This is a genomic window from Soehngenia longivitae (assembly GCF_004684055.1).
GTDB classification, from domain to species: Bacteria; Bacillota; Clostridia; order Tissierellales; family Tissierellaceae; genus Soehngenia; species Soehngenia longivitae.
The window spans coordinates 57672-115342 of sequence record NZ_SRIB01000003.1; the positions used below are offsets into that span (position 1 = coordinate 57672).

Genomic DNA, 57671 nt, shown 5'->3' on the forward strand with positions numbered 1-57671 from the left:
ATAGGCCTCACAATAAATTTAAATATGCAGAAAATCTGTATTTTGCTGGAAGTAGCGTTCATCCTGGAGCAGGGGTACCTATAGTATTGACTTCTGCAAAATTAGCATATGAGGAAATAATAAAAGATGATATGGGTGAATAGATATGACATATAAATTAAAAACAGCAATTATAGCTTTTTTTATTATACTGTTATTATTCATATTTCTGATGTTTAAAGCAGAACTTAAAAACATTGAATCTTTAAAAGAAGACTATCCTGATTTAAATGATACGGTCTATAATTATAGAATAGATTCATTAAAAGTATGGGCTATTAGATTAGTTATATCATTTGCTGTACCGTTTATATTTCTAATAAGTGGGCTATCTCAAAAGATAAGTATATTTGCACAAAATGGGCGAAGTTTGTTTGTGAGTGGAATAATTTATGGGTTTATTTTTTTCGGCATCATGTTTTTGGTTAATTTGCCAATTAACTACTATAGCTCATATTACATTGGCCATAAGTATGGGCTTTCAAATCAGACTTTACTAAGATGGTTTGAGCTAAATATTAAATCTTTCTTAGTAAACGATGCTATCATGTCTTTATTTATATTTATTCCATTTATGATCATATACAAAAGCCCTAATATGTGGTGGTTTAATTTCTGGCTTATTTCAATACCAGTTATAATTTTTATCGTTTTTATATCCCCATTTGTGATAGATCCCATTTTTAACAATTATAGGCCTCTAGAAGATGGAGTGCTTAGGGAAGAAATAAGTGAAATCCTTAAAAAGGTAGAACTAGAAGATGCTTCAATTATGGTTGTGGATAAGAGTAAAGACACAAAGGCCATGAACGCTTATATGACTGGGATTTTTAGTGCTAAGAGAATAGTTCTTTGGGATAACACTATCAACAATTTGGATACAAAAGAAGTCGTGAGCATCACGGCACATGAAATAGGGCACTATGTAAAAGGACATATATGGAAAAATATATTATTTGGGATAGCTGGAACATTTGTAATTTTATTTTTATTAAATGTTTCGGCTAGTTGGATTTTAAAAGAATCAAAAGGAGCATTTGGATTTAGAAACATGACAAACATGGCTATCATACCATTATTTATCATATTAATAAATCTATTTAATTACTTAGGTAGTCCTATTCAAAATTATCTATCAAGAGAATTTGAAAGACAAGCAGACAGATTTGAAATTTCACTCACGGAAGATAGAGTATCAGCAGTATCCGCTTTGAAAAAATTGAATCAAAATAATTTAGGACTGCCGAGAGCTTCAAAATTTTATGAATTTATGTTTTATTCACATCCTTCTTTAGAAGAGCGCATTGAATTTTATATGACAGAAGAGTTTGAAAAAATTTAAAAAATAGTTGATTTATATTTGCAGTGTGATATTATTATATTAGGTAAACGATTACCCAATTAAACGATTAACTAAAAGTGGTGGTAAAATGTCGATAACGATAAAAGAGATAGCAGAACTTGCAAACGTTTCTAGCGCTACTGTTTCTAAGGTGTTAAATGATAAGGCACCGTATATTAGTGATGAGACTAAGAAAAGGATATTTGAAATTGTAAACAGAGAGGGTTATATTCCAAATGCTGTTGCTAAAAGTTTGAAAGTAAAATCTACAAAGACGATAGGAATTATTATACCTGATGTGATGAACTTATTTTTCTCTGAATTGGCTCGAGGGATTGAAGATGCTGCAGAGAAAAGAGGGTATTCGGTTATATTATGCAATTCTGATAACAATGAAGAAAAAGAAAAAAAATACATACAAGTTTTACAAGAAAAGATGGTGGATGGAATAATCTTAACAGCTTCTGAAAAAAGTGTGGAAAGGTCTCTTAATATGAGAAAAATCCCCATGGTTCTTTTAGACAGGGATATAAATACAGATGTAAAAGTTGGGAAAATATTTGTAGACAATGAAACTGGGGAGTATGAAGCTTGTAAATATCTGATTGACAAAGGCATAAAAGAAATTGCATTTATTTCGTCAAATGTGATAAGTAAATCTTCTAGTCAAAGATTAAGTGGATATAAGAAAGCTTTATTAGATAATGGAATAGATGTGGATGAAGACTTAATTTATTTAGATAGTTACACTATAGAGACAGGTTTTAACGGAGTCAATGAGATATTAAAGAAAAGAAATTTCAAAGGAATTTGCTGTGGGAATGATTTAATAGCAATAGGTGCAATAAATGCACTTGAAGATAAGCAAATAAATGTACCTCGCGATGTAAAAGTGATTGGATTTGATGATATTCAAATCTCAAAATATATAAATCCACCACTGACAACTGTAAAACAACCTATTTATCAAATGGGAAAAGAAGCAGTGGATATGTTAATCAATATGATACATGGCAATGAGATGGAATATGAAATTATCTTAAAGACAAGTTTGATTGAAAGGATGAGCTGTTGATGGGTAAGATTGTTGTCATTGGAAGTATAAATCTTGACTTGGTGGTTGAAGTTGATGAGATTCCAAAATTAGGAGAAACAGTCATGGGCAATTCTCTTTCACAAATACCCGGGGGAAAGGGAGCTAATCAAGCTGTTGCTATGGCGAAGTTAGGTTGTGATGTAGATTTTTTAGGGAAAGTAGGGAATGACAATTTTGCGGATTTAGTATTGGAATCAATGAGAAAAGCAGGAGTTAATACTAGAAATATTAAAAAAGAAAACACTTCTACTGGCATAGCTCTAATTAATGTAGATAAAAAAGCAAATAACAATATAATTGTGATTGCTGGAGCAAATGGAGAAGTTGATGAGACATATTTATTAGGACATGAAGAAATAATAAAAAATGCAGATGCGGTGGTATTTCAATTGGAGATACCGATAGATACAGTAAAATTTGGATTAAAACTAGCTAAAAGGCACAACAAATTGACAGTATTAAATCCAGCACCTGCATATGAACTTGACGATGAAATCATTGAAAATGTAGATATCATAATACCTAATGAACATGAACTGTCAAGATTAACTCATATGGAAATCAAAAATGAAATTGATTTAACTGTAGCGAGTAAGTCTTTGATTGAAAGAAATGTAAAAAAAATAATTGTTACATTAGGAGAAAAGGGAGCACTTTATGTAGATAAAAATACTACTAAGTTATACCCAGCATACAAAGTAAATGCAGTAGATTCAACTGCTGCAGGGGATGCATTTATAGGAGGGTTTGTTGGCAACTATATTCAAACAAAAGATATCAATAAAGCAATTGATATGGGACAGAGAACAGCAGCTATTTCAATTCAAAGATTTGGAGCACAGACTTCATTGCCTACACTAGAGGAAGTATTAAATTTTTAATAGGAGAGAGTGTTTATGGGAAGAGAAATACTGAGAATGGAGAACATTTCAAAGAGCTTTCCTGGAGTAAAAGCATTAGATGATGTGAGATTTAATGCTTATGAAGGCGAAGTTATGGCTCTTTTAGGTGAAAATGGGGCGGGGAAAAGCACTTTGATGAAAATTTTATCAGGTGTATATACAAAGGATACAGGCAAAATTTTGTTAAATGGGAAAGAGCTAGAAGTTTTAAATCCTAAAGATGCATTTGATAAGGGAATTGCCATTATTCACCAAGAGCTCAATCTAGTACCCAACCTAACAGTTTATGAAAATATATTTTTAGGAAGAGAAGAAACTACTACATATAAAACGTTAAAAAAAGATTATATGATAAAAGAAGCTAAAAAGTTACTAGATAGGCTTAAAGTTGACATAGATCCAACATTAAAAATAAATGAGATATCTTTAGCAAAACAACAGATGGTTGAAATTGCAAAGGCACTATCTTTAAATACTTCTGTAATCATAATGGACGAGCCAACTGATACATTGACAGATAAAGAAGTAGATATATTATTTGATGTTATAAGAGAATTAAAGGCAGAAAAAAAAGCAATCGTATATATTTCCCATCGTCTGAAAGAAGTATTTGAGATTTGTGATAGAGTTACAGTATTAAGAGATGGTAAATTCATAGATGAACGTTTAGTAAGCGAAATAGACGAGGAAGAGATTATTAAATTGATGGTTGGCAGAACATTAGATGAACAATTCCCATATTTGAAAACGAATACAAGTGAATTTGTTTTTGAGGTAAAAAATTTAACTAATAAATACGTAAAAAACATATCTTTTAGTCTAAAAAGAGGAGAAGTGCTTGGCATATCAGGGTTAGTAGGAGCTGGGAGAAGTGAATTGGGGAAAACCATATTTGGATTGTATCCAATTGATGAAGGAGAGATGATATTAGAAGGTAAAAAAGTGGAATTTAAATCCCCCAAAGAAGCGATCGAAAATGGGATAATGTATGTATCAGAAGATCGAAAATCTGAAGGGTTAGTACTTACTATGGATGTAAAATCTAATATAACACTTTCTTCACTAGATAAATTTAAAAGGGCACTAGGTCTTGACAAGAAAAAAGAAGAAAGAATTTCAGAAGATTATAGGAAGAAAATTAATATTAAGACTCCTACTTTGACTCAAAAAGTAAAGAATTTAAGTGGAGGAAATCAACAAAAAGTAGCAATTGCAAAATCCCTTTTAACTCAACCTAAAGTACTCATATTAGATGAACCAACTAGAGGAATAGATGTAGGAGCAAAGAGAGAGATATATGATTTATTGAATGTAATTAAAAAAGAAGGGCATAGTGTAATCATGATATCTTCAGAAATGCCTGAAATTTTAGGAATGAGTGATAGAATAATTGTAATGCATGAAGGTAAGATAAAAGGAGAGCTGACTAAAGAAGAAGCCACTTCTGAAAAAATAATGAACTATATCATAAAGGAGGAGGAAGACAGGATTGAAAGCAAAATTAGCTAAAGCAAAGCCATTTTTAGGGCTTGTATTGATAGTGATAGTAGTAAGTATTTTAAGCCCAAATTTTTTTACAAAAGATAATTTATTAACTGTTTTGCGACAAACTTCTATAAATGCAATAATTGCAGCGGGCATGACTTTTGTTATATTAACTGCAGGGATAGATCTTTCAGTTGGTTCCATATTAGGATTTTCAGGAGCAATATGTGCATATTTATTGACCAATGGAACAAATGTAATATTAGCTTTTTTAGCAGCAGTTTTAGTAGGAGCAGTCTTTGGTCTTTTTAATGGGGTGGTTATTACCAAAGGTAAAGTTCAACCTTTTATTGCAACTTTAGCTACTATGATCCTCTTAAGAGGTGCGACTATGGTATTTACAAATGGAAAACCAATAGCAGTAAAAGGAGAAAGTGCAACAAATACGCTAAGATACATAGCAAGGGGAGAAATACTTGGTATTCCTGTAGCAGTTGTTATGATGATTGTTGTTTTTATAATTTGCTATCATATACTTCACAATACAAAATACGGTAGGCATGTATATGCGGTGGGAGGAAATGAACAAGCTGCATTGCTTTCAGGAGTAAACACTGACAGAGTTAAGATGTTAGCATATATGATTAGTGGGATTTTAGCTTCGATTGCTGGGATTATTGTTCTCTCAAGGCTATCTTCAGCTCAACCAACTGCAGGAGACGGCTATGAACTTGATGCAATTGCTGCTGTAGTATTAGGAGGCACATCTCTAGCAGGTGGACAAGGCATGATTTTAGGAACTGTTGTTGGTGCTATGATTATAGGGATATTAAACAATGCTTTAAATCTACTTGATGTTCAGTCTTATTATCAAATGATTGTCAGGGCAATTGTAATATTGATTGCAGTTTTGTTAGATAGAAAAGATAAAAACAAATAGCAGTTCTAAACATATTACACGAGAGGTGATTGTATGAAAAAACGAGGGATACTAAATGGAGAACTTTCTAAATTGATCGCTGAAATGGGGCATATGGATATGATTCTCATAGGTGATGCTGGAATGCCTGTTCCAAAGGGTGTAAAACTTATTGACCTAGCCTTAGTAGAAGGAGTACCGCGATTTATTGAGGTAGTAAAAGCAGTATTAGAGGAGTTAAAAGTAGAAGAAGCTTATATCGATTTAGAATTAAAAAGTGTAAGCCCTAATATGAAAAAAAACCTCGATTCTATAATAAATGGTGAATTTAAAGTGACTGAGGTAGAACACGAAAAACTAAAAGAAATATCTAAAGAATGCAAAGCAGTTATTAGAACAGGAGAATTTACACCATATTCAAACATAATATTAAAATCTGGAGTTGTGTTTTAAGTTTATAACAGCTTTTGCTGTTTAAAAATAAAAGAATAAAGGGAGGAAATTGATATGAAAAAATTAATGGCATTGATGATGGTACTAGTTCTTAGTATTTCACTTGTTGCATGTACTACTAATTCTAACGAAGGAGAAGAAACAAATGGAGGAACTACTGAAGGGAAAACAGTTGGTCTTGTAGTTTCTACACAATCAAATCCATTTTTTGTAACACTTAAAGAAGGAGCAGAACAAAAAGCAAAGGATTTAGGGGTAGAGTTGATAGTACTAGACTCACAAGATGATCCAGCAAAAGAAGCTTCAAACGTAGAAGACTTAATAACAAAGCAAGTAGACCTTATCATAATCAATCCAACTGATTCTGATGCAGTAGTAAACAGCGTATTGGCTGCAAATGATGCAGGAATACCTGTTATAACAGTAGATAGGGCATCAAACGGTGGAGAAGTAGTTAGCCATATTGCATCTGACAATGTTGCAGGAGGGAAAATGGCTGGAGAATTTATAATTGAACAGCTAGGAGGAAATGGCAAAGTTGTTGAGCTAGAAGGGATAGCTGGAACAAGTGCAGCTAGAGAAAGAGGAGAAGGATTTAATGCTGCATTAGAAGGGACAGGAATAGAAGTAGTTGCAAGACAAACTGCAGATTTTGATAGAGCAAAAGGATTAGATGTAATGGAAAATATACTTCAATCTCAACCAGAAATAGATGCTGTATTTGCTCACAATGACGAAATGGCTTTAGGTGCATTGGAAGCAATAAAAGCAAGTGGTAGAGATATAATTGTAGTTGGCTTTGACGCTACTGATGATGCAGTTAAAGCTGTAGAAGCAGGTGAAATGGCAGCAACAGTTGCTCAACAACCTGGGTTAATGGGAGAAATTGCTATTGAAACAGCTCTTAAAGTGATGAATGGAGAACAAGTGGAAGCTAACATACCTGTTGAATTACAATTAGTTACAAAATAATAAAAAAATAAAGTAGTGAATAATTCACTACTTTATTTTTAATCTCATGTAAATTGAATTGCCCATGGGATTGTCATTAAATGGCTCTATTTCTTCAAACCCATATTTTTTGTATAGCCTTAAGGCAGTTTCCAAATATGGAAGTGTATCTAAAATTATGTATTCATATCCTATGTCTTTTGCTTCCTCAATGACTTTATCAATTAGTAAATGTGAATATCCATTCCCTCTGTATTCAGGCTTTATATATAGTCTTTTCATTTCACATGTTGATTCATTTACTTTTCTTAAAGCCACACAGCCAATAGGGGTGTAATCTAATTTCAATAGAAAAAGTCTTCCGTATGGAGGAGCATATTTTGTCATAGGATTTTCAAATTCTTCATCATAATTCTGCTCAGACAAATATTCCCTGAACTTCCCATCCTTTTTTATTAGCATATTTGTATATTCTTTAAATAATTCTCTGACAGATTCAATTTCATAATAAGCCAATACAACTTCTGGCATACAATCACCTCTCATGTTTTTCATATATAATTTATCATTTTATAGCACTAATTACAATGTTATTGAAAATAATGACAGTATTTGATAAAATGTTAAATAGATAACATATTTTAATAATATTTCAAGAATGGAAAGGATACAAAAACAATTAGGAGGGATAAAATGGATGTAACTAAATTAGCTGATGGAATAACTAAATTGTCTGCAAGTTTAGATGGAATATTGTTTGAAGGAATGTGGGAGATACCAAATGGAGTATCATTGAATTCTTACATTGTAAAAGGTGAAAAAACTGCAATAATAGACGGCTTTTGCGATTGGGAGGGAGTGCCTGAAAAATTATTTGAACTTCTAGATAAAGCGGAAGTTAATTTAGAAGATATAAAATACTTAGTGATAAATCACATGGAGCCTGATCATTCAGGATGGATTAAGGATTTTAAGAAACTTAATACAGATTTTGAAGTAGTATGCACTAAAAAGGCAGCAAACTTAATGAAAACATTCTTTGATCAAGAAGAAAATGTAAGGGTAGTACAAACTTCAGATACACTTGATTTAGGGAATGGCAAAGTTCTGGAGTTTCATGAAGTGCCTAATGTGCATTGGCCTGAAACCATGATGACTTTTGAAAAATCCACAAAGACAGCATTTACCTGTGATTTATTTGGAACATATGGAAAGACAGACTTTGATTTTGATGACAATTTAACCGATGAGGATTTGAGATATTTAAATGATGAGGGCTTGAGATATTATTCAAATGTCATGATGACTTTTTCACAGCAAGTAAAAAAGGCAGTTGATAAATTTGAAGAATTAGGTGCAAAAACAATAGCACCAGGTCATGGAATAGTTTGGAGGAAAGATCCAAACAAGATAGTTCAGATGTATAGGAACTACATCGATTATGCTCTAGGGTATGGTAGAAAAGAGATAACTATATTATGGGGATCAATGTACGGACGAACTGAAGAAGCAGTAAGAGAGATTGAAAAATATATCATTGGGAAAAACATAAAAGTAAATATCCATAGATTACCTGAGACAAATTGGGGAACTATGCTTAAATCTGTCTTGAGTTCATCAGGAGTAATAATTGCAGCGCCAACCTATGAATATCAGATGTTTCCACCAGTTGCGTGTGCATTAGAAGAGATAGGCAGAAAAAAAATACTTAAAAGACATGCACTTGCATTTGGATCTTATGGATGGACTAGTGGACTTCAGAAAGAATTAGATGATATAATGAACAGATATAAATTAAATTGGGATTTTGTTGATACTTATATATTTAATGGCAAAGTCAGAAAAGAAGATATAGATGTAATTAAAAAAAGAGTTGATGCATTAATAGATAAAATTGGGATTTAGGTGAGGAAAATATGCTCAATTTCTTGGAATCATTTTCGCCAGTTCAACAAGCACTTATAGCGAGTCTTTTTACCTATGGTGTAACGGCATTAGGTGCTGGATTAGTATTTTTCTTTAAAACTATAAATAAGTCTATTTTAAATGGAATGCTTGGCTTCGCAGCGGGAGTAATGATAGCAGCGTCATTTTGGTCGTTACTAGCACCAGGCATAGAAATGGCAGAGAATTTAGGACAAGTACCTTATTTAACAGTAGCGATAGGATTTTTATTAGGCGGAGCTTTTCTGTATTTAGTAGATAGATTGATGCCCCACTTGCATATGGGGCTTGAAAGTTCGAAAGCGGAAGGTCCTAAGACATCTTTGCAAAGGAGCATACTTTTAGTACTTGCAATCACATTGCATAATATACCAGAAGGTTTGGCTGTAGGAGTAGCTTTTGGAGCAGCAGCTTTAGGAGATGCATCAGGAGCGACCATCGCAGGGGCTAGCGTACTTGCGCTTGGGATAGGACTTCAAAACTTCCCTGAAGGAGCTGCAGTGTCTATTCCTTTAAGAAGAGAGGGATATACAAGAGGAAAAGCATTTTTTTTAGGGCAATCATCTGGAATTGTTGAACCTATATCCGCAGTTTTGGGAGCTTATGCAGTAACGGTTATTCAGCCAATATTACCATATGCTTTGGCATTTGCAGCAGGAGCTATGATATATGTAGTTGTAGAAGAGCTTATTCCTGAAGCTCAGATGGATTCAAAACTTGGCAAATCAAGTACAGATATATCTACTATTGGCTGTATGATAGGATTTACAGTTATGATGGTATTAGACGTAGCATTGGGTTAGATGAATATTCATCTAACCTTTTTTAAATTTAATTAATGTTTATGGAGTTATGATTATATTAATTCGGGTATAAAAATACAAATAATATTAGGAGGTAAGAATATGGAACAACAATTGATGTTTCCAAGGCTATTTGAGCCTATAAAGATTCGAAATGTCGAAATAAAAAACAGAATTGTTTTCTTGCCGCATGCAACGGTTTATCCAGACCAACAATTTATGCACACTTTAAGAGAAACTTACTATTATGAAGAAAGAGCTAAAGGAGGAGCAGGTTTAATTGTTTTACCAAGCCAAGTGGTTCAGCCATCTGGAGTATTTCCTGGGTTAGGAGTAGGGTTCAAAAAAGAAAACATTCCAAATTATAAGATAACTACTTCAAGAGTTCATGCACATGGGGCTAAAATGTTTGTACAACTTACACATATGGGAAATCAAACTAAGAGTGTAGAAACTTTTCAACCTACATTAGCTCCATCAAATATACCAGATTTAACTGTAGGTGAAATGCCTCATCAAATGAGTATAGAAGAAATTAAAGAAATGATTATGGCTTTTGCAGATTGTGCAGAACTTTTAATGACGGCTGATTTTGATGGCGTAGAAATAAAAGTGGGACATGATGGAATACTTGGTCAATTCGTTTCATTAACTAAAAATAAAAGAGAAGATGATTATGGAGGAACTACTTTTAACAGAGCAAGGGTTGTTTTAGAAATATTAGAAGCTATCAGATCGAGGATAGGGGATGTTCCTCTTGGAGTTAGACTTGGTATTAATAGATACTTGGAAGGTGATTATGGAGTAGACGAAGCTGTTGAGTACGCAAAAATATTTTCGAAAGTTGCGGATTACATAAGTGCAGATACAGGAACTTGGGAAAGTATTGACATGTTAGTACCAAGCATGAATATTCCACATGGATTTTTATTAGAAGATGTAGACAAGATAAAAAAGGCTACGGGGAAAATTGTCATTGCAAATGGAAGAATTGTTTGGCCTTCTACTGCAGAAGAAGCTCTAGAAAAGGGATATGCAGATATGGTAGGTATGGCTCGTGCTCAAATTGCTGATCCATATTGGGCAAAGAAAGCTTATGAAAATAAACCAGATGAAATAAGAGGATGTCTTGGGTGCAATCAAAAATGCATGAGTAGATTACTTTTAAATTTACCAATTAGTTGTGTGCAAAATCCCACTTCAGGTAATGAAGAGGAATATGGCGAAGATATATTATACAAAAGAGCAGATGAAAAGAAGAAAATTGTAGTAGTAGGTGGAGGGCCAGCAGGAATGAAGGCTAGTGAAATATTTGCTAGAAGAGGCCATGAAGTTATACTTTTTGAAAAAGAGAAAGTTTTAGGTGGTAGAGTAAATTGGGAAAGTAGAATTCCTGGTAGACGTGGAGTATCTGGAGTAAGTAGATACTTAATCCATATGCTTGAAAAACTAGAAAATGTAGATATTAGGCTCGGCATTGAAGCTAATGAAGATATGATTATGAATGAAAAACCAGATATTGTAATTATTGCTACAGGATCGACATCAATTAGTGGCAATGAAGGATATCTAAATACGATTGATGTTTTAAACAATGGAGTTGAAGGGGACAATATCGTAATATTTGACAATGACTCAACAACAGAAGGTATGGGTATGGTTGAATGGATGTTAAAACATGACAAAAACGTATATTGGGTAGCTCCAGGATTTTTTAACGGGCAAAACATCACTGCTCCAATTTTAATAGATTATTTTAAGAGAATTCAAGGCAATCCAAAGCTACATTTGAAGCCAATGAGTATTATTACAAATAAAGATGGGAAAAGATTAAGTCTATTTAACATTTATTATAATTTGGCTGAAACAATCGATAATGTCGACAATGTTGTCGTGACTGGGGTTAAAGTTGCAAATGATTCATTGTATTTATCACTTAAAAATAAGCATGAAGAAGTGTATGTTATTGGAGATGCTGCTGCACCTAGAGATATTGCTTCTGCACTTCAGGATGCAGTTGGTCTTATAAAGAGAATTCCAAGAATATAAGGAGTGTAAAAAATGGACAAGTACAAATGCACAGTTTGTGGGTATGTTTATGATCCGGAAAAAGGAGATCCCAGCTCTGGAATTGCACCAGGAACTAAATTTGAAGATTTACCAGATGATTGGTTGTGTCCTGTTTGCGATTCACCAAAGTCAAAATTTGTAAAAGTTGAATAAATAAAGGGTAACATTAATGTTACCCTTTATTTATTCTTGAAAATGCTTTAGTTGCTCATTTACTAGATTCGGAATACAATAAATGCATTAAAGAAAATATTTTATTAAAAAGCCCTTAGTTATTGAAGGGGCTTTTTAATTTATTATTTTTTACAGCCAATATTTCTGCTATTATGCTAATAGCTAATTCTTCAGGAGAATTTGTGGCGATATCCAATCCTATTGGAGATTTTACTTTTGATAATTTATTTTCATCAATTCCATTAGATAAAAGCTCGTCAAAAATTTCTTTTATCTTTTTCTTGCTTCCCATTAAACCAACATATTTGGCATTAGACTCTACCACAGCCTTAAGTGCTTCACAATCTTCTCTGTGACTTCGAGTCACAATACATATATAACTATTTTCATCAATAGGATATTTACTTAAATTTTCACTTATACTTCCTAGGACTAGTTCATCTGCGTCTGGGAATCGCGTTTTATTCAAGTAATCTTCTCTGTCATCGAATACAGATATTTTAAAGTTTAGAGTTTTTCCAATTTCATACAGCGCTTTACCAACATGGCCAGCACCACAAATAATCAATTTAGGCTTAGCTTTATAGATTTCTATAAAAACATCTACTTCTCCACCGCAAATCATTCCGATATCAGGGGAATTTAATGGTAGATTGTAGGTTGCAGAAGTATTGGTTTTCATGCAAGATTTTGCTAGATCAATGACTTTAAGTTCTAAAGCACCGCCGCCTATTGTACCAATAGTTTCTCCATTTTCCAATACAATCATATCAGCACCTATCTCCCTTGGAGTAGAACCTTTTGCATTTATAATAATCGCATGTGCAAATATCACATCTTCATTTGATAGCTCAACTATTTTTTTTAATATATTAATATCCATTTTTATCACCCTTTGACAATCCGTGTAATAGTGCCTCTAAAACTCCTCCTGCAACAGCTCTTGCTTTATCTGAAATAGTGTAAATATAATCTACTTCTGCTCTAGGATCAATATCTCCTATCTTTAATCCCTTTGAAACAAAGAGATTTTCTCTTATAAGACCTCGGACAACTCCATTTATTGAGGCTTTTACTTTTTCATTTCCTACATAACAAACTACATCACCCTCATTAACTAAATCACCTATTTTTCTAACGTGTTTTATTAAACCGTCTTGAGGAGATTTTATAACCCTTTCTTTCCCGTATCCCATGATAATTCCTGGAATTCCTGTATTTAAAGCGGCACAACCATTATATATCACTCTTCCAAGGTAATGACCTCTTTGCGTCTCTATTACATAATCAACATCATCACCAGCACAAAATCCTGGTCCTACACCAATAGTTATTGGAGCCATATACTTATTGGTTCCCATATTTCTTTTAGCGAGTATTGCATCAACAACTGCAACCGGTTTAATTTGATCAATGCAAAGAGCTTTTTCGTCAATTAACACTGGTACATTTCCATCTCTTAATATTGTCTGCGCAATTTCAATATTGTCCGCATATATAGCTTTTACGTCCTCAACGACTGTTTCTCCATCGTATATGGCTTCAGAGAATGAAACGGTTCTTCTAATCGAAAGTGGCTTTTCAATTTCTAGAGCAATCACATTAAAACCAGACATATAAAGTCTATGTATAATACCAGACGCAATATCACCTGCCCCTCTAACTATTACTATTGGCATCACTTTTCCCCCAATCATACATTTCTCCAAAAACTATTTTTATAGATAGATCGTTTTCTAGATAATTTTTAATTTTAATAGCATCATCAATATTTGAAATCTTGTTCAAGTATAATATTTTTTCTCCCACAGCATCTTTAAATAGGCCATGACTACTTTTCACTAAACGTATTATCGAATCAATATCAATAAAGTCATCAATACTTTTATCTGTTAATTTACAAAAGATCTCTGGTCTGTGACAAATTTCTTTAATTGGTTGATTTAATGAGTCTAAGCCAATTACACCAACTGTTTTTGTTGTGTATTTAGATATCACAGGTTCTGTATCATTTGGAGCTTTAATAGGTTTTTCTCTTGAACCATCAGATTCAATTAACACATAATCGAATATATTTAGTGCTATTATCTCCTCTAACAGCTTTAAATCTAAACATTTTACTTTTAGCCCTATTGTTGTATCAGCATAGAACGTAACAGACTGCGCTTTAGGGATATAGTCTTTTGGGAAAGAACCAATAAAAACTTGATCATAAATTGCCATATTTGGATTGAACATTGCTGTAGATGTAGTTACCAAGACTTTTTTGCCACGAATGGATAATTCTTTGGAAAGCTTTTCAATTGTAGTAGTTTTACCACCGGCACCAACAAAAGATATTATTTCAAATTTTGACAAGTCAATATTTAATTTTTTATAGATATATTCCATATCATACTCCTTAAATCATTATTATTTATTATAACATATTAGAATACATTGTATTAAATATATGCAAATATATTAGAGTTTTATATATAAATCATTCAATAGATGAAATAAAATTTTATTATAATGGCATTATGTTTATAATTAAATTTCAAATGGTATAATATTTTCAATAGTATATTAAGTTGTAGCCCGGAGGTAATATATGAAAAGCACGATCGTTAGGATAAAAGAGTACAAGAATAATGCAAATGGTGCTGAAAAAAAAATAGTAGATTTTTTATTAGAAAATCCGGAGCAAGTAGTAAATTATACCATTCATGAATTGGCAGAGAAAACGTATTCTTCGGCTTCAACTATAGTTAGGTTATGTAAAAAGTTAGGATTTAAAGGCTACAAAGATTTTCAAAAATCATTAGTATATGAATTAGCATTAAGGAAAGAAGTTTTAGATGAGAAAACTCAGGAAATAACAAGAGAAGATTCTTTAGAAAGTATCATTGAAAAAGTAACATACAAAAATGTCATTTCTTTAGAAAACACTATGAAACTTATTGATTTGGAGATTTTAGAAAGATGCGTTGACATATTAGATAATGCAAACACTATAAACTTCTTTGGTATGGGATCATCACTTCTAGTTGCAAAAGATGCTTACCTAAAGTTTTTAAGGATAAATAAACCTTGCTTAATAAGTGATGATTGGCATGCACAATTGCTTCAAGCTAGAAATATTACTAAAAATGATGTTGCAATTGCAATTAGTTATTCAGGGATGACAGAAGAAGTACTTAGATGTGTACAAACAGCTAAAGAAAACAATGCACCAATTATAGCTATCACAAGATTTGAAGAAAATCCACTTTCTTCAATTGCTGACTATAATCTTTATGTTTCAGCGACAGAATTTATATTTAGAAGCGGTGCGATGTCTTCAAGGATATCTCAGCTGAGCATAATTGATATTTTGTTTACAGCATTTATAAATAGAAATTATGATAAATATTTAAAACAATTTCAAAAGACGCATATACAAAAACCATACAAATCAATAGATTAAAGAAATTAGGAGGAGAAATATGGCAAATATTGAAAAGCTTACAACAGAAACAAGAAACCCAAAGACATACAAATTAGATGAAATGTCACCTTTAGAGATTGTTAAAGTGATGAATGAAGAAGATGAGAATGTAATTAAGGCTGTAAGAAATGAATTAGAGAATATAGCAAAAGCCATTGAAATTTGTACAGAAGCATTAGAAAATGGTGGCAGATTAATCTATATGGGAGCAGGAACAAGTGGAAGACTTGGGTTGTTAGACGCTGTAGAATGTCCACCAACATTTGGGACTCCGGATGATTTAGTTATTGGATTGATTGCTGGAGGGGAGAAGGCTTTTATTAAAGCTGTAGAAGGGGCTGAAGATAGTACAACATTAGGCGAAGAAGATTTAAAGTCAATAGGAGTAAATGATAAAGATGTTGTTATTGGAATTGCTGCAAGTGGAAGAACTCCTTATGTCATATATGGACTTAGATATGCAAAATCAATAGGCTCAAAAACTATAGCAATAGCATGTAATAAGGAATCTGAAGTTGGGAAAGAAACAGATTTAGCTATAGAAGTAGTTACAGGGCCTGAAGTGCTAACAGGATCTACGCGATTAAAAGCAGGGACAGCACAAAAAATGGTATTAAATATGATATCGACAGGTACAATGGTTGGTATTGGTAAAGTATATCAAAATTTAATGGTAGATGTGGTTCAGACAAACGAAAAGTTAAGGACTAGAGCTGAAAATATTGTAATATCAGCTACAAGTTGTAGTAGAGTAGAAGCCAAGAAATATCTTGAATTAGCAGGAGGGAACGCTAAAACTGCAATTGTAATGATCTTGAAAAATTGTTCATTGGAGGAAGCGACTGAGAGATTAACAAAAAGTAGAGGACATATTAGACTAGCTCTATTAAATTAATATAATAAAGGGGAGGAAAAACATGGATAATAAAGAACTCGCTAAAAAAATAGTTGAACTTGTAGGTGGCAAAGAGAATGTTTTAAAAGCAGCTAATTGTATGACAAGACTTAGAGTTACAGTTAAAAATCCTAGTTTAGTAAAAGAAGAGGAGTTAAAAAACACTGAGGGTGTACTTGGAATTGTTTTTGACGGTAATTATGCTCAAATTGTTTTAGGACCAGGAAAAGCAAAAAAAGTTGCAGATATATGCATAGATGAGCTTGGTATTCCTAAGGATATGTCTGTGGATGAAGATTGGGTAGAGAATAAAGAAGAAATGAAAGCTATGCAGAAGCAAAGTCCTTTTAAAAACGCTATAAAAACGATTGCTGATATATTTATACCTCTAATTCCTGCAATTATTGCCGCTGGTTTATTCAATGGATTAGCAAGTTTGATTTCAACATTGCAAGGACAAGCTATATTACCAGCTGAAGGCACATGGAAAGTTATACAATTGTTATTTGCACTAATTGGTGGAGGATTTTTAAGTTACTTTGCAATTTATACAGGTATAAACTCAGCAAAACAATTTGGTGCGACAGAAGGTTTAGGTGGAATGCTTGGTGCAATATCTATTAGCCCAAATATTGTAGCTATTTCTACAATTTTTGGTTTATATGATGCTGATGTACCATTGAATTCAATATTGACTACTGGTAAAGGTGGTATAATAGGAGTAATATTAGGCGTTTGGATACTATCAAAAATAGAAAAATGGATAAGAAAGAGAATACCTGATGTATTAGATTTAGTTGTTACACCGTTTTTAACATTATTGATAACTTCATTATTGTTTGTTTTTATCATAATGCCTGTCACCGGCTACATTTCGGACTTACTGGTAAGTGGGTTGAGCTTAATCATTGGGTCTTCAAACTCAATTGTTAATATTATTAGTGGGTATATATTAGCAGCTATATTTTTACCAATGGTTTTACTAGGACTTCATCACGGGCTTATTCCTATATATGCAATTCAATTAGAAAGTTTAGGAGGAGTGTCATTATTCCCTGTACTTGCAATGGCAGGTGCTGGACAAGTAGGAGCAGCTATTGCCATTTATATCAAAGCTAAGAGAGTGGGAAATCATAGAATGCAAAAGATAATAACAGGAGCGTTACCTGCTGGATTCCTAGGGGTTGGTGAACCACTTATTTATGGAGTTACATTACCATTATTTAAACCTTTTATAACAGCAGGTCTTGGAGCTGGATTTGGTGGTGCATATATTATGTTCAGCAAAGTAATGGCAAATGCATGGGGGCCTTCTGGATTAGTAGCCATACCAATAATGAAGCCTGAATCCATGTTAAACTATTTCATTGGATTAGTTATTTCATACATTGCTGGATTTATAATAACTTATTTTGTTATGAAAGATAATGAAGTTAAAAATGTATAGTAATATTGGTTACTCAATTTATGTTTCCACATGGAGAGAAAACATAGAAGCTCTGTCCTCTGTATATACAGAGGGAGCTTCTGTGTTCACATCATTACATGTACCTGAAGAAAATAAAAATGATTTTATTAGTGAGTCTATTGAAATGATAAAGACTATTAAAAAAATAGGATATAAAGTAATAGCGGATGTATCAACTAGGACATTATTAAATTTTAATGTAAGCAATCTCGATGAATTAATTAACATGCTGGAATTAGATGTAGTTCGAATAGACTACGGTTTTACCGATGAAGAAATAAATCGAATAAAGAGTCAGTGCTTGATAGCTATAAATGCGTCAACAATAAGTGAGACAAGTTTAGTGAAATTAATTAATTCTCATAAAAATATGATTGCTGTTCACAATTTTTATCCAAGAACTGATACAGGATTAGATGATGAACAATTTAGAGGCGTCAATAAAATGTTATGTGATAACGGACTGAAAGTGTATGCATTTATACCAGGTGACATAAATCTAAGAGGTCCTATTTTTGAAGGCTTACCAACAATAGAAAGTCATAGAAGAAATTCACCTTATGCTTGTTTTGTAGATATGGATAAAAATTATTCTGTCGCTGGTATAATAGTTGGTGATGGTATATTGTCGGATTTTGAGAATAAATTGATTTCTAATTATAGGGAAAGTGGCATTATTAGTGTTCCTATAGTATTGGATCAAAATTATAAATATCTAAATGGTGCTGTTTTTAGTATAAGAGAAGATTCTCCTTATTCTTTAATTAGGTTGAAAGAGTCAAGAGAATATTCTTCTTTTGGAGAGATTATAATGAATTATAATTGCATAGAAAGAAAAACTGGAAGTTTGACTATAGATAATTATAAATATGCACGCTATTCTGGTGAAATACAAATAACAAAAAGAGATTATGGTAAAGATGAAAGAGTTAATGTAATTGGGAATGTAAAAGATGATTATAGGTTGCTTTTGAGAAGTATAAGAAATAGAGATAAAATTAAAATCATTGATATTTAGGATGTGAACTGAATGTTTAATATATTTAAAAAGAATACAATGGACGAAATAATAGTAAAATCTCCAATAACTGGTAAAATTATCAAAATTGATGAAGTACCTGATAAAGTATTTTCAGGCAAGTTAGTTGGCGATGGAATAGCTATATTGCCTCAAGATAATTATGTTTATGCACCTGTTAATGGAGAGATAGTCCAAATAGCACCACAAAAGTATGCAATAGGGTTTAGAACTAAAGAAAATATTGAAATTCTGATACATTTAGGTATTGATACAGTTAAACTTAAAGGCGAAGGATTTGAGGTTTATGCTAGTAAAAATCAGAGAATTAAATCTGGCGACAAACTTATCAAAGTTGACTGGGATTTTGTTTCGGAAAATGCAAAATCAATAATATCACCAATAGTTATTACAAATATGGAGATAATTAAAGAATTAAAAATTATTCCTAATGAATATGTAAAAGCAGGAGATGATTTATTCTCAATTATCTTGAAAAATTAATAATTAATCGAGTAAGTATTTTACTTACTCTTTTTTATTAGCTAAAATAGGGTATCAATATTTTGAAAGGGGCAATACAAATGAAATTGTTAATAAAAAATGCAAAGGTAATTACACCTTATGAAATTTTAAATAATAGAAATGTAATAGTAGAAGACGGAAAAATAGTTGATGTTACTTCTGATGAAGTATCTTCAGAAAGTTTTTTGGAAGTTATTGATGCTAAATCAAATTATCTTTCTCCAGGATTTATAGATATACATAACCACGGTAATTCTGGTTATGATTTCATGGATGCAAATTTTGAGGCTTTTGATGAAATATCAAAATTCCATTTAAAAAATGGAGTTACGTCATATTTACTGACAACTATTACTTCTAAGCACGAAGATTTGATCAATGTTTTGAATACAGGAAGTGCATATATCGAGTCAAGTATGAGATATTCAAATATGGTCGGGATTTATTTAGAAGGGCCTTATTTCTCTAAAGAAAAAAAAGGAGCGCAACCTGAAAAATACCTTAAAAATCCGACAATAGAAGAAATTGATGAATTCATAAAAGCTTCAAGAAATCATCTAACAGTCGTTTCAATAGCTCCGGAGATGGAAAATTCATTAGACGCAATACGATATTTAAATGAAAAAGGGATTAAAGTTGCTATGGGACACACAAATTCAACTTATGACATCGCAAAGAAAGCCATTGATGCTGGGGCAAGCATAGCCACGCACCTTTACAATGGGATGAGGACTTTCAGTCATAGAGAACCAGGAATAATCGGCGCTAGTTTAACTGATGAAAGGGTTAGGTGTGAAATTATAGCTGACATGATACACATCCATAAAGCAGCCATAGAATTGGCAATAGATGTAAAAGGATTTGATTCAATAATTCTTATATCTGATGCTATGATGGCAGCCGGGAAACTTGATGGTGAATATACTTTAGGAGGACAAGATGTTTCTGTCAAAGAAGGAAAGGCAGTGTTAAAAGATGGAACTATAGCTGGCTCAACACTCACATTAAATAAAGCAGTATATAACCTTGTAAATCATCTAGGCATTAAATTAAATGATGCAGTGAGAATGGCAAGCTTGTCGAGTGCTAGAGCAATTGGCATTGGTGATAAGAAAGGAAGCATAGAAATAGGGAAAGATGCTGATATGATTATATTTGACGAAAAATTAAATATTTTGAACACTATAGTAAATGGCGAAATTCGGTATTACAAAGATATATAAATTAGATATTTAATTTTGGCATTAATTATTGTAGACTAAAGCATGACTACTTTTGATTGATATTAATCGTTTCTCTTCATATAATTAAATTAAAGTAATGAAGAGGAGGGTACTAAAATGTCAGATATGTCTAGTAGTCTACAAAACTCATCTAATGGAAAAGGACAAAACATTCAAAGATTTGGCAGAGTGTTAAGTGGTATGGTTATGCCCAACATAGGTGCATTTATTGCTTGGGGCTTAATCACAGCAATATTTATACCCACAGGGTGGTATCCGAATGAAAATTTAGCATCATTAGTTGATCCTATGATAAAATATTTACTTCCACTTTTGATTGGCTACACCGGAGGCAAAAATGTAGCTGGGCAAAGAGGTGCTGTTATTGGAGCAATAGCTACTATGGGAGTAGTGGTTGGTGCAGAAGTTCCTATGTTTTTAGGAGCTATGTTAGTAGGACCTTTGGCAGCATATCTTATCAAAAAATTTGACAAAGCTATTGAAGGTAAAGTAAGAGCAGGCTTTGAGATGTTGGTTAACAATTTCTCATTAGGAATCTTAGGTGCAATACTTGCTATTTTAGCTTATTTGGCAATTGGGCCATTAGTTGAAGGACTAAATAATATTTTAAAATCTGGAGTTGAAGCTATAGTCAATGCTGGATTGTTGCCATTAACATCAATTTTTATTGAACCGGGGAAAATTCTCTTCTTAAACAACGCTATAAATCATGGAGTTTTAGGGCCAATCGGTATACAAGAAGCTGAAGAAGTTGGAAAATCAATATTTTTCTTACTTGAAACAAATCCTGGTCCTGGTTTAGGAATATTATTAGCATATTGGGTATTCTCAAAGGGATCAGTTAAACAATCAGCTCCTGGTGCTGTCATAATACATTTTTTAGGAGGAATACACGAGATTTATTTCCCTTACGTACTGATGAATCCGATATTAATTTTAGCAGTCATTGCAGGAGGAGCAAGTGGAGTATTGACATTTTCAATATTTAATGCAGGACTTGTCGCAACACCTTCTCCAGGCAGTATAATTGCATTGATGGCTATGACACCAAAAGGAAACTATTTAGGAGTGCTTGCTGGTGTTATCATATCCACCGCTGTAACATTCTTAGTAGCATCTTATTTTGTAAAGAGAAGCTCAGATAAAGTGACTGAAGAAGACCTATCTGGTGCAAAAGAAAAAGTTAAAGAAATGAAATATAAACCACAAGAAAAAATAGTTTCAGACAATGTATTAACAAATGTTGATAAAATAGTATTTGCATGTGATGCTGGGATGGGTTCAAGTGCAATGGGAGCTACTACTTTAAAAAACAAACTAAAAAAAGCTGGATTAGATATTGAAGTACTACATTGTGCTATTGAAGAAATTCCTGCTGATGCTAAGGTAATAATAACTCATAAGAGTTTGACAGAAAGAGCCAGAGTAAAGGCACCAAATGCTTATCATATTTCTATTGATAACTTTATAAACAGCCCTGAATATGACAAGTTAGTGGACAGACTATTAGGCAATTGATTGTGTAAGCAGCGAAATTTTTTTCGCTGCTTCCTTTAAAGAGGTGGTATCTGTGATATCAATTAAACTTACTCAGAGACAACGAGAGATAATTGAATTGTTGATCAAAGAAGATAAATTCTTTACTATTTCTGAGATAGCCAAAAAATTGAACATTAGCAATAGAACAGTATCAAGAGAACTTAGGGATTTATATTCATATCTAGCCTTCTTTTCTTGTTCGATAGAAAGCCGTGCTGGAAAGGGTATCCGCTTCGAAGGGAAAAAAGAAGATATTAAATTACTTTTAGATAATATAAAGAAAAGCGGAGAAATAAAAAATTACACACAGAATCAGAGAATAGTTTATATATTGACTGAACTATTGAATTCAAATGAACCATTGAAAATTAGCAATTTTACTTCTTCTTTAAATGTCACAGAAGGTACTATTAGCCATGATCTAGATAGAGTTAGCGAAAGACTAAAAAAACATGGTTGTGAGTTGGTTCGAAAACCTGGTGTTGGGCTTTATGTCAATGCGAGTGAGTCTGATAAGAGGAGGGCAATAGTTGATTTAATATATGAGAATATAGAAGAGACAGAATTAATCGATATAATCAGAAATAAAGATCGATTGAGCGTGGAAACAAGAGAGAATCTAGTTAATTTAGTAAGTAAAAACACATTATATGAACTTGAAGGGTTGTTAATCAACAATGAAAACAAATTAAAAACCACTTTAAATGACAGAGCATACATTGGATTACTTATACATTTAGCGATTGCAATTGATAGGATAAATAAAGGAGAAAATATAATAATTGATAAAGATTATTTAAACATATTGAAAAAATGTGATGAATACACTGAAGCAGAGCGGTTAGCAAAATCAATTGAAGAAAAGTTTGATATTTTGATGCCTGAAGATGAAATAGGTTATATTACAATGCATATTATTGGAAATCAAGGTATTAAGTTGACCCAAATCAATGATGACATAATTAAAATATCCTCTGAGATTTTATCTAATGCATATGATGAGTTAGGTTTAAATATAAAGGCTGATAGACAATCAATAATGTGGCTTGCTACACATTTGCAACCTGCACTGTATAGATTGAAAATGAATATGGAAATAAGAAATCCACTTTTAGAAGAAATAAAGACAAATTATACCCAGATATATAATGTAGCTGTAAAGGCAGTTGATCCTATCGAGAAAAAGTTAGGGATAGTGATACCTGATTCAGAGATTGCTTATATTGCTATGCATATTGGAGCATCAGTAGAAAGGAATAAAAAGAATCTAAAAAAATATGATGTGATTGTAGTATGTGCAACTGGAATGGGAACAGCTACTCTTCTTTCAACCAGATTGCAAAACGAGTATCAAAACTTAAATGTAGTAGATGTAGTTTCCTCATTTAATCTAGAAAAAGTGTTAGAAATAAATAATGTTGATTTTATAATTTCAACTGTACCAATTGACTATGGTAAGAAACCTATAGTTTTAGTTAATCCGCTTTTACTTAACAATGACAAAAAGTTAATTGATGATTTTTTGAAAAATTTCGATAATGTCAGCAAACCAAAGGGAGAAAACATATCAAAATCAATTGAAAAAATAGATCTTAATAGCTTAAAGGGTTATTTAGATGCAATAATTGAGATTCTAAAAAATTTTGTCGTTTATGATATTTTAGAAGTGGATTCATTAAATTCATTGATTGAATATATAAGTGATATTGTTGGTAGAAATGATGTAGAAACTTTAGATATAAGAAAGGACTTATTTAAAAGAGAAAGATTAGGAAGTACAGTATTAGACCAATATAATGCAGTTTTACTTCACGCAAAAACTACTGGAGTAGATAGACTTATTTTCGGGGTAATACGGCTTAAAAATCCAATATATATAGAAAATAATGGTAATAGAGATAAAATAGATTTAGCTTTGATAATGCTTGCTCCTAAAGATGCAAATAAGAATGAACTAAGAGTGATGAGCTTTCTAAGCTCAAAGATTATCGAAGATGAGAATTTTTTATTTACTTTAAGAAATGCTGAAAAAAACTTGATACGCGAATTGTTAGAGGATTATTTTAATGAATTTTATGAAAAAGTTCATAATGAAATTAGAAAATTGGAGGTATGAGAAATGGGGTTAAATCTGTTTTCTAATAAAAGTAAAAAAACAGAAGAACAGGATACAGATGTTTTGTTGAAAGAAAATATTTTATTGAATTTACCCAAAATGGATAAGTACGATGCCATAAGATTTGCAGGAGAGCTTTTAGTTAAGAGTGGCTGCGTAGAAAAACCATATATTGAAGCAATGATAGAAAGAGAAGATGATTTAACCACATATATTGGTAGTGGAGTGGCTATACCTCATGGAGTTGGAAAGGCAAAAGAGTATATCAAAAAATCAGGGATAGTAATTTTACAATTTCCTGAGGGTATTGATTTCAATGGAGATAAAGCATATCTTGTAATTGGAATAGCGGGGAAAGCTGATAAGCATTTAAATATTTTAGCCAATATTGCAACAATAATTGGCGAGGATGAAGAAAAGTTAAATGAACTTATAAAGACTAAAGATGTAGATTTTGTTTATTCAACTTTTACAGCTTAATTAAAGGAGGAAAAATATATGAAAACAAAAGCAGTAAGACTTTACGGAGCTAATGATTTGAGATTGGAAGAATTTGATCTTCCTGAGATAAAAGATGATGAGATATTAGTTGAGATAGTTTCAGATAGTATTTGTATGTCAACTTATAAATGTGCAATTTTAGGAGAGAAACATAAAAGAGTTCCTAAAGATGTATCTGAAAATCCAATAATAATTGGGCATGAATTTGCAGGCAATATTGTGAAGGTAGGGAAAAAATGGCAAAATCAATTTAAACCTGGAACTAAGTTTGCTCAACAACCAGCTTTAAATTATAAGGGTAGCATGGCATCTCCTGGATATTCATATATGTATTTTGGCGGTGATGCAACTTATGCAATAGTTCCACCGGAAGTAATGGAGTTAGGTTGTTTGATTAATTATGAAGGTGATGCATACTATGAGGCGAGCTTAGCAGAACCAATGTCTTGTATAATAGGAGCTTATCATGCAACATATCACACAGAAATGGGAAAATACACTCACTTCATGGGTATAAAAGAAAATGGAAACTTAGCTATTTTAGCTGGAGCAGGCCCAATGGGACTTGGGACAATAGACTATGCTTTACATGGAGATATAAATCCTAAGCTAGTAGTTGTTACAGATGTGGATAATAGCAGGTTAGAAAGAGCTAGGGAAATTTTTGAAGATGAGGCTAATAAATGTGGGATAAAGCTTATCTTTGTAAATACAAAAGAAACAAGTGATCCTGATAAATATTTAATGGAGATATCAGATGGGCATGGGTATGATGATGTATTTGCAATGGCTCCAGTAAAAGAAGTGGTAGAACAGGCTGATAGGATACTAGCAAGAGATGGTTGTTTAAATTTCTTTGCAGGTCCAACAGATACTAATTTTAAAGGAGAAATCAACTTTTATAATGTTCACTATAATTCAACCCATGTAATGGGGACTACAGGCGGGAATACAGATGATTTAATTGAGTCTTTAAGATTAACAGAGAAGAAAAGAATAAATCCAGCATGCATGGTAACTCATATTGGTGGATTAGACAGTGTAATTGAAACTACTTTAAATTTACCAAAAATTCCAGGCGGTAAAAAATTAATTTATACACAAATAAATATGCCTTTGACTGCAATCTCAGACTTTAAAAATAAAGCTAAAGAAGATAAACGATTTGAAAAATTAGCTGAAATAGTTGAAAATAATAAAGGATTGTGGTGTACTGAAGCAGAAAGATATTTGCTTGAAAATTTTAGGTAAGAATTTTAAATACTGGTTGCTCTTTTCTCTCTAAAAGGTTAGAATAATTATTGATATGTAATATATGCAAATTTTTGATAGAAAGGGTTATGATATGAAAAAATTAGAAGTAACACTTGAAAATGAAACAGGTTTACATGCTAGACCTGCAAGTCTTTTAGTCAAAGAAGCTTCAAAGTACAAATCTAATATAACTATCGAATTAGATGGACAAGAATATGTTGCCAAGAGTATTATGTCTGTTTTGAGTATGGGAGCTGGGAAGGGTACTCACCTGATCTTCAAAGCAGAAGGAGAAGATGAAGAAGCAGCTATTGAAGGCATTAAAAATTTAATTGATCAAAATTTTGGAGAATAAAAAACGCACGGTTTATCGTGCGTTTTTTTAAAATGAATAACTTTCTCCTATATCAAAAACTTTTGTTTCGCTATAGATATTTTTTTTCTTAAACTCTAATGGGTCAGCTTTTATTAATGGGAAAGTATTATAATGCATTGGTATAGCAAGTTTAGGTTCTATAAGTTTAACAGCTTTAATAGCATCATCTATATCCATCGTATAATTACCACCGATTGGAAGTATTGCTATGTCTATACCATTGTGGAAAATGGAGAATTATTACTCAATATGATCCGCTTTACCTCTACTGATAGATGGAAAGTTGGGTATAATTATATGAAAACATTATATATTTTATCGTAAACAACTTTAAATTTTCTACTATGTTTATTTGTGGATTATTGAGGAATCGCTATTTGGCTTATTAGATCAAAAGGATGGGATGATACTTGTTCTTAGAATGTCAAATATACAAAATGGGGTGGTAAATTATGATAAATTAAAATATTTACTATAATAAGTGTTAAGTGAGGGAGAAAGAACCTAATAAATGGTTGCTACGAAAGGGGATCTATTAATTACCATAACAAATGGTAGTAAGGACCTTGTTGGAAAGGTTGCGGTGTTTGACTCTGATGAAATTAACTCCATCCAAATACCTGTGCCTTATATCTCGACACAAAGGAAATAAATTCAAAAGTATCGAGATACTTTAATTGAATCAAAAAAAACTAAGAAAAGAAGCAAACGATAATGTAAACAATACGAATGAATTTTCAGAAACATCATTATAAAATTAGACTCGAATGTGATCGTTTTTGAGCATCAGTGCATAAAGAAATAATTCACTAAAGTTTTTCCTTTGATATTTTTATAGTGACATTACTTTTTATATAGGAGGTTAAGTATAAATAATGATTGCTGAGATTTCTCATAAGAATGTTGATATTAATTCTGAGGACCAATTGACTGGAAATGTTTTTGGAACATTAAGATATTTGCCGTATTCCGTTGCCCTACAGATAATAAAAGATAGCTTTCTACCAGCTACAGTAAACTCATTTCTTAACGATTCGTTACCAATGGAAATAAGTGGTGAATGGGGTAATAATGTTCATTTTTGGAAGCACTATTATGGGTCGCAAACAGAACCGGACGTTGTAATGGAGTTAGAGAATGTGGTAATAATGATTGAGGTAAAATATAACAGCAATTTGTCCGGCGATGATCAGTTAATTCGTGAAGCAGACCTACTTATAAGAAATTATCCTGATAAGGTGAAGTTTCTAATATTACTCGCTCGTGAAGAATCTGCAACTGCTATCTACAATGAGCATAAAACAAAGATTCCTCTTGAAGTATCTTTTGGTTATATAACTTGGCAGCGATTATTTGACGCAATAAACAAAAATAAGGACAATAGTATTATATGTAAAGATTTATCATCGCTATTAAATGAAAAAGGATTCGCTGGTTTTAGGGGATTCAATTTTATGAATGTGGAAACGAATAAAGCTTTTGAAGTAGTACAAAAAGTTCATAAAAATGTACAGGAGTTTATATCACGCAGTATTACTCTTGCAGTGGAAAAAGGTGAATTTGAACTTGCTCCGATGACTGGAAATAATACATTTCTCAGATGGAGCAGTGACCGTGACTCAAATGCTTGGGCATACTACAGCTTCATTGTAGTATTCCAATTGTCTCAAAACACTAATTATGGAAATGAGTACAGCAATGGTTCATTATATGTCTTAGAGCTTAATTTTAGAGATTTTGAAATACCAATGGCTAATGTTGCCCGCTTCGATTATGCTAATATATCTAAGGACTTGTCTACAAGTCCTATTTCCCCAAGTGACCATTGGATTTTCTATGACCCTATATATACTGGTATTATTAAGTATCCGGAATATAAATCTGGAGAAATGTACTGTGGAGTTGTTGATGATCCGCTTGTGCGTTATTGGGGATTAAAACGAGTAATGGGATATGAAATACCCTTATCTGAAATCACTAATGACAATATTTATGAGATAATCTTCGGCACATTCAAGAAATTGTCCACAAATGAATAGCTAAAAAGAGAGGCAATATCCCTTGTGAGATAATGCCTCTTTCTTAATTTCCCTTATCGGTTGATTCTTCGCTTGAAGATAGTAAGTCGAAAATGTACTTGTTTTGAAAATTCCTAAGTTGAACTCCCTTTATCGTGCGTTTTTTAAAATGAGTAACTTTCTCCTATATCTAAAACTTTTGTTTCGCTATAGATATTTTTTTTCTTAAACTCTAATGGGTCAGCTTTTATTAATGGGAAAGTATTATAATGCATTGGTATAGCAAGTTTAGGTTCTATAAGTTTAACAGCTTTAACAGCATCATCTATATCCATCGTATAATTACCACCGATTGGAAGTATAGCTATGTCTATCCCATCATCTCTTAATAGTTTCATATCCATTGAAAGACCTGTATCTCCAGCATAGTATATCTTTTTGCCCATCATTTCGATAAGAAAACCACAAGGATTGCCCGCATACAATATTCCCTCATCAGTCTCTATAGAAGATCCATGAAGTGCTGGTGTGAGTTTAACAGAACCAAAATCAAATTTATATCGCCCACCTATATGCATTGGATGAGTATCGATTCCGAAAGTGGATAAATATCCTGCAATCTCAGCATTTGTTATAACTAGTGCATCGTTTGCATTTGCTAGATCAATAGTATCACCTAGATGATCTTGATGACCATGGGATACAAATATATGGGTTATATTGTTAATATCAATGGGTAGAACTTTAGCCAAAGGATTTCCTGTTATAAAAGGATCAAATATTGCTTTAAACCCATCATTTTCTAATATAAAAACTGAGTGACTCAAATATGTTAATTTCATACATATTACCTCCTTAAGAAAATTATACCCTCAAAAATAGTAAACTAATAAATATTTTTGAAAATATGCAATATTGACATTATAGATTTAAAGGACTATAATAATAGAGTATTAAGTCAAACGTTTGCACTTAAAAATGAAATCGGTTACAGAAAGGGGAGTAAAAAATGCGAAAAAAGAAATTTTTTGCTATTGCAGCTGTCATGTTATTGGTATTAGCTACTTTAGCGGGATGTACTACAGGCGGAACTAATGAAGAAAATACAGGTGAAAATAACGGAGGAGAAACTTCAACAGGTCCAACTATTGGGGTTGTTTTACCAACTAAAGATGAACCAAGATGGGTACAAGACGAAACTAGATTTAAAGAGGCATTAGCTGATACTGATTATTCAGTAGAAATTTTATTTAGCCAAGGTTCATCAGCAAAAGAAAAAGAAAATGTTGAATCACTATTGACTAAAGGAATTAAAGTATTAATTATTTGCCCACAAGATGGTGAAGCAGCAGCTGCTGCAGCTGAAGCAGCTAAAGCTGAAGGCGTTACTGTAATCGCTTATGATAGATTGATTACTGGAACAGATGCAGTAGATTATTATGTAACTTTTGACTCTGTAGCAGTTGGAGAAGCACAAGGTCAATACTTGATTGATAAAGCAACTGGAACAGGAAATCCATTGTATCTATATGCTGGAGCAGCATCAGATAATAACTCTTTCCTATTCTTCGAAGGAGCTTGGAAAGTTCTTCAACCAAAGATTGCAGATGGAACTTTTGTTATAAAGAACTCATCAGAAGCTGTTGCATTACAAGATAAACAAGAGCTAACAAGAGATGAAATGAGCAAAATCATCAGCCAAATAACCACTAACTGGGATTTCAATGAAGCAAAAAATAAAGCTGAAGCAAATCTAACTTCCGTTGGTGCAACAGATAAAGGTGATGTATTTATTCTTGCACCAAATGATGGTACTGCAAGATCAATAGCAGATGTATTTGCAGCTGATTCAGATATTACTAGCTATGTAATCACTGGACAAGATGCTGAAAAAGCATCAGTTCAATATATTATTGATGGCAAACAATCCATGACAGTATTTAAAGATGTTAGAACTCTAGTAAAAGATTCTATAGCTATGGCAGTTTCAGTACTTGAAGGAAAGACTCCTGAAACAACTGGATCATACAATAACAATGTCAAAGATGTTCCTGCAAAACAAACAGAAGTTATAGTAGTAGATAAAGAAAATGTTCAAGAGGCATTAATTGACTCTGGATACTATGATGCATCTGAATTTACAGGGCTATAAAATTTAATATTTGTTAGGTATAGTGAAAGTCATAGACTTTCACTATTTCCTTATTGACTTATTTAAAAGAGGGGTTGTTTTTATGGACAGTGTAAATAACTCAGATTATATACTTGAGATGAGAAATATTACCAAAGAATTTCCAGGGGTTAAAGCATTAGATAATGTTAATTTTAAAGTTAAAAGAGGAGAAATACATTGCCTAGTTGGTGAAAATGGTGCAGGTAAATCAACTTTAATGAAAATATTATCAGGCGTTTATCCATATGGATCATACAATGGAGAAATTATCTTAAATGGACAAGTACAAAAATTTCAAAGCATTCAGGATAGTGAAAAAGCTGGTATTGCTATAATTTATCAAGAGCTAGCATTGGTTCCTGAGATGACAGTTTATGAAAACATATATTTAGGACATGAAATAAAAAATGGCATAAATATAGACTGGAATGAAACTATTTTACAATCAAAAAAAATGTTAGAGAAGGTCAGGTTAAATATTAACCCTGAAATGAAAGTAAAATATCTCGGCGTTGGGAAAATGCAGCTAATTGAAATTGCAAAAGCGTTCAGCAAAGATGTTAAATTGCTTATATTAGATGAACCAACAGCAGCACTAAATGACGATGATGCTGAGAATCTACTAAATTTATTAATTGAACTAAAAAAAGAAGGAATAACTTCTATCATGGTATCACATAAACTTAAAGAAGTAATCCAAGTAGCAGATACTGTGACTGTACTTAGAGATGGGAAAACTATATGTTCTTTAGATGCACACAAAGAAGAAGTCTCTGAACCAGTTCTCATAAAAAATATGGTTGGAAGGGAAATAGCAGACGTATTTCCAAAGAGAAAAGTTAAAAATATTGGTGACACAATATTTGAGGTAAGAAATTTAAATGCTATTGATCAAACTACATCAAAACATATTTTAAAAGATGTAAATATTTATGCAAGAAAAGGCGAAGTAGTTGGAATTGCGGGGCTTATGGGAGCCGGAAGAACTGAACTCGCATATAGTATTTTTGGAAATCCAAAAGGATACAAGGTTAGTGGTGAAATATACGTAGAAGGTAAACTCATGAATTTTAAAACTCCTTATGATGCTATTAAAGCGGGAGTTGCATATGTTACGGAGGATAGAAAAGGGGAAGGACTAATACTAATTCAAGACGTTAAAGAAAATACTACCCTTGCAAACTTGAGAGCTATTGCTAGAAGTGGAGTAATTGACGAAAATAAAGAGATAACAGTAGCAGATGAATATAGAAAAACGTTGAATATAAAGACTCCTTCAATTGAACAAAAAGTGCAGAACCTTTCTGGTGGGAATCAACAAAAAGTATCTTTGGCAAAATGGCTATTTACGATGCCGAAAGTTTTGATTTTAGATGAACCAACAAGAGGAATAGATGTAGGCGCTAAATTTGAGATATATAATATTATAAATGATTTAGTCAGTCAAGGAATGTGTATAATAATGATATCTTCAGAGCTACCAGAAATTTTGGGTATGAGTGATAGAATATATATTATGTCGCAAGGCAAGATAACAGGAGAATTACCAATTGAAGAAGCAAATCAAGATAAAATAATGGAGTATGCAACAATCTAATATTCGCATGAGGAGGTAATCTAAAATGTTTTTTAGTGACTTAAAAAAAATGCTTAAAGAGAATATAAGAGATTACGGAATGTTTATAGCGTTATTCGCAATAATAATTGGCTTTAGTATTTTAACTGATGGCGTATTTATATCACCTAGAAATATAAGTAACTTAATAAATTCTGTGGGATATATAGCAGTATTAGCAGTTGGTATGACTTTGATAATTGTAATTCGCCATATAGATTTATCAGTAGGTTATTTAGCAGGTTTTGCAGGAGCAATTGTTGCAATTCTTTTGACAAGATACAATATGTCGATATTTGTTGCAATACCAATTGTTTTGGTTCTAGGCATAGTCGTTGGTTTATTTAATGGTTTTTTAGTCGGAAAGGTAGGAGTTCCAGCATTTGTTGTTTCACTTGCAGGCATGATGATATTTAGAGGAGCATTATTACAAGTTACAAATCAGACAGGAACTATTATAATAAAAAATCAAACTTTTAATAATATAGGAAATGGATTTATTCCTGATTTCCCTTTTATTAACATTGAAGGAATTCATGTTGTGACGCTAGTGATTGGAATTCTAGGCATATGTTTGTACATTATAAGTGAATTTAGAAATAGAAATAAAAAATTAAATTATAACTTTGAAGTGCCTTCAATGCCTATATTTACATTGAAGCTAGTCTTAGTTTCAGCGATGATAGGATACATTACTTGGATACTTGCACGATACAATGGACTTTCTTGGACAGTGGTAATAGTATTAATTGTAACAGCATTATATAATTATCTAACCAATAAAACAGTTCTAGGAAGGCACATTTATGCTGTCGGAGGTAATCCCGAAGCAGCAGCATTAAGTGGAATAAATGTAAAAAACATTACTTATTTTGTATTTGCTTCCATGAGTATGTTATCAGCACTTTCTGGAATACTCTATACATCTAGACTACAGTCAGCTACCACTACCGCTGGTATGGGATTTGAGCTTGACGCCATAGCTGCTGCATATGTTGGTGGAGTTTCTGCTGCAGGAGGAGTTGGAAAAGTTACTGGCTCAATAATAGGAGCTTTAGTAATGGCTTCATTATCTAATGGTATGAACCTTATGGGTGTAGGAATATCATATCAATATATCATAAGAGGAGCTATTTTAATATTAGCCGTAGTATTTGATGTAGTGACAAGAAACAGAAATTCTTAACAGGGCTCTTGCCCTGTTTTTACTTAGAGGGGAGAAATGACTAAGAGAACTTATTTAGAGATAAAAACCATACTTATTATTTTATTTGCAGTTTATGTTAGTTTTATGATAATGGATATTTTTTATAGCAATTTGTTCATTTATTCAAACTATCTAAAATTCATAGGCATTGTATTAGTTGGAGTATTAACTTTTGTGGAAAGAAAACATTCAATTTCCATAAAAGATATTAATCTATTGAACTTAGCGATGATTTTAACCATTATTTCAGATTATTTCTTACTTTTTGAAGGAAACAATTACATCATTGGAATTGGGATATTTTCTTTGGCACATTTAATCCATGGGATTAGAATGGAGAAGAATAAAACAAAAGTTATTTTTATTAGATATATAAGTTATTTAATCATCACAATAACTTTGTACTCTGTATTTCTAGATACACCTTATGAAATTGATTTAATCGTCTTTGTAAGCTTATTTTATTTTGCAAATTTACTCTCTAATTTATTGAGAGCTTTGGATGTTTATAGACATAATAAATTCCCATTAATAAATAGCTCTTTACTCGTAGCAGGGTTTATACTATTTTTATTATGTGATATCAATGTAGCGATATACAATGTAGTACCACTTAACACAGCTAATATTTTTTTATACATTTTGAGTGATTTATCACTTAGACTTATGTGGTTTTTTTATTTACCTTCACAGATTTTTATTGCTTTAAGTGGATTGGATTTTGAGTACTAATAATAAATGTTATATTTTTGGAATATATGGGTATTACACAAACAAATATGTTTAGGAGGTAAAATATGGACAATTCTCAAAATGTTTACCCAGTAAAAGACGATGTAGTAACTACAAAAGAGTGGATTATAACAATGCTTATACTTTTAATTCCTGTAGTAAATATAGTAATGACATTTGTTTGGGCATTTGGAAGCAATACTAAACCTAGTAAAGCAAATTACTTCAAAGCTAGCATACTATTCTGGTTAATTGGAATTGGATTATATTTAATTATAATGTTTACTGGCATTTTTAGTTTTGGAATATTGAATTCATATATTTAGGGTATTATTAATAAGGAGTATATGCTCCTTATTCTAAATTTTGGAGGGATTTTTAATGAATGAAACAGTTAAAAAACAGCTAGATCATAGGACAATTAGGGAATTTAAGGATGAAAGAATCCCTGAAGAAACTTTTAAGACTCTAATGGAGGTAGTAAGAAGAACCCCTACATCTAATGGAATGCAGACATGTTCAATTATTCGAGTTAAAGACAATGATAAAAAAGCATCAATAGCAGAAATTTGTAATCAAGAATATGTCAAGAGAACTCCAGAGTTACTTATATTTATAGTTGATCAGTTTAGAAATATGATGATAGCAAAAGAAAAGGGCGGAAAAATTGAAAATGCAAGAGATATGGATAGATTTTTTCAAGGTTTTACTGATGCATGCTTAGCTGCACAAAATCTTGTTGTCGCTGCTGAATCAATGGGATTAGGAACAGTATATTTTGGAAGCATTTTAAATGACCCACAAAAAGTAATTGACATATTTCATTTACCAGAGTTGACGTTTCCTGTAGTTGGGCTAGGAGTTGGGTATCCAAATCAAGAACCACAGCTAAAACCTCGTATGGATATGAGTTTGAGGTTATTCGAAGACAACTATACAGTTTTTGATAGTTATTTAAAAGAAATTGAAGAATATGATAGACAAATGACTGAGTACTATGATTTAAGGGATGCTAATAAGAGAGTAGATTCTTTTTCTGATCAAATAGTGGCTAAACTTAATAATCCAGCTATAAAAAGGCAAGAAATTCTAAAAGTGATTAAAAAACAAGGATTTGATTTAAAAATATGAGACTTTTCATCGCTGTAAATTTCGATGAGAAAACTTTAAATAATATCTACAAAGAAGTAAACTCCTTAAAGGATCAATCTTTAAAAGGAAGATTTGTTCATAAAGAACACATTCATTTGACAATTAAATTTTTGGGAGATGTTCTAGACGAAAAGGTGAAAGAAATACAAAAAATGATATTTAATACTCACTTTGATCCTTTTGAGATTGCAATTAGTGGTTTAGGTGTATTTCATAATAAACATGGAGACATATATTGGTTAGGGGTTAAAGAAAATGAGGATTTATCAAGATTATACAATGATATTCACTATAGACTTAAACAAATGGATTTAAAAGTTCAAGAGAGAGACTATACCCCACATATAACACTCGGTAGGAATGTAGTACTAAGAGATAAATTGGAGAAAATAGACTTTACTGATTTTAGCTATATGGTAGAACAAATATCTTTGTTTAAATCTTTTAATGATGAAAATAGACTTATACATGAAGTTATTGCAGAGAGTAAGAGAGATAAAACTTTTAGAGCTAAAAAATAAGTAAAGGGAAATTAACAAAAAGTAATAGAATTTCAGAAAATTTTAGATGTATAACAACAAATGTGTAGAATATTAGCGCTTATTAGGATATAATTAATAATTATATCCTAACTTTTTAGGGGGTGGTTTAGTGAAAGAGTCAGATTTTCTTAATACAGTTAAAAAGATGCAATCTGATGAATTGCTCGAGAGAGAAGTATATTTAAGGCTTTTAAATAGCATAAAAAATGAACATGATAAAGAAGTTCTTAAAAAAATTGCAGATGAAGAATCCAGACATTATGAAATATGGAAAGAGTATACAAAAGTTGATGTTAAACCTAATATGCATAAAGTTAGATGGTATGTTCTACTTGGCAAATTATTAGGTTATACTTTTACTGCTAAAATTATGGAAAAACGATTAAACGAATTTAATCAGATGGCTACTAAAGAATTTATAGATGAATTAAGAGAAAGTGTGTCTGATATTGACATTATTTTGAGAGAAGAAGACGAACATGAGATAGAATTGTTAGCAATGATAGATGAAGAAAGGCTACAATATGTCGGATCCATTGTTTTAGGATTAAATGATGCTTTGGTTGAATTTACAGGAAGTCTTGCTGGATGGACTTTTGCTATGCAAAACAATAGACTAATATTGTTAGCGGGTCTTATTGCAGGAATTTCAGCAACATTATCCATGGCATCTTCAGAATATTTATCAACTAAAAATGAAGGTGGCAAGAATCCTTTAAAATCTGCCAGCTACACTGGCATCGCTTATCTAATTACAGTATTAGCCCTATTAATACCATATGCGATTTTGCCAGAAAAAAGCTATACTATAGCCTTAATTATAATGCTTGCATTAGTAGTAGGGATAATTGCTGCATTTAATTATTATATATCTATAGCTAAAGATTTATCCTTCAAACATAAATTTAAGGAAATGGCATCCGTTAGTTTAGGAGTTGCTGCAGTATCGTTTTTAATTGGACTTGTTGTCAAACAATTTTTAGGACTTGATATTTAAAAAAATATGGTAGGTTTAAATATGAATAAACTCTCAAAAAAATTTTATATTTATGCACTTTTATTAGCTGTTTTTATAACTTTATCGGCTTTTTTGGGCTATAATTATTTTTCCAATGCAATCGAAAATCAGGTTAAATCAAGAGCATTATTTGAAACAGAGAGCAAAATAAAGCTAGTAGAATCTACTTTTAAAGTGCAAGAGCAAATTGTTGAAGATATTGCTTCTTTTATTAAAATCGAACCATCAAGAGAAGATATTAAAAAGTATCTAGAGGTATTAATGAAAGAAAGGGAGCAGTTTACTGCCGTTTATATAGGAATGGCGGATGGTGAACTATTAGCTGGAGAAGATTGGAATCAACCATCAGATTATATAGTGACTGAAAGACCATGGTATGTAGAAGCTGCAAAGGGAAAAAAATTAGTCTACACTGAAGTATATCATGACGCATATTTAGATAAATCGACCATTACCATTGCGAGACCTTTTTATGATAAAGCTGGAGAATTGAAGGGAGTTATTGCAGCTGACATAGATTTGAGCACAATTTCTCAGATATTAAATCCATATGGCAGTGATGATGAAGGAGTATCTTTTCTTGTTGATTCAAATGGGGTTGTAATAGGATACGACGCTAATAATGTTAATAAATCCGAGGACAAAATTACTATTTTTGAAATATTTCCAGAGTTTAAGCCTAACAGCGAGAAATTTATTGAAAACATGAAGTACGAAGAAAATCAAGGGTTTTTATCATATTATTATATTGAAAGTTTAGATATGTTTCTTGTTAATTTTGTTCCTGTTACTGGCACTTTGAAAACTGGACAGCAATTGATGCTCATTTTTATGATATTTGCATCGGTTCTTTTAATTGTGATTTTTGTTTTTATCATATTTCAAAGGCGAAATATCATTCGCCCAGTTGAAGAATTAGTTGACGACATTTTGAATATTCCGATGCGATTAGATGTCGATTATAGAATCAACGAAGATGATGATCTTCTCTATGAAGTGCGTAAAACTATTAATGAATTGCTGACTAATAAAAACGAATTATTAAAGAAAATGGAAGTTGCACAAGACGAAATCACTACAATTGCAATTACAACTGAATCAATGTTGGCGATAAATAGAGCAGCAAATACAAATAGAGAAATAAATGAGATTTATGACTTAATCTTAACTGAATCATTAAAAGCAATTAAACATGCAAAATTAGGTAGTGTAATGATAAAAGAGGATAACGAATTAAAAGTAGTAGCTCACAGAGGTTATCGAAGCACTGAAATAAACGAATTTTCTTTACCCATAGAAGAAAGTTTTATTTACAGGGCTACAAATGGAAAATTAGATACTGTCGCTTTGATTAACGATGTATCAAATTTTGAGATATTTGTGCCATTGGAAACTACTGAAGGAGAATATTATATTAAATCTTCTATAGTAGCTCCTTTATATGTAAAAAATGTATTTTATGGCTGCATAAATCTCGATGCAATTTATGAAAATGCATTCGATGAAAAAGATTTAAAATTGATGGAATTCATTCAAACTAACACTGAAATTGCAATTAGTAACTATATAATGAATCATGCTAACTTCTATTTAGCAACTCATGATTCACTTACAGGAGTTTACAACAGAAGTTATTTCACTCAGCTGTTTGAGAGCTTTAAAGAAAGAGCTGCAAGGTATAATGAAACATTCCATTTAGTGATGTTTGATTTGAATAATCTCAAGTACATCAATGACAATTTTGGACATCTGGCTGGTGATGAGGCAATAAAAACTTTTGCCAAAAGGTTATCAGTAATTATTAGGAGAAGTGACGTTTTCGCAAGATATGCTGGAGATGAATTTATCGCAATATTTTTAAATACTGATTATGATAGCTTAACTATTAGACTTAACGAGTTATTGGAAAATATGGAACAGAGTTCAATCGTGGTTGATAGTGGAACGATAATCGTATCTTTTAGTTATGGTATAGCTACATTCGGTGAGGACTCCACATCCTTAGATGAATTAATAAGAATTGCAGATAAAAGAATGTATGAGATGAAGAATAAAAATCGTAAAATAAAAGGATAAAGATATGAAAAAGAATGATAACAAATTTATTAATGCTGTATTTTATGCAATACTAGCTGCAGCCTTTTATGGAATTAGTACACCTTTTTCTAAGATATTATTAGATGTTCTTTCGCCTACTTTTTTATCAGCTTTATTGTATTTAGGTGCTGGATTTGGTATGCTATCAACAAAACTACTAACATTGAATGTAAAATCTAAGAGTGAGGCAAGTTTAGATAAAAAAGATTTTCCATATATAGTTGCGATGGTAGTATTAGACATATTAGCTCCCATACTCCTAATGATTGGACTTGTGAGAACAAGTCCTTCTACTGTATCATTACTTAATAACTTTGAAATAGTAGCTACTTCAGTTATTGCTCTGATAATATTTAATGAACAAATAGGAAAGAAAATGTGGCTAGCAATTGGATTGATAACATTATCTTCGATTATATTATCGATTGATACACTTGGTGAAATTAGTTTATCTGTTGGAGCAATATTTGTTTTACTAGCGACTGTTTCATGGGGGCTTGAGAACAATTATACAAGAAAACTTTCAATTAAAAATCCTATAGATATAGTTATCATAAAAGGTTTGGGTTCGGGATTAGGTGCATTAATTATTGCTATGTATTTACAAGCAATTGAATTAAATTACACTTATATAATTGCAGCATTGTTTTTGGGATTTATTGCGTATGGACTTAGCATTTATATGTATATAAGAGCGCAAAGGGACTTAGGGGCTGCTAGGACGAGTTCATATTACGCTATAGCACCATTCATTGGAGTTTTAACTTCTTGGATATTGTTTGATGAAGCAATCAACCTGAGATTTATTTTTGCGTTGGCTATTATGATTATTGGAGTTTACTTCACTATAGCAGAAAATCACGAACACGAACATGAACATAAAGAACTAGTGCATGAACATGCTCATAAGCATGATGATTTACATCATAATCACGTTCACAATTATGAGGTTAAAGGATATCATTCTCATGAGCACAAACATGAAAAGCTGGTTCATTCTCATCCGCATACTCCGGATATTCATCACAAACATTCACACTAAAATTTAGAAATTGAAAATATTTTGATTTCTAATGGGAGCAGATTTATATTTATATTCCCATTAGAAATTTTAGCTTCATCATTATTATCCCCATATTCATGTAGCTTAATGAAATCTCCATTAACTTTTAATTGAATGTTTTTCTCAATATTTTTTAAATTCATGACTATTATAATGCTGTCTTTACCATCCAAATACTGATAAGCTATGCAATCATCATCTGTTTCTAATAACAAAAATTCTCCGCTCATTATGACTTCTCTATTTCTTAATTCTGAAAGGAACTTAAAATACTCTAACTTAGAAGAGTTTTCCGTTTTTTCCCATTCCATATCGGTTCGGTTTAGAGGGTCTTCTTTTCCTTCCATGCCAATTTCAGTCCCATAGTATATCACAGGTATTTGAGGATATGTCATAATAAAAGTCAAAGCTTGTTTATAGTACTCATCTGCAAAATTTCTGTGTTTTGATATAAACCTTGGATTGTCATGATTGTCAATAAATAGGGCATTTTTTGAATTGTTAAAGACTTCCAAATCAGCTTTTATGGCATTTTTCAATTTGCTAGATTTTCCGTACTCATTGAAGGTAGTAGTTATAGCTTTGTAGAGTGGATAATTAGTGAAACCTGTTATACCAGTATCTTCATATTGTTTAATATAATGTATATTTTCAGACCAAACTTCTCCTAAAAAGTAGAAATCAGGGTAATTCTCTAGAATATTTGAAGTAAATTTAACCCAGAATTCTTTTGGTACGTGTTTTACAGTATCCAATCTATAGCCATCTATTCCTGTTTCTTCTATCCACCACAATGAGTTTTCTAAAAAGAAATCAACAACTTCAGGATTGTCAAAGTTTAAATCAGGTAACCCCATTAGCCACCCTTTTTCAACTTGCGTTTGATCATTCCAGTTAAAAATTTCTTGATTTTCATTAAACCAGTCTTTGTAATTCTCATCATTTAACCATGGTGAATCATACCCTACATGATTTACTACATAGTCTAAAATAACTTTCATATCTCTTTTATGAGCTTCATCAACAAGTAATTTCAAATCATCCATAGTGCCTAAGTAAGGATCAACTTTATAAAAGTCATTAATCCAGTATCCATGGTAACCATCTTTTCCATTTTCCATAACAGGTGTTAGCCAAATAGCTGTGGCACCGAGAGATTTAATATAATCCAATTTTTCTATGACGCCTTTTAAATCTCCTCCATGTCTCTTTTTTAAATCAGTCTTGTCTACATCGTAATTGTTGCTTTGATCAGCATCATAAAATCTATCAGTCATGATAAAATAAATCAACTCGTTACTCAGATCATCGCCATTTTCTATTACTGTTGTTTCATCAGAGTGATCATAAGTACATGATGTTAAAACTAATGAAAGCAAGATAAAATAAATTATAAATTTCTTTTTCATTTTGTACCTCCGAATTAGTATAAAACTATTATAACAAATTTATACTTTCAATAAAACTAACAATTAATTGACACTATCGTTGTTACAAAGGACGATACAACAATTAAATTGCCAATAAATAAGAATATTGCTTATGTAAATGGTGAAGAGAAAGAGCTTGAAGGAGTAGTGGTATACAACGGTATAAAGACATATGTACCACAAAGTGCATTAGAATTAATAAAATAAAAAGTTTGTAATTTACTTTCCTAATATTTCATCTTAAAAAGATGAAATATTAGGAATTTTTTTTATTTTGATTTAAAAAAAAGGGTATAAATAAAATGGTGATGATTATGTTAATCAATTATTTTGTTACAGCTTTTTTAAGATACAACAATTCTTTTTTGTTGCAAAAAAGGAGTGAGGAAGCAAAAATAGCACCAGGAATGTGGTATGGTGTTGGTGGACACATTGAGAGCAACGAATTTCAAACTCCAAATGTAGCTATTTTAAGAGAGATATATGAAGAAACTGGGTTGGATAGTAATGTTATTGATTCAATCAATTTGAAATACGTAGCATTAAACTATGAAGATAGCATATATATAAATTACATATATTTTGGATCAATTAAAACTAATAAAGTCATTGCGAATGATGAAGGAGATTTGACCTTTGTAGAAATTGAAGAGATTAAGCTAAAAAAATTTCATCCCCTAATAAGTGCGTGTTTGGAACATGGAATTAATGATAATTCAAATGCTATTTATACTGCCATATTAGATGTTAATGGGAATACAAAGTTTGTTGAGATTAGAGGTGAAATTGATGAACGATGAATTACTAGAGAAATATAAAAAAGATTGGAAAGATTTTGTTGTAAATGGGATTATAAACGATGATGTAGAGGAATTTGTTAAAAAATCATGGTTGAGATGCAAGGAAAAGTCAGTGAACTATAATTTAGGAGAAGGGAAACTTATTGCTAAAGAAGAATTAGAAAAAGAAAGGGAAAAAAACAAAGAGCTGATTTCTATTGCATTGCCAATCATGCAAAATTTAAATGATCTCGTTATGGGAACAGGATTTGCACTTGTTTTAACTGATAGGAATGGTCTTATTTTAGAAGTAATAGGAGAAGAGAGTATTTTAAATGAGACTAAAAAACTCAACTTTGTTCCAGGAGCTATATGGTCAGAAGAGTATGTAGGGACAAACGCGATAGGTACATCTTTATGGGAAAACAAACCTATTCAGATAATTGGAGCGCAACACTATTGCAAAAGTCACCATAATTGGACATGTTCTGCAGCACCAATACATAATCCAAGTGGCGATATAATAGGGTGCATTGATATGTCAGGGCATTCTGAGAAGGCACATACTCATACTTTAGGAATAGTTGTTGCTGCAAGTTATTCTATAGACAATCAACTGTTATTGTCTCAAACTCATGCGATTTTAAGTTCAACTGTTGAAGCGGTATCTGATGGTATGATAATAGTGACTGACGATTACAAAATAAAACTTGTTAATAAATCTGGAGAAAAAATATTAGGCGTTGAATCTGATAGACTTATAGATTTAGATATTAGAAATATACTAGGGACTCGAATATTTAAACACACTGAAGCATTTTTGGATAGAATAGATTGGGTTTTTATTATAGATGAGAAAAAGATCCCATGTAGTGTAAAAGTTTCTAATATAAATATTGGAGAAAAAACAAAAGGCATGGCAATATCATTTAAAGAGATGAAAACAGTTCAACATACAGTCAATTCTGTATATGGCAATAAAGCAATTTATACATTTGATGATATAGTTACAAACAGTGATACTCTAAGAAAGGCAATTAAAGAGGCGCAAAAATTTGCACGTACAAAAGGTTGTGTTCTCATCGAAGGGGAAAGTGGAACTGGTAAAGAATTGTTTGCTCACGCGATACACAATATGAGCAGTAGAAGTAATGGTCCTTTTGTCGCAATAAATTGTGCATCACTACCAAAAGATCTATTTGAAAGTGAATTGTTTGGATATGAGAAAGGAGCCTTTACTGGAGCAAATAAGGAAGGGAAAATAGGAAAATTTGAACTAGCAAATGAGGGAACCATATTTTTAGATGAAATAGGTGAGTTGCCCTTAGATTTTCAGGCGAAGCTATTAAGGGTTTTAGACGATTTTACTGTCACCAGAATAGGCGGCAAATGGCCTAAAAAAATTGATGTAAGAATAATTGCGGCAACCAATAGAAATCTTTTAGAAGAAGTTAAGAAAAAGAATTTTAGAGAAGACTTATATTATAGGATAAATGTTTTCAGAGTATATATTCCACCTCTAAGAGAAAGAGAAGGGGATGTGTTCTTATTAGCTCAACACTTCTTATCTAGACTTAATAAGACTAATAATACTTACAAAACTTTTTCAAAAAAATTTTTAGACTGTTTGAACTTATACCCATGGTATGGGAATGTAAGAGAACTTGAGAATATTATAGAGAGAGCATTTTACTTATGTGAAAGCAATGTTATTACATCAGAATGTCTACCCAAGGAAATATTATTAGGAAGCAAAAATAAAAATGAAAAAGAAGATTTGGATTTTACTTCAATACGAACAACCGAAGAACATATTTTAAAAAATGTATTGTCAAAGACAGGAGGAGATGTATTAAAGGCATGTGAGATTTTAGATATGAGTAAATCCACAATATACCGTAAATTGAAATTATTGGACATAAATCCTAAGGAGTACAGATGAAAATTCCCAACAATGAGATTTTAATTCCCATTGTTGGGAATTTTTTTATTTTATTAATTTTATCATTGAGTTAATTAACACTTTAAATAGATAAATAAACTGGCATGAAAATTGCATATTATATTGTTAAAAGATTTATGGAGGTGAGTTAATGAAAAGATTTATCATTGAGTTTGGAATGGGTTGTGATTTTCATGGACAAGATGTTACAAAGGCTGCACAAAAGGCTGTGAAAGATGCTGTTTCACGATCATGTCTAAGCGGACTTGTTGAGATATTGAACATAACTGATTTAAGTGATGGCATAAAAGTTAAAGCAACCGTAGCTGTTTCAAGACCTGATGAGGTAGATATAGAAAAAGTAAAAGAGAGCTTGCCTGTTGGCGAAAAGGAGGTGATTGTGACAAAGGGTGGTCTCTCGGTTTCAGGATTATATATTCCTGAATTTGGAGACAAAGATGATACGATAGAAGCTGCGTTAGCATGTGTAGAGGTAGTGATTAAGTAAGGAGGGGATTTTGTTGGAACTCAATAATACTAAGATAATAGAAATGTATAAGACGATGAAGAGAATCAGAGAATTTGAAACCAATGCAAGTAAATTATTTGCTGAAGGGCAAATCCACGGGTTTGTACACTTGTATATTGGCGAAGAAGCAGTAGCTACTGGAGTATGTGCAAACCTTAGAGAAGATGACTATATTACAAGTACTCACAGAGGTCATGGCCATATAATAGCCAAAGGTGGAGATGTCAAGTACATGATGGCAGAATTATATGGTAGACAAACTGGCTATTGCAAGGGCAAAGGTGGATCTATGCACATTGCAGATGCTACAAAAGGAATAATTGGGGCAAATGGAATTGTTGGTGCAGGTCAAAATATTGCAACTGGAGCTGGACTTAGCGCTAAATTAAGAGGAACTGATCAAGTATGTGCATGCTTTTTTGGAGATGGATCAACAAATCAAGGAACTTTTCATGAATCACTAAATCTTGCAAGTATTTGGAGATTGCCAGTAGTCTTTGTTTGTGAAAATAATCTATATGGGATTTCAATGCATCAATCGAGACACCAAGCTATCCAAGATATAGCAGATAGAGCTGTAGCTTATAACATACCAGGAGTTGTAGTTGACGGAAATGATGTATTTGCTGTTTATGAAGCAGCTAATGAAGCTATTGAAAGAGCAAGAAATGGGCAAGGGCCAAGCTTGATAGAATGCAAAACTTATAGACACCATGGACATTTTGAAGGCGATCCTGCTAAATACAAACCTGCTGAAGAAGTAGCTGAGTGGATGAGCAAAGATCCATTACCTAGATTGGTAAATTATATGCTTGATAATAATATTTTGAGCAAGGAAGAATTAAACGAAATAGACAGACAAATCAACGATGAAATAAAAGAAGCCATTAAATTTGCTGAGGAGAGTCCATGGCCTCCAATAGAGTCTGTTGTCGAAGACATCTATACTGATATAGTAGAGGAGGTAGAAAAATGAAGAATCTAAGCATGATGGAAGCAATTAGAGAAGCAATGACTAAGAAGATGAGGGAAGACCCTACGGTATTTGTTATGGGTGAAGATGTCGGCGCATTCGGAGGATGCTTTGGAGTTACTGCAGGAATGTTCGATGAATTTGGAGCAGAGAGAGTTCGTGATACTCCTATATCAGAAGGTGTCATAATTGGATGTGCTGTTGGCGCTGCAGCAACTGGTACTAGACCAATAGCAGAATTGATGTTTATAGATTTTGCAACTGTTGGCGCAGATCAACTGGTAAACCAAGCTGCAAAAATGAGATACATGGTAGGCGGTAAGATTAAATTGCCAATGGTTGTTAGACTTCCACTAGGAGCTGGAACTAGAGCAGCTGCACAGCACTCTCAGTCATTAGAAGCATGGCTAGCTCATATTCCAGGGCTTAAAGTTGTATATCCAAGTTCCCCTAATGATGCATATGGGCTTATGCTCAAAGCAATAGAAGATGATAACCCTGTAATTTTTCTTGAACACAAATTACTGTATGGTATTAAAGGCGATGTTGATGAAAATTCGAAACCAATAGAATTTGGCAAGGCAGATGTAAAAAGAGAAGGAAAAGACTTAACTGTAGTAGCAACAGGGAAAATGGTTTATGAAGCATTGAATGCAGCAGAAGAATTAGCTAAGGAAGGAATAGAGGTAGAAGTTATTGATCCAAGAACTCTGTTCCCATTTGACAAAGAAACTCTATTTAATTCTGTTGAAAAAACAAACAAATTAATCATTGTAACAGAAGAAAACAAGAGGGGTAGCTTTGCTGGCGAAATTTCCGCAATAGTTGCTGAAGAATGCTTTGACAATTTAGATGCACCTATAATAAGGGTTTGTTCAGTAAATTCTCCTGTGCCATTCTCACCTGTTCTTGAAGATTATTATGTACCTAATGCGGGAGATATAGTTAAAGCAGCAAAAAAAATGTTCTAAGAGAAGCAACTTTAAGTTGCTTCTCTAAAGAGGGGATAAGATGAAAACAATTGGAATAATAGCAAATCCAGCTTCAGGCAAAGATATAAGAAGATTAGTATCTCATGCTACTGTTGTTGATAACAATGAGAAAATTAATATAGTTAAGAGAATAATTTTAGCATCACAAGGTACTGGGGTAGAGAATATATATATAATGCCTGATACCTTTTTAATAGGGCATAAGGCTATAGAGGATTTAAAATTATCAAAGGAACTTAAAATACCAGTTGATATTTTAAGTATGAAAATTCAAGGAAACTTAAATGACACAATCAGAGCAGCTGAACTGCTCGAGGAACTAGAAGTAGGTGTAATAGTGGTTTTAGGTGGGGATGGTACTTTAAGAGCAGTAGCTAAAGGGAATTCTAATATTCCAGTTATTGGCATTTCAACTGGTACTAACAATGTATACCCAAGGATGATAGAAGGCACTGTAGCTGGTATGGCTGCATCAGCTATTGCAACAAACATGTGCGACAAATACAACTCATGTATTAGAGATAAGAGAATAGAGATTTATAAAGGATCAAAATTATTGGATATAGCCTTGGTAGACTGTGTTATATCTAAGCAGACATATGTAGGATCTAGAGCGATATGGAATGAAGAAGATATTGTAAAAGTAATAGTGTCTAATGCTCATCCTGCTGCTATTGGATTTTCAACTATAGTAGGTGTAAGAAAAATAATATCAGATAAAGATGATTTTGGAGCCTGTGTAAATTTAAATGTTGGAGACAAATATTATCTAGCACCAATTGCTGCTGGGACCATGAAAACTATAAAACTTGATGAACCTACAATCCACAAAGTCGATGAAAGATTTGATTTAGAATTTGATTTCAACGGAATTATGGCTCTCGATGGTGAAAGGGAAATTCCATTTAAGATTGGCGAGTCATATGGATTTAAGATAACTAGAAATGGACCCATAAGGGTGAACATAAGAAAGACTATTGAATCTGCACAAGAAATAGGATTCTTTGCTTGTAAATAAGGGGGATTGTCATGGCTAAAATTATTGTAATGCCAAAACTAGGTTTAACAATGAAAAAAGGGAAAATAGTAAAATGGTATAAAAAAGAAAATGAAGAAGTAAAAAAAGGAGATAAATTATTTAGTATAGAAACTGACAAATTGACAAATGATTATGTAGCCGATGAAGAAGGTCTATTATTAAAAATTATAGAAAACGAAAACAGCACTGTAGATTGTTTAAAACCAGTAGCTATTATTGGAAATGCAGGAGAAGATATTTCTAATTTAATAGAAGTAAAACCAAATACAGAACCTATGCAAGAAAAAGATGATAAAACACCAATAAAATCTGTTGAAGTAGAAACAAAATCTGAAGAAAAAGTAAAGATTTCACCTGTAGCAAAAAAACTTGCTATAGAGAACAAGATAGATTTTACAAAGATAAAAGGTTCAGGTCCAAACGGAAGAATAGTGCTTGAAGACATAGAAAAGGTATTAGAAAATAAAAATCAGATTAAGATGACTCCTACTGCTAAGGTAATTGCCGAAAGTGCTGGAGTAGACATTGCTGAATTAAATAAAGATGAGAGAATTAATAAAGAAGATGTATTGAGGTATAACCTCAACAAAGCATATGAAAATATAGTTCAACCAATTGATAAGAGAATTCCAATGAGCACGATGAGAAAAATCATATCCGAGAGAATGTCTCAAAGTGCATTTACAGCACCAACTGTAAATTATACTATTCCTATTGACGTGACAAAATTAAAGGAAATAAAGGAAGAAATATCAAAAGAATATAAAATTACTTACACCGATCTGATTGTAAAAATAACTTCAGCAGTACTATTAGATTTTCCACTTCTAAATAGCTCTATTGATGGGGAAGAGATAATAACACGAAACTATGTAAATATGGGTGTAGCAGTAGCATTAGAAGAAGGGTTATTAGTTCCAGTTGTCAAAAATAGTCACATCAAATCTTTAAAACAGATTTCTTTAGAAATAAAAGATCTCACTTACAGAGCAAAGACGAATCAATTGACAACGGATGAGCTAGATGGTGGAACATTTACAATAACAAATATTGGGAAGTTTGGCGTAGAAAGTTTTACACCTATAATTAATCAGCCACAGTCAGCTATTTTAGGAATAAATGCCATAATTGACAAAGCAATAGTTAAAAATGAACAAATTTATGTAACACCAGTTATGAATTTGTCTTTAACAGCTGATCATAGGACGGTTGACGGAGCAGTAGCAGCTCAATTTTTACAAAAATTAAAACTAGCTCTTGAGAACCCAATAGCTATGCTAGTGAGGTGATTAGATGAAAGTAGCTGTATTAGGAGCTGGACCTGGTGGATATGTATGCGCAATTAGATTGGCTCAATTAGGAGCTGAGGTAACAGTCATTGAAGACAAACATATAGGTGGAGTGTGCTTGAATAAAGGATGCATACCAACTAAAGTTTTACTTCATTCAACAGAAATATTTCATTTATTAAACAATGAGAGTTCTTCATTGGGATTAAAAATGGATAATTTAAAAATTGATTACGAGTTGTTGAGTACAAGGAAAAACTTAGTAGTAACTCAACTAGTTGAAGGGGTTAAATCTCTATTTGATTCTAACAATATAGAATTTATAAATGGCAGAGGAAAACTGATTAACAACAACGAAATAGAGATTACGACCCCTTATGGTATAAAATGTTTGAAATTTGATAGAATTGTAATTGCAACTGGCTCAAGGCCAACGATTATACCAATTGAAGGAAATAAATTAGAGAATGTATTTACAAGTGATGAATTGCTTAAGATTGATTATATCCCTGACAGCATATTAATTATAGGCGGAGGAGTCATAGGAGTAGAATTTGCAAATATATATTCTAACCTTGGAACCAAAGTTACAATTGTAGAAATGCTACCTAATTTAGTAGCAAATATGGATTATGAAATAGTATCTTACCTTGAAGAAAGTTTAAAAGAGAAAAATGTCAATATATATAAAAATACAAAAGTAATGAGCATTTCTAAAAATGGAAAAGAACTCAGGTCAGAAATAGATACAGGGGATAGATCATTTTATGTTAATTCTGACCTTGTTTTAATGGCAACAGGCAGACGACCTAACATTGAAGACATAGGATTAGAGCAATTAGGCATTAAGTTTAGTAATAAAGGCATTGAAACAGATGAATTATTTAAAACAAACATTGAAAATATTTACGCTATTGGAGATTGCACAAATGGGATTCAATTGGCTCATCAAGCATCTAGTGCAGGGATTGCAGTTGCAGACAGTATTTGTGGCAAATATGCTCATATTGATTTTAATACCATCCCATTTTGTGTTTATACTAAACCCGAATTAGCAGGTGTAGGAATTACCGAACAAGAAGCCCAAAAGAATAAATTGAATTATAGAGTTGGTAAATTCCCGTTGTATGGCAATAGCAAAGCTGTGATTAATGGAGACACTCAAGGAATAGTAAAGATAATAATTGATAGTGATACAAAAGAGGTATTAGGAATGCACATTGCAGGTTTGAACGCAACTGAATTAATAGAAATTGGAGGGCTAGCGATAAAGCTTGAAGCGACTGCAAACGAACTTGTAAATATGATATTTGCTCACCCAACAGCGAGCGAATCCATTCATGAAGCGAGTATGGATGCAATTGATAGAGCTATACACAACATATATTAAAGTGAGTGATTCTTAATCACTCACTTTTTTTAGCTGGACAAATTTGGGTATAATTCATAGGGAGATACAAAAACTGTGGCAAAATACTGTGACAAATGAAAGATTTTATGCTATAATTATTCACGTATTAAAAACTAATTAGTTAGTTAAACAATCAAATAAAAATACAAGTTCTAATCAAAGAGCAAGGAGGGTTTATATGGCAAAAAAATATGTATATTCGTTTAAAGAAGGTTCAAAGGAAATGAAATCCCTGCTAGGTGGGAAAGGCTCTAACTTAGCTGAAATGACAAATCTTGGATTACCAGTTCCTCCTGGATTTACAATTACAACTGAAGCTTGTCTTAGGTTCTATGACGAAAAAGAACAATTATGGCCTGAACTTCTAGAAGAGGTTTATGAGCATTTAAGAGAAGTGGAAGAGCAAACTGGGAAAAAATTCTCTGACACAGAGAATCCTTTACTTGTATCAGTAAGATCTGGTGCGGTTTTCTCTATGCCTGGTATGATGGATACTATCTTAAACTTGGGGTTAAATGATGTATCCGTTAAAGGTCTTGCAAAGTCAACTGGCAATGAGAGATTTGCATATGACAGTTACAGAAGATTTATTCAAATGTTCTCTGACATTGCAATGGGACTTTCCAAATCAAAATTTGATGCGATATTAGATGGATTAAAAGAAGAAAAGAACGCATCATTAGATACCGACTTAAATGCAGATGACATGAAAGTCTTAGTTGAAAGATACAAAGAGCTTTACAAAAAAGAAATGAATGAGGACTTCCCACAAGAACCAATGAAACAATTAGAATTAGCTATAAAAGCGGTATTTGCTTCTTGGAACAACCCTAGAGCTATCGTTTATAGGAGATTAAATGAGATCCCTAATGATTTGGGAACAGCAGTAAATGTTCAATCAATGGTATATGGCAATATGGGAGAAACATCAGGAACTGGAGTAGCGTTTACAAGAAATCCAGCTACTGGAGAGAATAAATTATATGGAGAATTTCTAGTAAATGCTCAAGGGGAAGATGTTGTTGCTGGTATAAGAACACCTAAGCCTATTTTAGAATTAGCTGAAGTTATGCCAGAAGCTTACCAAGAACTACAAAGAATCGCTCATATATTAGAAGCACATTATAGAGATATGCAAGATGTTGAATTCACAATTGAAAAAGGGAAGCTTTACATGCTTCAGACAAGAAATGGGAAAAGAACAGCTCATGCTGCTATAAATGTTGCTGTTGACTTAGTAGATGAAGGGGTTATATCAAAAGAAGAGGCAATCCTAAGAATTGAACCAAATCAACTAGACCAACTACTACACCCATCATTTGACGAAAAAGTGCTTAAAGCATCTAATCCTATTGCAAAAGGACTTCCAGCATCACCTGGAGCTGCATCTGGAAAAGTTTATTTTACAGCTGAAGAAGCTGTAGAAGCATCAAAGAGAGGCGAAAAGGTTGTTTTAGTTAGACAAGAAACTTCGCCTGAAGACATTGAAGGAATGGTTTTAGCAGAAGGAATTTTAACTGCTAGAGGCGGAATGACATCACATGCTGCTGTAGTTGCAAGAGGAATGGGGAAATGCTGTGTAGCTGGCTGTAGTGATATTAGAGTTGATGAAGAAGCAAAAGAAATTAGATCTAATTCTCTAGTTATAAGAGAAGGAGAATTTATCTCTATAGATGGTTCAACAGGAAATGTTTATTTAGGAGAAATACCAAAAGTTCAAACTGAATTATCTGGTAAATTTGGGATTTTTATGTCTTGGGTTGACGAAACAAGAAGACTCAAAGTCCGAACAAATGCTGACACACCTAGGGATGCTGCTGCAGCCGTTAGGTTTGGAGCTGAAGGAATAGGCTTATGTAGAACTGAGCACATGTTCTTCGATGAAGCAAGAATTCCTGCTGTCAGAAGAATGATAGTTTCTAAATCATTAGAACAAAGAGAAAAAGCATTAGCAGAATTATTGCCATTACAAAGAAAAGATTTTTATGAAATCTACAAAGTCATGGGAGAAAGACCTGTAACTATAAGATTGTTAGATCCACCATTGCATGAATTTTTGCCAAACAGAAAATCAGATATTGAAGCATTAGCTCAATCAATGGGAATGGAATATAAAGAATTAGCTGATAGAATTGAAGAATTGCATGAACTAAACCCAATGCTTGGACATAGAGGATGTAGGTTAGCTGTAACTTATCCTGAAATTTACAGAATGCAAGTTAGGGCTATAATTGAAGCTGCGTTGGATTTGAAACAAAATGATAACATGCAAGTAATCCCTGAGATTATGATTCCATTAGTAGGAACAAAAGCTGAATTAGCATATGTCAAGAAGGAAGTTGAAGACGAAATAAAGAAAGTATTTGGAGAAAGAAATGATTCATTAGAGTATTTAGTAGGTACAATGATTGAGATACCTAGAGCTTGTGTGACTGCTGATGATATAGCACATGAAGCTGAGTTCTTTAGCTTTGGAACAAACGACTTAACTCAGATGACTTTTGGATTCTCAAGAGATGACTCTGGTAAGTTTATAGAAGCTTATGTAGAAAAAGGTATTTTTAAGAAGAGCCCATTTGAAACTATTGACCAAGAAGGCGTTGGGAAATTGATGGAAATGGCAGTAGAGTTAGGGCGAAAGACCAGACCAGAAATTAAACTTGGCATTTGTGGAGAACACGGTGGCGAGCCAAATTCGGTTGAATTCTGCCATAGGATTGGATTGAACTATGTTTCATGTTCACCATATAGAGTTCCTATTGCAAGACTAGCTGCAGCTCAAGCTGTAATAAAAGAAAAAATGGATATACAAAGAGATAAATAGTTATAATATAAATCCCCTGTAATACTTGCAGGGGATTTATAAATTAAATGAATATTTAACTTTATTTGGGTATATATAAAAAAGACTCTATTTGCTTAAATGAGTTAAATACTTTTTTGGAGATTATTAATGGCAAAAAAAAATAACAATAATTTATTTAACTATAAAAAAATAATACCTGCAATATTGATAATAGCTGGAATAATTATATATTTAATATTTGGTGAAGAAATTACAGTTGACAATATACTCAATATGTCCCCTATAAATAGGGCTGTTGCCAGCATTTTTATTTTAATACTATATTTAATAAAATCCGTGTCAATAGTAGGACCGATAATGGCACTGTACATAGCTTCTGGATTAATTTTCCCACTATATTTGGCAATACCTTTAAATATCTTAGGAGTAGCAATAGGCTTAACCTATTCGTATAGAATTGGATATTCATCTGGAGATTTTTTAAAGGAAAAGATTTTATCAAGATATGAGAAATTAAATGAATTTTACTCTGTTGTAAAAGATAATGAATGGTTTTCTGCATTTATCATAAGGATAGTTGGCATATTACCTCATGATATAGTTAATATGTTTTTTGGATCACTTCGAATTTCATATTATAAATATATGACAGCATCGATTATTGGTTTAATGCCAATGTTGATTATCTCTACTGTCATCGGAAGGACAATAACTGATCCAACTTCACCAGAGTTTTTATTAGCAATTATTATGAGAGTTGTTTTGTCTATTGGTGCAGCGCTAATTTATAGGGCGATTTTAAACAAAGCAAAGAAATCAACAAAGGAGGATAAAATTGAATAAAATAATTGGGTTTATTGGTGCTGGTAATATGGGAGAAGCAATGATTAGAAAGCTCATAGAGTATGATGATTTTAAAAACGAAAATATTATTGCAACTGCAAAAACAGTTGAAACAAGAAATAAAATAAAGAATACATACAATATAAAAGTACTAGAAAACACAAGTGAAGTTGCAAAATATGCGGATTATTTAGTACTTGCTGTTAAGCCACACCAATATGAAAACATATTGAATGAAATAAGAGGATCATTAAAGGAAAATGCTATAGTTATATCAATTGCAGCGGGCATAAGCTCAAACTTCATGAGAAAAAACCTAAACAAAAATACTAAATTTGTAAACATAATGCCAAATACTCCTGTGATGGTAGGTGAAGGGATGATTGCATTATATGCTAATGAAAGTTTAGATACAAATGATATTAATGACTTGTTGTCAATATTTAGTATTTTTGGTAAAGTAGAAGTTGTAGAAGAAGATTTAATGGATGCAGTTACAGCAGTAAGTGGGTCTTCACCTGCATTTGTATATGTGATGATTGAATCTATGGCTGATGCAGCTGTACTTATGGGGATGAAAAGGGATGTAGCGTACACTTTTGCAGCACAAGCTGTTTTAGGTGCCGCTAAAATGGTTCTAGAAACAAAAGAACATCCAGGTATATTAAAAGATAAAGTGTGTTCGCCTGGAGGTACTACTATCGAAGGAATAAAAGAATTGGAAGAAAAGAACTTTCGTGCTGCTGTGATTGATGCTTCAGTAGCAGTAGCAAAGAAAAGCAAGAGCATGAATAAATAAGGAGGGATTTGATTGAAAAGCAGATATGTTGCAGGTATTATTTTAATCATTCTAGGAGTTTTATTTCTTTTAGATGAATTCGATATATTTTATTTTGGGGATATACTGAGGACTTATTGGCCCCTATTAATAGTATTATATGGGCTTGGCTCTTTATTTGACAAAACAAAATCTAAACTATTTAGTGCAATAGTTTTAGTATTTGGAGTAATTATCCAATTAAATAAGCTTAATTACTTAAACAAAGGAATTATGAGTTATTTTTTACCTTCAGTTTTGATTATCGTAGGGTTAAATATGATATTTGAGAGTGAAAAAAATAAAAAAAAAATAAAGGTTGATTTTGACACATCTGACTTTGAAAAAAACACAGTCAAGGAAAATTTTATATCTCACACTGCTTTATTCTCAGGATTGGAATTGAAAGTTATCAATGATGATTTTGCAGGAGCTAAATTAAATGCAATTTTTGGGGGAATTGAGATAGATTTAACAAACGTAAAAACCACAAAAAATATTATCGTAATAGAGGCTAATGCAGTATTTGGAGGAATAGAAATCAATATACCAAAAGATTGGAATGTAAAAATAGAAGGGACACCATTATTTGGTGGATATTCTATGAATCATAAAAGACCTTTTGTTGAAAATGCTCCTACTGTAGTTTTCAAAGGTTTAGCTTTGTTTGGTGGAGTAGAAATAGAATAATACATCGACTTTGTTAAATTAAAAACATAGAATTTTCAAAAAATTCTTTTTTATGATATTGACATATGGTTTTAAGTGTAATATGATAAATTTAGTTAGATAATGAAATTTAACAAAGACATGAGATGAGAGAGTCTTTAAGTCCTCTTTCGTTTTATGTCTTTTTTTATAGTATAAGGAAATCGTTATTATTAGGAGGTGATTTTATGAGAAGAGTTGATTTGACTTTAGTTTTAGAAGAAAATCCTGTAATTGCAGCGATAAAAGGGAAAAACGATCTTGACTTAGCAATAAACTCAAATTGCCCAATAGTGTTTATATTAAACTCAGATATCATGGAGTATACATACATTGTGGAAAAGATACTAAAAGCAAATAAGTACCCATTTATTCATTTAGATATGTTAACTGGTTTAGCATCAAATCCGATCGTAGTGGATTTCATACATGAAAAATTCAATGGTAAATGTGGAGTTATAACGACAAAAAACAACATAGCTGAAGCAGCAGTACAAAGGGATTTAAGAGTTGTACAAAGGCTTTTTGTAATAGATTCTCTTTCCATTGAAATGAATATTAAAAACATTAAAAAAGTAAATCCGGATTTAGTCGAAGTTATGCCGGGTGTTATACCAAAAGCAATAAATAAAATCAAAAAAGAGATTCCAAATATCAATGTAATAGGTGGTGGGTTAATAGAAACTAAAAATGAAATATACGAATGCCTAAAAGCCGGGGGAATTGCTGTTTCTACAACGAAGAAAGAACTTTGGAATTCTTAATATTTTAGGAGGATACAATGGAAAAAACTGTTTATAGCTACATTAAAGCAATGAGGGACATAATTGTTGAAAATAAAGATTTTCTTACTCAATTAGATGCAGAAATAGGAGATGCTGATCATGGTACTAATATGGCGAGAGGTTTTAATGCTGTAGTAGAAAAGTTAAGCGAGGAAGATTTAGATTTAAAAAATGTGTTAAAGAAAGCAGGTATGGGCCTAATTTCTTCAGTGGGTGGTGCAAGTGGTCCACTATACGGAACAATGTTTTTAAAAGCAGCCAATGTAGCCGTAGATAATACTATGGATCCAAATGTACTATGTCAAATGTTTAAAGCAGCATTAGACGGAGTAAAGGAAAGAGGCAAGGCAACCAAAGGTGAAAAAACAATAATCGATGCTATGGAACCCGCATATGAAGCTTTTGTAGAAGTTATTGATTCTGGCGGAAGTGTACAACAAGCTTTAGAAAAAGCATTAGAAGCTGCAAAAGAAGGAGTGGAGTATACTAAAACAATAATTGCCACTAAAGGAAGGGCCAGCTATTTAGGGGAAAGATCTATAGGTCATCAAGACCCAGGAGCTACATCGTTTACATTGTTATTAGAATCTATTTTGAAGAATTATATGAAGTAAGGGGTGAATGAATGGTTGGTATTGTAATAGTTTCGCATAGCAATAAGATTTCAGAAGGCGTAGTTGATATGTGTAGAGAAATGGCAGGTAAAGAGCAAAAAATCATCTCAGCAGGTGGATTAGATGATTATAGTCTTGGAACAGATGCAGTAAAGATAGCAAATGCAATAGAAAATGCAGATTCAGGCGATGGAGTTTTAGTATTTGCTGATTTAGGCAGTGCAATACTTAGTACTGAAATGGCTATAGATATTTTAAAGGACAGTTCTAAAGATATAAGAGTTGAAATAGCTGATGCACCAATCGTTGAAGGAGCTATAGCAGGATCTATAGAAGCATATATTGGAGGAAATTTAGAGTCTTGCCTTACGAAAGCAGAAGAAGTAAAAATTTTTTCTAAATTAAATAAATAATGGAGGAGATAGGGTTTATGAAAAAATTAATCAATAATCCTGAAAATGCAGTAAATGAAATGCTAGAAGGTTTTGTTAAGGCATATCCACAATATGTAAAG

General features: G+C 32.2%; 58 protein-coding genes (2 of these 58 cut by a window edge). 51 read left to right on the top strand and 7 right to left on the bottom strand.

All coding sequences use genetic code 11. The annotated features are described in order from the left end of the window. From E4100_RS03060 to rbsB, 8 genes are all read left to right on the top strand, one after another. Nucleotides 1–143 carry the final stretch of a phytoene desaturase family protein gene (locus tag E4100_RS03060; RefSeq protein WP_135270573.1) on the top strand. Its footprint begins 1354 nt before the window's first position, so the window shows 143 of its 1497 coding nt (coding positions 1355–1497); the start codon falls outside the window, past its left edge; the stop codon is at nucleotides 141–143. Nucleotides 144–145: 2 nt separating this feature from the next. Then, on the top strand, nucleotides 146–1381 hold the full coding sequence (locus E4100_RS03065) for a M48 family metallopeptidase (protein WP_135270574.1): 1236 nt from the start codon (nucleotides 146–148) through the stop codon (nucleotides 1379–1381). Nucleotides 1382–1469: 88 nt separating this feature from the next. Next, entirely contained in the window at nucleotides 1470–2456 is a 987-nt protein-coding gene (locus tag E4100_RS03070) for a LacI family DNA-binding transcriptional regulator (RefSeq protein ID WP_135270575.1), read from the top strand. Continuing rightward, a complete protein-coding gene (gene rbsK, locus E4100_RS03075) occupies nucleotides 2456–3358 on the top strand; it encodes a ribokinase (protein ID WP_135270576.1) in 903 nt (300 codons plus the stop codon). The genes E4100_RS03070 and rbsK overlap by 1 nt, the downstream gene beginning before the upstream one ends. A 15-nt stretch (nucleotides 3359–3373) precedes the next feature. Continuing rightward, nucleotides 3374–4888, top strand: a complete 1515-nt coding sequence (locus tag E4100_RS03080) for a sugar ABC transporter ATP-binding protein (RefSeq protein ID WP_135270577.1) — start codon at nucleotides 3374–3376, stop codon at nucleotides 4886–4888. Then, nucleotides 4869–5804: a ribose ABC transporter permease gene (gene rbsC / locus E4100_RS03085; RefSeq protein ID WP_135270578.1), complete on the top strand. Its 936-nt coding sequence runs from the start codon at nucleotides 4869–4871 to the stop codon at nucleotides 5802–5804. Before E4100_RS03080 ends, rbsC begins: the two co-directional genes overlap by 20 nt. 33 nt (nucleotides 5805–5837) lie before the next feature. Then, a complete protein-coding gene (gene rbsD / locus E4100_RS03090) occupies nucleotides 5838–6236 on the top strand; it encodes a D-ribose pyranase (protein WP_135270579.1) in 399 nt (132 codons plus the stop codon). A gap of 54 nt (nucleotides 6237–6290) precedes the next feature. Beyond that, entirely contained in the window at nucleotides 6291–7208 is a 918-nt protein-coding gene (gene rbsB / locus E4100_RS03095) for a ribose ABC transporter substrate-binding protein RbsB (RefSeq protein ID WP_135270580.1), read from the top strand. Between the two features lie 27 nt (nucleotides 7209–7235). On the opposite strand, the gene E4100_RS03100 is transcribed toward rbsB, so the two are convergent. Next, on the bottom strand, nucleotides 7236–7718 hold the full coding sequence (locus tag E4100_RS03100) for a GNAT family N-acetyltransferase (RefSeq protein WP_135270581.1): 483 nt from the start codon (nucleotides 7716–7718) through the stop codon (nucleotides 7236–7238). Between the two features lie 162 nt (nucleotides 7719–7880). On the opposite strand from E4100_RS03100, the gene E4100_RS03105 reads away from it, so the two are divergent. The 4 genes from E4100_RS03105 (at nucleotide 7881) to rd (ending at nucleotide 12157) form a co-directional block, all read left to right on the top strand. Next, nucleotides 7881–9092 carry an FprA family A-type flavoprotein gene (locus E4100_RS03105; RefSeq protein WP_135270582.1) on the top strand — a complete coding sequence of 404 codons (1212 nt, stop codon included), beginning with the start codon at nucleotides 7881–7883 and terminating at the stop codon, nucleotides 9090–9092. A gap of 11 nt (nucleotides 9093–9103) precedes the next feature. Then, entirely contained in the window at nucleotides 9104–9934 is an 831-nt protein-coding gene (locus E4100_RS03110; RefSeq protein ID WP_135270583.1) for a ZIP family metal transporter, read from the top strand. A gap of 102 nt (nucleotides 9935–10036) precedes the next feature. Continuing rightward, complete coding sequence (locus E4100_RS03115; protein ID WP_135270584.1) at nucleotides 10037–11983, top strand: oxidoreductase; 1947 nt, start codon at nucleotides 10037–10039, stop codon at nucleotides 11981–11983. Between the two features lie 12 nt (nucleotides 11984–11995). Next, the gene (gene rd / locus E4100_RS03120) at nucleotides 11996–12157 is read left to right on the top strand and encodes a rubredoxin (protein WP_135270585.1); all 162 of its coding nucleotides are present in this window, start codon (nucleotides 11996–11998) and stop codon (nucleotides 12155–12157) included. Nucleotides 12158–12272: 115 nt separating this feature from the next. On the opposite strand, the gene E4100_RS03125 is transcribed toward rd, so the two are convergent. Genes E4100_RS03125 through yqeC form a run of 3 tightly spaced genes read right to left on the bottom strand, consistent with a single transcriptional unit; the run spans nucleotide 12273 to nucleotide 14569 of the window. Next, on the bottom strand, nucleotides 12273–13061 hold the full coding sequence (locus E4100_RS03125) for an XdhC family protein (protein WP_135270586.1): 789 nt from the start codon (nucleotides 13059–13061) through the stop codon (nucleotides 12273–12275). After that, nucleotides 13051–13857 (bottom strand): selenium-dependent molybdenum cofactor biosynthesis protein YqeB, encoded by an 807-nt coding sequence (gene yqeB / locus E4100_RS03130; protein WP_209315240.1) that lies wholly within the window; start codon nucleotides 13855–13857, stop codon nucleotides 13051–13053. The genes E4100_RS03125 and yqeB overlap by 11 nt, the downstream gene beginning before the upstream one ends. Then, entirely contained in the window at nucleotides 13838–14569 is a 732-nt protein-coding gene (gene yqeC / locus E4100_RS03135; protein WP_135270588.1) for a selenium cofactor biosynthesis protein YqeC, read from the bottom strand. Before yqeC ends, yqeB begins: the two co-directional genes overlap by 20 nt. 202 nt (nucleotides 14570–14771) lie before the next feature. Here yqeC and E4100_RS03140 point away from each other — a divergent pair, with 202 nt between their 5' ends. The 11 genes from E4100_RS03140 to E4100_RS03190 all read left to right on the top strand — a co-directional run bounded on the left by E4100_RS03140 (nucleotide 14772) and on the right by E4100_RS03190 (nucleotide 26562). After that, nucleotides 14772–15626 carry a MurR/RpiR family transcriptional regulator gene (locus E4100_RS03140; RefSeq protein WP_135270589.1) on the top strand — a complete coding sequence of 285 codons (855 nt, stop codon included), beginning with the start codon at nucleotides 14772–14774 and terminating at the stop codon, nucleotides 15624–15626. 19 nt (nucleotides 15627–15645) lie between these two features. Further along, nucleotides 15646–16542, top strand: coding sequence for an N-acetylmuramic acid 6-phosphate etherase (gene murQ, locus E4100_RS03145; protein ID WP_135270590.1), 897 nt, complete (start codon nucleotides 15646–15648; stop codon nucleotides 16540–16542). Nucleotides 16543–16564: 22 nt separating this feature from the next. Continuing rightward, entirely contained in the window at nucleotides 16565–17989 is a 1425-nt protein-coding gene (locus tag E4100_RS03150) for a PTS transporter subunit EIIC (protein WP_135270591.1), read from the top strand. After that, nucleotides 17982–19028, top strand: coding sequence for a MupG family TIM beta-alpha barrel fold protein (locus tag E4100_RS03155; protein ID WP_167792061.1), 1047 nt, complete (start codon nucleotides 17982–17984; stop codon nucleotides 19026–19028). The genes E4100_RS03150 and E4100_RS03155 overlap by 8 nt, the downstream gene beginning before the upstream one ends. Nucleotides 19029–19040: 12 nt before the next feature. After that, complete coding sequence (locus E4100_RS03160) at nucleotides 19041–19532, top strand: PTS sugar transporter subunit IIA (RefSeq protein WP_135270593.1); 492 nt, start codon at nucleotides 19041–19043, stop codon at nucleotides 19530–19532. 80 nt (nucleotides 19533–19612) lie between these two features. Next, a complete protein-coding gene (gene nagA, locus E4100_RS03165) occupies nucleotides 19613–20776 on the top strand; it encodes an N-acetylglucosamine-6-phosphate deacetylase (RefSeq protein ID WP_135270594.1) in 1164 nt (387 codons plus the stop codon). Between the two features lie 117 nt (nucleotides 20777–20893). Then, nucleotides 20894–22315 carry a PTS mannitol transporter subunit IIBC gene (locus E4100_RS03170; protein ID WP_245196348.1) on the top strand — a complete coding sequence of 474 codons (1422 nt, stop codon included), beginning with the start codon at nucleotides 20894–20896 and terminating at the stop codon, nucleotides 22313–22315. A gap of 52 nt (nucleotides 22316–22367) precedes the next feature. Next, nucleotides 22368–24452, top strand: a complete 2085-nt coding sequence (locus E4100_RS03175; RefSeq protein ID WP_135270595.1) for a BglG family transcription antiterminator — start codon at nucleotides 22368–22370, stop codon at nucleotides 24450–24452. Nucleotides 24453–24455: 3 nt separating this feature from the next. Beyond that, entirely contained in the window at nucleotides 24456–24932 is a 477-nt protein-coding gene (locus E4100_RS03180; RefSeq protein ID WP_135270596.1) for a PTS mannitol transporter subunit IIA, read from the top strand. Between the two features lie 18 nt (nucleotides 24933–24950). Then, the gene (locus E4100_RS03185; RefSeq protein WP_135270597.1) at nucleotides 24951–26204 is read left to right on the top strand and encodes a zinc-binding dehydrogenase; all 1254 of its coding nucleotides are present in this window, start codon (nucleotides 24951–24953) and stop codon (nucleotides 26202–26204) included. Nucleotides 26205–26298: 94 nt separating this feature from the next. Then, complete coding sequence (locus tag E4100_RS03190; RefSeq protein WP_135270598.1) at nucleotides 26299–26562, top strand: HPr family phosphocarrier protein; 264 nt, start codon at nucleotides 26299–26301, stop codon at nucleotides 26560–26562. A 27-nt stretch (nucleotides 26563–26589) separates the two neighbouring features. Here E4100_RS03190 and E4100_RS03195 read toward each other — a convergent pair whose 3' ends face one another. Continuing rightward, nucleotides 26590–26814 (bottom strand): MBL fold metallo-hydrolase, encoded by a 225-nt coding sequence (locus E4100_RS03195; protein ID WP_209315251.1) that lies wholly within the window; start codon nucleotides 26812–26814, stop codon nucleotides 26590–26592. 644 nt (nucleotides 26815–27458) lie between these two features. On the opposite strand from E4100_RS03195, the gene E4100_RS03200 reads away from it, so the two are divergent. Further along, nucleotides 27459–28622 (top strand): hypothetical protein, encoded by a 1164-nt coding sequence (locus E4100_RS03200; RefSeq protein WP_135270600.1) that lies wholly within the window; start codon nucleotides 27459–27461, stop codon nucleotides 28620–28622. Between the two features lie 143 nt (nucleotides 28623–28765). On the opposite strand, the gene E4100_RS03205 is transcribed toward E4100_RS03200, so the two are convergent. Continuing rightward, nucleotides 28766–29443, bottom strand: a complete 678-nt coding sequence (locus E4100_RS03205) for a metal-dependent hydrolase (protein ID WP_135270601.1) — start codon at nucleotides 29441–29443, stop codon at nucleotides 28766–28768. Between the two features lie 167 nt (nucleotides 29444–29610). Between E4100_RS03205 and E4100_RS03210 the strand changes: the two genes are divergently transcribed. From E4100_RS03210 to E4100_RS03255, 10 genes are all read left to right on the top strand, one after another. Beyond that, nucleotides 29611–30753 (top strand): sugar ABC transporter substrate-binding protein, encoded by a 1143-nt coding sequence (locus E4100_RS03210; RefSeq protein WP_135270602.1) that lies wholly within the window; start codon nucleotides 29611–29613, stop codon nucleotides 30751–30753. 82 nt (nucleotides 30754–30835) lie between these two features. Then, nucleotides 30836–32371 (top strand): ATP-binding cassette domain-containing protein, encoded by a 1536-nt coding sequence (locus tag E4100_RS03215; protein ID WP_135270603.1) that lies wholly within the window; start codon nucleotides 30836–30838, stop codon nucleotides 32369–32371. Nucleotides 32372–32396: 25 nt separating this feature from the next. Continuing rightward, complete coding sequence (locus E4100_RS03220) at nucleotides 32397–33575, top strand: sugar ABC transporter permease (RefSeq protein WP_135270604.1); 1179 nt, start codon at nucleotides 32397–32399, stop codon at nucleotides 33573–33575. 36 nt (nucleotides 33576–33611) lie between these two features. After that, entirely contained in the window at nucleotides 33612–34328 is a 717-nt protein-coding gene (locus E4100_RS03225; protein ID WP_135270605.1) for a lysoplasmalogenase family protein, read from the top strand. A 65-nt stretch (nucleotides 34329–34393) separates the two neighbouring features. Continuing rightward, the gene (locus E4100_RS03230; protein WP_135270606.1) at nucleotides 34394–34654 is read left to right on the top strand and encodes a hypothetical protein; all 261 of its coding nucleotides are present in this window, start codon (nucleotides 34394–34396) and stop codon (nucleotides 34652–34654) included. A gap of 55 nt (nucleotides 34655–34709) precedes the next feature. After that, a complete protein-coding gene (locus tag E4100_RS03235; RefSeq protein ID WP_135270607.1) occupies nucleotides 34710–35459 on the top strand; it encodes an NADPH-dependent oxidoreductase in 750 nt (249 codons plus the stop codon). Then, nucleotides 35456–36001: an RNA 2',3'-cyclic phosphodiesterase gene (gene thpR, locus E4100_RS03240; protein WP_135270608.1), complete on the top strand. Its 546-nt coding sequence runs from the start codon at nucleotides 35456–35458 to the stop codon at nucleotides 35999–36001. The genes E4100_RS03235 and thpR overlap by 4 nt, the downstream gene beginning before the upstream one ends. Nucleotides 36002–36131: 130 nt before the next feature. Then, nucleotides 36132–37019, top strand: coding sequence for a VIT1/CCC1 transporter family protein (locus tag E4100_RS03245; RefSeq protein WP_209315241.1), 888 nt, complete (start codon nucleotides 36132–36134; stop codon nucleotides 37017–37019). 21 nt (nucleotides 37020–37040) lie between these two features. Further along, nucleotides 37041–39116 (top strand): sensor domain-containing diguanylate cyclase, encoded by a 2076-nt coding sequence (locus E4100_RS03250; RefSeq protein WP_167792062.1) that lies wholly within the window; start codon nucleotides 37041–37043, stop codon nucleotides 39114–39116. Between the two features lie 4 nt (nucleotides 39117–39120). Beyond that, entirely contained in the window at nucleotides 39121–40179 is a 1059-nt protein-coding gene (locus E4100_RS03255; protein ID WP_135270610.1) for a DMT family transporter, read from the top strand. Here the strand turns inward: E4100_RS03255 and E4100_RS03260 are convergent. Continuing rightward, the gene (locus tag E4100_RS03260) at nucleotides 40176–41609 is read right to left on the bottom strand and encodes an alpha-amylase family glycosyl hydrolase (RefSeq protein WP_135270611.1); all 1434 of its coding nucleotides are present in this window, start codon (nucleotides 41607–41609) and stop codon (nucleotides 40176–40178) included. The two genes, E4100_RS03255 and E4100_RS03260, sit on opposite strands and share 4 nt — an antisense overlap. A 75-nt stretch (nucleotides 41610–41684) precedes the next feature. Between E4100_RS03260 and E4100_RS03265 the strand changes: the two genes are divergently transcribed. The 17 genes from E4100_RS03265 to dhaK form a co-directional block, all read left to right on the top strand. Beyond that, nucleotides 41685–41837, top strand: coding sequence for a stalk domain-containing protein (locus E4100_RS03265; protein ID WP_282097105.1), 153 nt, complete (start codon nucleotides 41685–41687; stop codon nucleotides 41835–41837). A 107-nt stretch (nucleotides 41838–41944) separates the two neighbouring features. Beyond that, the gene (locus E4100_RS03270) at nucleotides 41945–42430 is read left to right on the top strand and encodes an NUDIX domain-containing protein (protein WP_167792063.1); all 486 of its coding nucleotides are present in this window, start codon (nucleotides 41945–41947) and stop codon (nucleotides 42428–42430) included. Further along, nucleotides 42420–44351 (top strand): sigma-54-dependent Fis family transcriptional regulator, encoded by a 1932-nt coding sequence (locus E4100_RS03275; RefSeq protein WP_135270614.1) that lies wholly within the window; start codon nucleotides 42420–42422, stop codon nucleotides 44349–44351. The genes E4100_RS03270 and E4100_RS03275 overlap by 11 nt, the downstream gene beginning before the upstream one ends. Before the next feature lie 151 nt (nucleotides 44352–44502). Next, a complete protein-coding gene (locus E4100_RS03280) occupies nucleotides 44503–44859 on the top strand; it encodes a Lin0512 family protein (protein ID WP_135270615.1) in 357 nt (118 codons plus the stop codon). 13 nt (nucleotides 44860–44872) lie between these two features. Beyond that, nucleotides 44873–45856 carry a pyruvate dehydrogenase (acetyl-transferring) E1 component subunit alpha gene (pdhA, locus tag E4100_RS03285; RefSeq protein WP_282097102.1) on the top strand — a complete coding sequence of 328 codons (984 nt, stop codon included), beginning with the start codon at nucleotides 44873–44875 and terminating at the stop codon, nucleotides 45854–45856. Then, nucleotides 45853–46824 carry an alpha-ketoacid dehydrogenase subunit beta gene (locus E4100_RS03290; protein WP_135270616.1) on the top strand — a complete coding sequence of 324 codons (972 nt, stop codon included), beginning with the start codon at nucleotides 45853–45855 and terminating at the stop codon, nucleotides 46822–46824. The genes pdhA and E4100_RS03290 overlap by 4 nt, the downstream gene beginning before the upstream one ends. A gap of 40 nt (nucleotides 46825–46864) precedes the next feature. Continuing rightward, nucleotides 46865–47863, top strand: a complete 999-nt coding sequence (locus E4100_RS03295; RefSeq protein WP_135270617.1) for an ATP-NAD kinase family protein — start codon at nucleotides 46865–46867, stop codon at nucleotides 47861–47863. Between the two features lie 11 nt (nucleotides 47864–47874). Continuing rightward, nucleotides 47875–49173, top strand: coding sequence for a dihydrolipoamide acetyltransferase family protein (locus E4100_RS03300; RefSeq protein ID WP_135270618.1), 1299 nt, complete (start codon nucleotides 47875–47877; stop codon nucleotides 49171–49173). 4 nt (nucleotides 49174–49177) lie between these two features. Next, entirely contained in the window at nucleotides 49178–50563 is a 1386-nt protein-coding gene (gene lpdA / locus E4100_RS03305; protein ID WP_135270619.1) for a dihydrolipoyl dehydrogenase, read from the top strand. Nucleotides 50564–50762: 199 nt separating this feature from the next. Continuing rightward, nucleotides 50763–53408, top strand: coding sequence for a pyruvate, phosphate dikinase (ppdK, locus tag E4100_RS03310; protein WP_135270620.1), 2646 nt, complete (start codon nucleotides 50763–50765; stop codon nucleotides 53406–53408). Between the two features lie 129 nt (nucleotides 53409–53537). After that, the gene (locus tag E4100_RS03315; protein ID WP_135270621.1) at nucleotides 53538–54233 is read left to right on the top strand and encodes a TVP38/TMEM64 family protein; all 696 of its coding nucleotides are present in this window, start codon (nucleotides 53538–53540) and stop codon (nucleotides 54231–54233) included. Next, nucleotides 54226–55032, top strand: coding sequence for a pyrroline-5-carboxylate reductase (gene proC / locus E4100_RS03320; protein WP_135270622.1), 807 nt, complete (start codon nucleotides 54226–54228; stop codon nucleotides 55030–55032). The genes E4100_RS03315 and proC overlap by 8 nt, the downstream gene beginning before the upstream one ends. 12 nt (nucleotides 55033–55044) lie before the next feature. Then, nucleotides 55045–55740, top strand: coding sequence for a LiaF transmembrane domain-containing protein (locus E4100_RS03325; protein WP_135270623.1), 696 nt, complete (start codon nucleotides 55045–55047; stop codon nucleotides 55738–55740). A 206-nt stretch (nucleotides 55741–55946) separates the two neighbouring features. Continuing rightward, on the top strand, nucleotides 55947–56522 hold the full coding sequence (locus tag E4100_RS03330) for a glycerol-3-phosphate responsive antiterminator (RefSeq protein ID WP_135270624.1): 576 nt from the start codon (nucleotides 55947–55949) through the stop codon (nucleotides 56520–56522). A gap of 17 nt (nucleotides 56523–56539) precedes the next feature. Next, the gene (gene dhaL / locus E4100_RS03335; protein WP_135270625.1) at nucleotides 56540–57157 is read left to right on the top strand and encodes a dihydroxyacetone kinase subunit DhaL; all 618 of its coding nucleotides are present in this window, start codon (nucleotides 56540–56542) and stop codon (nucleotides 57155–57157) included. Nucleotides 57158–57168: 11 nt separating this feature from the next. Then, nucleotides 57169–57570, top strand: a complete 402-nt coding sequence (gene dhaM / locus E4100_RS03340) for a dihydroxyacetone kinase phosphoryl donor subunit DhaM (protein ID WP_135270626.1) — start codon at nucleotides 57169–57171, stop codon at nucleotides 57568–57570. 17 nt (nucleotides 57571–57587) lie between these two features. Further along, a protein-coding gene (gene dhaK, locus E4100_RS03345; protein ID WP_135270627.1) for a dihydroxyacetone kinase subunit DhaK crosses the window boundary here: on the top strand, nucleotides 57588–57671 show its start. 912 nt of this gene lie beyond the right edge of the window; 84 of the gene's 996 nt are visible here — the first part of the coding sequence; the start codon lies at nucleotides 57588–57590; its stop codon lies beyond the right edge, outside the window.

Bases quoted from the DNA above. Each gene is read 5' to 3' on its own strand.
- E4100_RS03065 (WP_135270574.1), top strand. From the start codon at position 146: ATGACATATAAATTAAAAACAGCAATTATAGCTTTTTTTATTATACTG.
- E4100_RS03070 (WP_135270575.1), top strand. From the start codon at position 1,470: ATGTCGATAACGATAAAAGAGATAGCAGAACTTGCAAACGTTTCTAGC.
- rbsK (WP_135270576.1), top strand. From the start codon at position 2,456: ATGGGTAAGATTGTTGTCATTGGAAGTATAAATCTTGACTTGGTGGTT.
- E4100_RS03080 (WP_135270577.1), top strand. From the start codon at position 3,374: ATGGGAAGAGAAATACTGAGAATGGAGAACATTTCAAAGAGCTTTCCT.
- rbsD (WP_135270579.1), top strand. From the start codon at position 5,838: ATGAAAAAACGAGGGATACTAAATGGAGAACTTTCTAAATTGATCGCT.
- rbsB (WP_135270580.1), top strand. From the start codon at position 6,291: ATGAAAAAATTAATGGCATTGATGATGGTACTAGTTCTTAGTATTTCA.
- E4100_RS03100 (WP_135270581.1), bottom strand. From the start codon at position 7,718: ATGCCAGAAGTTGTATTGGCTTATTATGAAATTGAATCTGTCAGAGAA.
- E4100_RS03105 (WP_135270582.1), top strand. From the start codon at position 7,881: ATGGATGTAACTAAATTAGCTGATGGAATAACTAAATTGTCTGCAAGT.
- E4100_RS03110 (WP_135270583.1), top strand. From the start codon at position 9,104: ATGCTCAATTTCTTGGAATCATTTTCGCCAGTTCAACAAGCACTTATA.
- E4100_RS03115 (WP_135270584.1), top strand. From the start codon at position 10,037: ATGGAACAACAATTGATGTTTCCAAGGCTATTTGAGCCTATAAAGATT.
- rd (WP_135270585.1), top strand. From the start codon at position 11,996: ATGGACAAGTACAAATGCACAGTTTGTGGGTATGTTTATGATCCGGAA.
- E4100_RS03125 (WP_135270586.1), bottom strand. From the start codon at position 13,061: ATGGATATTAATATATTAAAAAAAATAGTTGAGCTATCAAATGAAGAT.
- yqeB (WP_209315240.1), bottom strand. From the start codon at position 13,857: ATGCCAATAGTAATAGTTAGAGGGGCAGGTGATATTGCGTCTGGTATT.
- yqeC (WP_135270588.1), bottom strand. From the start codon at position 14,569: ATGGAATATATCTATAAAAAATTAAATATTGACTTGTCAAAATTTGAA.
- E4100_RS03140 (WP_135270589.1), top strand. From the start codon at position 14,772: ATGAAAAGCACGATCGTTAGGATAAAAGAGTACAAGAATAATGCAAAT.
- murQ (WP_135270590.1), top strand. From the start codon at position 15,646: ATGGCAAATATTGAAAAGCTTACAACAGAAACAAGAAACCCAAAGACA.
- E4100_RS03150 (WP_135270591.1), top strand. From the start codon at position 16,565: ATGGATAATAAAGAACTCGCTAAAAAAATAGTTGAACTTGTAGGTGGC.
- E4100_RS03155 (WP_167792061.1), top strand. From the start codon at position 17,982: ATGTATAGTAATATTGGTTACTCAATTTATGTTTCCACATGGAGAGAA.
- E4100_RS03160 (WP_135270593.1), top strand. From the start codon at position 19,041: ATGTTTAATATATTTAAAAAGAATACAATGGACGAAATAATAGTAAAA.
- nagA (WP_135270594.1), top strand. From the start codon at position 19,613: ATGAAATTGTTAATAAAAAATGCAAAGGTAATTACACCTTATGAAATT.
- E4100_RS03170 (WP_245196348.1), top strand. From the start codon at position 20,894: ATGTCAGATATGTCTAGTAGTCTACAAAACTCATCTAATGGAAAAGGA.
- E4100_RS03180 (WP_135270596.1), top strand. From the start codon at position 24,456: ATGGGGTTAAATCTGTTTTCTAATAAAAGTAAAAAAACAGAAGAACAG.
- E4100_RS03185 (WP_135270597.1), top strand. From the start codon at position 24,951: ATGAAAACAAAAGCAGTAAGACTTTACGGAGCTAATGATTTGAGATTG.
- E4100_RS03190 (WP_135270598.1), top strand. From the start codon at position 26,299: ATGAAAAAATTAGAAGTAACACTTGAAAATGAAACAGGTTTACATGCT.
- E4100_RS03200 (WP_135270600.1), top strand. From the start codon at position 27,459: ATGATTGCTGAGATTTCTCATAAGAATGTTGATATTAATTCTGAGGAC.
- E4100_RS03205 (WP_135270601.1), bottom strand. From the start codon at position 29,443: ATGAAATTAACATATTTGAGTCACTCAGTTTTTATATTAGAAAATGAT.
- E4100_RS03210 (WP_135270602.1), top strand. From the start codon at position 29,611: ATGCGAAAAAAGAAATTTTTTGCTATTGCAGCTGTCATGTTATTGGTA.
- E4100_RS03215 (WP_135270603.1), top strand. From the start codon at position 30,836: ATGGACAGTGTAAATAACTCAGATTATATACTTGAGATGAGAAATATT.
- E4100_RS03220 (WP_135270604.1), top strand. From the start codon at position 32,397: ATGTTTTTTAGTGACTTAAAAAAAATGCTTAAAGAGAATATAAGAGAT.
- E4100_RS03225 (WP_135270605.1), top strand. From the start codon at position 33,612: ATGACTAAGAGAACTTATTTAGAGATAAAAACCATACTTATTATTTTA.
- E4100_RS03230 (WP_135270606.1), top strand. From the start codon at position 34,394: ATGGACAATTCTCAAAATGTTTACCCAGTAAAAGACGATGTAGTAACT.
- E4100_RS03235 (WP_135270607.1), top strand. From the start codon at position 34,710: ATGAATGAAACAGTTAAAAAACAGCTAGATCATAGGACAATTAGGGAA.
- thpR (WP_135270608.1), top strand. From the start codon at position 35,456: ATGAGACTTTTCATCGCTGTAAATTTCGATGAGAAAACTTTAAATAAT.
- E4100_RS03250 (WP_167792062.1), top strand. From the start codon at position 37,041: ATGAATAAACTCTCAAAAAAATTTTATATTTATGCACTTTTATTAGCT.
- E4100_RS03255 (WP_135270610.1), top strand. From the start codon at position 39,121: ATGAAAAAGAATGATAACAAATTTATTAATGCTGTATTTTATGCAATA.
- E4100_RS03260 (WP_135270611.1), bottom strand. From the start codon at position 41,609: ATGAAAAAGAAATTTATAATTTATTTTATCTTGCTTTCATTAGTTTTA.
- E4100_RS03270 (WP_167792063.1), top strand. From the start codon at position 41,945: ATGTTAATCAATTATTTTGTTACAGCTTTTTTAAGATACAACAATTCT.
- E4100_RS03275 (WP_135270614.1), top strand. From the start codon at position 42,420: ATGAACGATGAATTACTAGAGAAATATAAAAAAGATTGGAAAGATTTT.
- E4100_RS03280 (WP_135270615.1), top strand. From the start codon at position 44,503: ATGAAAAGATTTATCATTGAGTTTGGAATGGGTTGTGATTTTCATGGA.
- E4100_RS03290 (WP_135270616.1), top strand. From the start codon at position 45,853: ATGAAGAATCTAAGCATGATGGAAGCAATTAGAGAAGCAATGACTAAG.
- E4100_RS03295 (WP_135270617.1), top strand. From the start codon at position 46,865: ATGAAAACAATTGGAATAATAGCAAATCCAGCTTCAGGCAAAGATATA.
- E4100_RS03300 (WP_135270618.1), top strand. From the start codon at position 47,875: ATGGCTAAAATTATTGTAATGCCAAAACTAGGTTTAACAATGAAAAAA.
- lpdA (WP_135270619.1), top strand. From the start codon at position 49,178: ATGAAAGTAGCTGTATTAGGAGCTGGACCTGGTGGATATGTATGCGCA.
- ppdK (WP_135270620.1), top strand. From the start codon at position 50,763: ATGGCAAAAAAATATGTATATTCGTTTAAAGAAGGTTCAAAGGAAATG.
- E4100_RS03315 (WP_135270621.1), top strand. From the start codon at position 53,538: ATGGCAAAAAAAAATAACAATAATTTATTTAACTATAAAAAAATAATA.
- E4100_RS03330 (WP_135270624.1), top strand. From the start codon at position 55,947: ATGAGAAGAGTTGATTTGACTTTAGTTTTAGAAGAAAATCCTGTAATT.
- dhaL (WP_135270625.1), top strand. From the start codon at position 56,540: ATGGAAAAAACTGTTTATAGCTACATTAAAGCAATGAGGGACATAATT.
- dhaM (WP_135270626.1), top strand. From the start codon at position 57,169: ATGGTTGGTATTGTAATAGTTTCGCATAGCAATAAGATTTCAGAAGGC.